This is a genomic window from Variovorax sp. LjRoot175, from assembly GCF_964253805.1.
Classification (GTDB): domain Bacteria; phylum Pseudomonadota; class Gammaproteobacteria; order Burkholderiales; family Burkholderiaceae_C; genus Variovorax.
On record NZ_CAXURY020000002.1, the window covers coordinates 1,107,604 to 1,161,974 of the forward strand.

Annotated in this window: 54 protein-coding genes and 5 pseudogenes (1 of these 59 running past the window's edge); 21 read left to right on the forward strand and 38 right to left on the reverse strand. The window is 63.5% G+C overall.

Features of this window, described 5'->3' with window-relative positions; all coding sequences use genetic code 11:
* Positions 1-465: the end of a lysyl oxidase family protein gene (locus ACSQ89_RS35630; RefSeq protein WP_436295583.1), read on the forward strand. The gene continues 561 nt to the left of window position 1, outside the view; the window shows 465 of its 1,026 coding nt (coding positions 562-1,026); its start codon lies beyond the left edge, outside the window; the stop codon is at positions 463-465.
* A 62-nt stretch (positions 466-527) separates the two neighbouring features.
* Here the strand turns inward: ACSQ89_RS35630 and ACSQ89_RS35635 are convergent, their stop codons facing one another.
* Positions 528-959 (reverse strand): LuxR C-terminal-related transcriptional regulator, encoded by a 432-nt coding sequence (locus ACSQ89_RS35635; RefSeq protein ID WP_436296941.1) that lies wholly within the window; start codon positions 957-959, stop codon positions 528-530.
* 555 nt (positions 960-1,514) lie between these two features.
* Between ACSQ89_RS35635 and ACSQ89_RS35640 the strand changes: the two genes are divergently transcribed.
* From ACSQ89_RS35640 to ACSQ89_RS35655, 4 genes and pseudogenes are all read left to right on the forward strand, one after another.
* Positions 1,515-1,886 (forward strand): hypothetical protein, encoded by a 372-nt coding sequence (locus ACSQ89_RS35640; protein ID WP_436295585.1) that lies wholly within the window; start codon positions 1,515-1,517, stop codon positions 1,884-1,886.
* A gap of 269 nt (positions 1,887-2,155) precedes the next feature.
* Positions 2,156-3,127: a JmjC domain-containing protein gene (locus ACSQ89_RS35645; protein ID WP_436297277.1), complete on the forward strand. Its 972-nt coding sequence runs from the start codon at positions 2,156-2,158 to the stop codon at positions 3,125-3,127.
* A 68-nt stretch (positions 3,128-3,195) separates the two neighbouring features.
* Positions 3,196-3,522, forward strand: a pseudogene (locus ACSQ89_RS35650) (DDE-type integrase/transposase/recombinase); the annotation flags it as partial.
* A 169-nt stretch (positions 3,523-3,691) separates the two neighbouring features.
* Positions 3,692-4,531, forward strand: coding sequence for a phosphate ABC transporter substrate-binding protein (locus ACSQ89_RS35655; protein WP_436295587.1), 840 nt, complete (start codon positions 3,692-3,694; stop codon positions 4,529-4,531).
* 138 nt (positions 4,532-4,669) lie between these two features.
* Here ACSQ89_RS35655 and ACSQ89_RS35660 read toward each other — a convergent pair whose 3' ends face one another.
* The 7 genes from ACSQ89_RS35660 to ACSQ89_RS35690 all read right to left on the reverse strand — a co-directional run bounded on the left by ACSQ89_RS35660 (position 4,670) and on the right by ACSQ89_RS35690 (position 10,155).
* Positions 4,670-4,984, reverse strand: a complete 315-nt coding sequence (locus ACSQ89_RS35660; protein ID WP_436295588.1) for a helix-turn-helix domain-containing protein — start codon at positions 4,982-4,984, stop codon at positions 4,670-4,672.
* Between the two features lie 415 nt (positions 4,985-5,399).
* Entirely contained in the window at positions 5,400-5,915 is a 516-nt protein-coding gene (locus ACSQ89_RS35665) for a cupredoxin domain-containing protein (RefSeq protein ID WP_436295589.1), read from the reverse strand.
* Between the two features lie 138 nt (positions 5,916-6,053).
* On the reverse strand, positions 6,054-6,743 hold the full coding sequence (locus ACSQ89_RS35670) for an amino acid ABC transporter permease (protein WP_093110938.1): 690 nt from the start codon (positions 6,741-6,743) through the stop codon (positions 6,054-6,056).
* On the reverse strand, positions 6,743-7,480 hold the full coding sequence (locus ACSQ89_RS35675; protein WP_436295590.1) for an amino acid ABC transporter permease: 738 nt from the start codon (positions 7,478-7,480) through the stop codon (positions 6,743-6,745). Before ACSQ89_RS35675 ends, ACSQ89_RS35670 begins: the two co-directional genes overlap by 1 nt.
* Before the next feature lie 37 nt (positions 7,481-7,517).
* Complete coding sequence (locus ACSQ89_RS35680; RefSeq protein WP_436296942.1) at positions 7,518-8,420, reverse strand: transporter substrate-binding domain-containing protein; 903 nt, start codon at positions 8,418-8,420, stop codon at positions 7,518-7,520.
* Positions 8,421-8,442: 22 nt separating this feature from the next.
* Positions 8,443-9,597 (reverse strand): trans-sulfuration enzyme family protein, encoded by a 1,155-nt coding sequence (locus ACSQ89_RS35685; protein ID WP_436295591.1) that lies wholly within the window; start codon positions 9,595-9,597, stop codon positions 8,443-8,445.
* A gap of 105 nt (positions 9,598-9,702) precedes the next feature.
* Positions 9,703-10,155: a hypothetical protein gene (locus ACSQ89_RS35690; RefSeq protein WP_436295592.1), complete on the reverse strand. Its 453-nt coding sequence runs from the start codon at positions 10,153-10,155 to the stop codon at positions 9,703-9,705.
* Positions 10,156-10,252: 97 nt separating this feature from the next.
* Between ACSQ89_RS35690 and ACSQ89_RS35695 the strand changes: the two genes are divergently transcribed.
* On the forward strand, positions 10,253-11,191 hold the full coding sequence (locus tag ACSQ89_RS35695) for a LysR substrate-binding domain-containing protein (protein WP_093110928.1): 939 nt from the start codon (positions 10,253-10,255) through the stop codon (positions 11,189-11,191).
* Here ACSQ89_RS35695 and ACSQ89_RS35700 read toward each other — a convergent pair.
* Together ACSQ89_RS35700 and ACSQ89_RS35705 are read right to left on the reverse strand one after the other, a co-directional pair.
* On the reverse strand, positions 11,146-11,409 hold the full coding sequence (locus tag ACSQ89_RS35700) for a GDCCVxC domain-containing (seleno)protein (RefSeq protein ID WP_436296943.1): 264 nt from the start codon (positions 11,407-11,409) through the stop codon (positions 11,146-11,148). The genes ACSQ89_RS35695 and ACSQ89_RS35700 overlap by 46 nt on opposite strands.
* Positions 11,410-11,414: 5 nt before the next feature.
* Positions 11,415-11,666 (reverse strand): hypothetical protein, encoded by a 252-nt coding sequence (locus ACSQ89_RS35705; protein WP_436295595.1) that lies wholly within the window; start codon positions 11,664-11,666, stop codon positions 11,415-11,417.
* Between the two features lie 2 nt (positions 11,667-11,668).
* Here ACSQ89_RS35705 and ACSQ89_RS35710 point away from each other — a divergent pair, with 2 nt between their 5' ends.
* Positions 11,669-11,821 (forward strand): hypothetical protein, encoded by a 153-nt coding sequence (locus ACSQ89_RS35710; protein ID WP_436295596.1) that lies wholly within the window; start codon positions 11,669-11,671, stop codon positions 11,819-11,821.
* 462 nt (positions 11,822-12,283) lie between these two features.
* Here ACSQ89_RS35710 and ACSQ89_RS35715 read toward each other — a convergent pair whose 3' ends face one another.
* Genes ACSQ89_RS35715 through acnA form a run of 3 tightly spaced genes read right to left on the reverse strand, consistent with a single transcriptional unit; the run spans position 12,284 to position 16,602 of the window.
* The gene (locus tag ACSQ89_RS35715; RefSeq protein WP_436295597.1) at positions 12,284-13,021 is read right to left on the reverse strand and encodes an ABC transporter substrate-binding protein; all 738 of its coding nucleotides are present in this window, start codon (positions 13,019-13,021) and stop codon (positions 12,284-12,286) included.
* A 15-nt stretch (positions 13,022-13,036) separates the two neighbouring features.
* The gene (locus ACSQ89_RS35720; protein WP_436295598.1) at positions 13,037-13,933 is read right to left on the reverse strand and encodes a GntR family transcriptional regulator; all 897 of its coding nucleotides are present in this window, start codon (positions 13,931-13,933) and stop codon (positions 13,037-13,039) included.
* A gap of 17 nt (positions 13,934-13,950) precedes the next feature.
* A complete protein-coding gene (acnA, locus tag ACSQ89_RS35725) occupies positions 13,951-16,602 on the reverse strand; it encodes an aconitate hydratase AcnA (RefSeq protein ID WP_436295618.1) in 2,652 nt (883 codons plus the stop codon).
* 96 nt (positions 16,603-16,698) lie between these two features.
* On the opposite strand from acnA, the gene ACSQ89_RS35730 reads away from it, so the two are divergent.
* From ACSQ89_RS35730 to ACSQ89_RS35755, 6 genes are all read left to right on the forward strand, one after another.
* Complete coding sequence (locus ACSQ89_RS35730; RefSeq protein ID WP_436295599.1) at positions 16,699-17,751, forward strand: lactonase family protein; 1,053 nt, start codon at positions 16,699-16,701, stop codon at positions 17,749-17,751.
* 77 nt (positions 17,752-17,828) lie between these two features.
* Positions 17,829-18,812: a Bug family tripartite tricarboxylate transporter substrate binding protein gene (locus ACSQ89_RS35735; protein ID WP_436295600.1), complete on the forward strand. Its 984-nt coding sequence runs from the start codon at positions 17,829-17,831 to the stop codon at positions 18,810-18,812.
* Positions 18,813-18,891: 79 nt separating this feature from the next.
* Entirely contained in the window at positions 18,892-19,827 is a 936-nt protein-coding gene (locus ACSQ89_RS35740; protein ID WP_436296944.1) for a Bug family tripartite tricarboxylate transporter substrate binding protein, read from the forward strand.
* Between the two features lie 44 nt (positions 19,828-19,871).
* Positions 19,872-20,333: a tripartite tricarboxylate transporter TctB family protein gene (locus ACSQ89_RS35745; protein ID WP_436295602.1), complete on the forward strand. Its 462-nt coding sequence runs from the start codon at positions 19,872-19,874 to the stop codon at positions 20,331-20,333.
* 9 nt (positions 20,334-20,342) lie between these two features.
* Entirely contained in the window at positions 20,343-21,842 is a 1,500-nt protein-coding gene (locus tag ACSQ89_RS35750) for a tripartite tricarboxylate transporter permease (protein WP_436295603.1), read from the forward strand.
* 451 nt (positions 21,843-22,293) lie between these two features.
* Positions 22,294-22,566: a hypothetical protein gene (locus tag ACSQ89_RS35755; RefSeq protein ID WP_436296945.1), complete on the forward strand. Its 273-nt coding sequence runs from the start codon at positions 22,294-22,296 to the stop codon at positions 22,564-22,566.
* Here ACSQ89_RS35755 and ACSQ89_RS35760 read toward each other — a convergent pair.
* Both ACSQ89_RS35760 and ACSQ89_RS35765 read right to left on the reverse strand, forming a co-directional pair.
* Positions 22,550-23,524, reverse strand: a complete 975-nt coding sequence (locus tag ACSQ89_RS35760) for a tripartite tricarboxylate transporter substrate-binding protein (protein ID WP_436295605.1) — start codon at positions 23,522-23,524, stop codon at positions 22,550-22,552. The genes ACSQ89_RS35755 and ACSQ89_RS35760 overlap by 17 nt on opposite strands.
* Positions 23,525-23,568: 44 nt before the next feature.
* Entirely contained in the window at positions 23,569-25,023 is a 1,455-nt protein-coding gene (locus tag ACSQ89_RS35765) for an amidase (protein WP_436295606.1), read from the reverse strand.
* Between the two features lie 69 nt (positions 25,024-25,092).
* Here ACSQ89_RS35765 and ACSQ89_RS35770 point away from each other — a divergent pair, with 69 nt between their 5' ends.
* Positions 25,093-25,704, forward strand: a complete 612-nt coding sequence (locus ACSQ89_RS35770) for a LysR family transcriptional regulator (RefSeq protein ID WP_436295607.1) — start codon at positions 25,093-25,095, stop codon at positions 25,702-25,704.
* 1 nt (position 25,705) lies between these two features.
* Here the strand turns inward: ACSQ89_RS35770 and ACSQ89_RS35775 are convergent, their stop codons facing one another.
* The 3 genes from ACSQ89_RS35775 to ACSQ89_RS35785 form a co-directional block, all read right to left on the reverse strand.
* Positions 25,706-25,942 (reverse strand): hypothetical protein, encoded by a 237-nt coding sequence (locus ACSQ89_RS35775; protein ID WP_436295608.1) that lies wholly within the window; start codon positions 25,940-25,942, stop codon positions 25,706-25,708.
* The gene (locus tag ACSQ89_RS35780) at positions 25,939-26,982 is read right to left on the reverse strand and encodes a Bug family tripartite tricarboxylate transporter substrate binding protein (RefSeq protein ID WP_436295609.1); all 1,044 of its coding nucleotides are present in this window, start codon (positions 26,980-26,982) and stop codon (positions 25,939-25,941) included. The genes ACSQ89_RS35775 and ACSQ89_RS35780 overlap by 4 nt, the downstream gene beginning before the upstream one ends.
* A 71-nt stretch (positions 26,983-27,053) precedes the next feature.
* Positions 27,054-28,481, reverse strand: a complete 1,428-nt coding sequence (locus ACSQ89_RS35785) for an amidase (protein ID WP_436295610.1) — start codon at positions 28,479-28,481, stop codon at positions 27,054-27,056.
* A 110-nt stretch (positions 28,482-28,591) separates the two neighbouring features.
* On the opposite strand from ACSQ89_RS35785, the gene ACSQ89_RS35790 reads away from it, so the two are divergent.
* Positions 28,592-29,509, forward strand: a complete 918-nt coding sequence (locus tag ACSQ89_RS35790; protein WP_436295619.1) for a LysR family transcriptional regulator — start codon at positions 28,592-28,594, stop codon at positions 29,507-29,509.
* 327 nt (positions 29,510-29,836) lie between these two features.
* Here the strand turns inward: ACSQ89_RS35790 and ACSQ89_RS35795 are convergent, their stop codons facing one another.
* On the reverse strand, positions 29,837-30,283 hold the full coding sequence (locus ACSQ89_RS35795) for a hypothetical protein (protein ID WP_436295611.1): 447 nt from the start codon (positions 30,281-30,283) through the stop codon (positions 29,837-29,839).
* Positions 30,284-31,589: 1,306 nt separating this feature from the next.
* On the opposite strand from ACSQ89_RS35795, the gene ACSQ89_RS35800 reads away from it, so the two are divergent.
* A complete protein-coding gene (locus ACSQ89_RS35800) occupies positions 31,590-32,126 on the forward strand; it encodes a GNAT family N-acetyltransferase (RefSeq protein WP_436295612.1) in 537 nt (178 codons plus the stop codon).
* 715 nt (positions 32,127-32,841) lie between these two features.
* Entirely contained in the window at positions 32,842-33,516 is a 675-nt protein-coding gene (locus ACSQ89_RS35805) for a hypothetical protein (protein WP_436295614.1), read from the forward strand.
* 262 nt (positions 33,517-33,778) lie between these two features.
* Here the strand turns inward: ACSQ89_RS35805 and ACSQ89_RS35810 are convergent, their stop codons facing one another.
* From ACSQ89_RS35810 to ACSQ89_RS35845, 8 genes are all read right to left on the reverse strand, one after another.
* A complete protein-coding gene (locus ACSQ89_RS35810; RefSeq protein WP_436296794.1) occupies positions 33,779-34,789 on the reverse strand; it encodes a tyrosine-type recombinase/integrase in 1,011 nt (336 codons plus the stop codon).
* Positions 34,782-35,768, reverse strand: coding sequence for a tyrosine-type recombinase/integrase (locus ACSQ89_RS35815; RefSeq protein WP_436295995.1), 987 nt, complete (start codon positions 35,766-35,768; stop codon positions 34,782-34,784). Before ACSQ89_RS35815 ends, ACSQ89_RS35810 begins: the two co-directional genes overlap by 8 nt.
* A complete protein-coding gene (locus ACSQ89_RS35820; protein WP_436296793.1) occupies positions 35,765-37,018 on the reverse strand; it encodes a site-specific integrase in 1,254 nt (417 codons plus the stop codon). The genes ACSQ89_RS35815 and ACSQ89_RS35820 overlap by 4 nt, the downstream gene beginning before the upstream one ends.
* A 167-nt stretch (positions 37,019-37,185) precedes the next feature.
* Entirely contained in the window at positions 37,186-37,599 is a 414-nt protein-coding gene (locus ACSQ89_RS35825) for a hypothetical protein (protein WP_436296946.1), read from the reverse strand.
* Positions 37,600-37,649: 50 nt separating this feature from the next.
* Positions 37,650-37,976: a membrane protein insertion efficiency factor YidD gene (gene yidD / locus ACSQ89_RS35830; RefSeq protein ID WP_436295987.1), complete on the reverse strand. Its 327-nt coding sequence runs from the start codon at positions 37,974-37,976 to the stop codon at positions 37,650-37,652.
* Positions 37,977-38,027: 51 nt separating this feature from the next.
* A complete protein-coding gene (locus ACSQ89_RS35835) occupies positions 38,028-38,450 on the reverse strand; it encodes a hypothetical protein (protein ID WP_436295986.1) in 423 nt (140 codons plus the stop codon).
* Positions 38,451-38,482: 32 nt separating this feature from the next.
* On the reverse strand, positions 38,483-38,896 hold the full coding sequence (locus ACSQ89_RS35840; RefSeq protein WP_436295985.1) for a hypothetical protein: 414 nt from the start codon (positions 38,894-38,896) through the stop codon (positions 38,483-38,485).
* Positions 38,897-38,963: 67 nt separating this feature from the next.
* Complete coding sequence (locus ACSQ89_RS35845; protein ID WP_436295984.1) at positions 38,964-39,392, reverse strand: hypothetical protein; 429 nt, start codon at positions 39,390-39,392, stop codon at positions 38,964-38,966.
* Positions 39,393-39,780: 388 nt separating this feature from the next.
* On the opposite strand from ACSQ89_RS35845, the gene ACSQ89_RS35850 reads away from it, so the two are divergent.
* A complete protein-coding gene (locus ACSQ89_RS35850) occupies positions 39,781-40,173 on the forward strand; it encodes a hypothetical protein (protein WP_436295983.1) in 393 nt (130 codons plus the stop codon).
* 761 nt (positions 40,174-40,934) lie between these two features.
* Positions 40,935-42,035: a hypothetical protein gene (locus ACSQ89_RS35855; protein ID WP_436295982.1), complete on the forward strand. Its 1,101-nt coding sequence runs from the start codon at positions 40,935-40,937 to the stop codon at positions 42,033-42,035.
* Positions 42,036-42,853: 818 nt separating this feature from the next.
* On the opposite strand, the pseudogene ACSQ89_RS35860 reads toward ACSQ89_RS35855, so the two are convergent.
* The 5 genes and pseudogenes from ACSQ89_RS35860 to ACSQ89_RS35880 all read right to left on the reverse strand — a co-directional run.
* A pseudogene (locus tag ACSQ89_RS35860) lies at positions 42,854-43,309 on the reverse strand (transposase); the annotation flags it as partial.
* An 80-nt stretch (positions 43,310-43,389) separates the two neighbouring features.
* Positions 43,390-44,385 carry a tyrosine-type recombinase/integrase gene (locus ACSQ89_RS35865; protein ID WP_436296947.1) on the reverse strand — a complete coding sequence of 332 codons (996 nt, stop codon included), beginning with the start codon at positions 44,383-44,385 and terminating at the stop codon, positions 43,390-43,392.
* Complete coding sequence (locus ACSQ89_RS35870) at positions 44,378-45,313, reverse strand: tyrosine-type recombinase/integrase (protein ID WP_436296948.1); 936 nt, start codon at positions 45,311-45,313, stop codon at positions 44,378-44,380. Before ACSQ89_RS35870 ends, ACSQ89_RS35865 begins: the two co-directional genes overlap by 8 nt.
* Positions 45,310-46,554, reverse strand: a complete 1,245-nt coding sequence (locus ACSQ89_RS35875; RefSeq protein WP_436296949.1) for a tyrosine-type recombinase/integrase — start codon at positions 46,552-46,554, stop codon at positions 45,310-45,312. Before ACSQ89_RS35875 ends, ACSQ89_RS35870 begins: the two co-directional genes overlap by 4 nt.
* A 148-nt stretch (positions 46,555-46,702) precedes the next feature.
* A pseudogene (locus ACSQ89_RS35880) lies at positions 46,703-46,945 on the reverse strand (IS5/IS1182 family transposase); the annotation flags it as partial.
* A 311-nt stretch (positions 46,946-47,256) separates the two neighbouring features.
* Between ACSQ89_RS35880 and ACSQ89_RS35885 the strand changes: the two are divergent.
* Together ACSQ89_RS35885 and ACSQ89_RS35890 are read left to right on the forward strand one after the other, a co-directional pair.
* Positions 47,257-47,478, forward strand: a complete 222-nt coding sequence (locus ACSQ89_RS35885) for an AbrB/MazE/SpoVT family DNA-binding domain-containing protein (RefSeq protein ID WP_093112048.1) — start codon at positions 47,257-47,259, stop codon at positions 47,476-47,478.
* Positions 47,478-47,879 carry a PIN domain-containing protein gene (locus ACSQ89_RS35890; protein ID WP_436296000.1) on the forward strand — a complete coding sequence of 134 codons (402 nt, stop codon included), beginning with the start codon at positions 47,478-47,480 and terminating at the stop codon, positions 47,877-47,879. The genes ACSQ89_RS35885 and ACSQ89_RS35890 overlap by 1 nt, the downstream gene beginning before the upstream one ends.
* A gap of 217 nt (positions 47,880-48,096) precedes the next feature.
* Here the strand turns inward: ACSQ89_RS35890 and ACSQ89_RS35895 are convergent.
* The 6 genes and pseudogenes from ACSQ89_RS35895 to ACSQ89_RS35920 form a co-directional block, all read right to left on the reverse strand.
* Positions 48,097-49,008 (reverse strand): annotated as a pseudogene (locus ACSQ89_RS35895) (IS5 family transposase); the annotation flags it as partial.
* 40 nt (positions 49,009-49,048) lie between these two features.
* Positions 49,049-49,195, reverse strand: coding sequence for an MBL fold metallo-hydrolase (locus ACSQ89_RS35900; protein WP_436296950.1), 147 nt, complete (start codon positions 49,193-49,195; stop codon positions 49,049-49,051).
* A gap of 82 nt (positions 49,196-49,277) precedes the next feature.
* A pseudogene (locus tag ACSQ89_RS35905) lies at positions 49,278-49,844 on the reverse strand (MurR/RpiR family transcriptional regulator); the annotation flags it as partial.
* Positions 49,845-49,858: 14 nt separating this feature from the next.
* The gene (locus ACSQ89_RS35910; protein WP_436295077.1) at positions 49,859-51,151 is read right to left on the reverse strand and encodes a porin; all 1,293 of its coding nucleotides are present in this window, start codon (positions 51,149-51,151) and stop codon (positions 49,859-49,861) included.
* Between the two features lie 119 nt (positions 51,152-51,270).
* The gene (locus ACSQ89_RS35915; protein ID WP_436296951.1) at positions 51,271-53,295 is read right to left on the reverse strand and encodes a 4-oxalomesaconate tautomerase; all 2,025 of its coding nucleotides are present in this window, start codon (positions 53,293-53,295) and stop codon (positions 51,271-51,273) included.
* Between the two features lies 1 nt (position 53,296).
* Positions 53,297-54,268 carry a Bug family tripartite tricarboxylate transporter substrate binding protein gene (locus ACSQ89_RS35920; RefSeq protein ID WP_436295079.1) on the reverse strand — a complete coding sequence of 324 codons (972 nt, stop codon included), beginning with the start codon at positions 54,266-54,268 and terminating at the stop codon, positions 53,297-53,299.
* Positions 54,269-54,371 lie beyond the last annotated feature (103 nt).

Sequence of the window (54,371 nt, forward strand, 5' to 3'; positions counted from 1 at the left end):
CTCGCCGGTCAAGAGATCGACTTCACGGGCAACGCGGATGGCATCTATCAGCTGAAGATCGAGATCGATCCGAAGAAGGTCATCATCGAATCCGAAGAGAACGACAACGTCTCCTGTGTTCTCTTGGATATCAAGAAGCCGAGCACGGTCACCGTGCTGGACAGCAGCGGAAGCTGTTCAACGGCGGTGTCGATCACTCCGAACACGGCACAGGCCGGAACGTCCGTTCAGGTCACCATCACGGGCTATGGATTCAGCGACGGCATGACGGTGACCTTCGAGGGCGGCAATGGTCCGCGACCGATCGCGAGCAATGTCCGCTTGGCCAGCGATACCTCGACGCTCGACATGATCACTGCCACGGTGACGGTGCCGTTCAAGAAACGTGGTGGCCGCAACCCGGTATGGGATGTTCGTGTCGGTCCGGGTGGAGTGCTGCCCAAGGCATTTACTGTGACGGAATAAGGAATGGCAACAAGAGGTGCGCAGGACGGATCTGCGCACGAGGCGTCCAGGTCATTGCATCCTCAGTTGCAGCTCGAGGCCGCGGGATGCGGACGCAGCGCTACCAAGGCGCGTCGGCGCACCCCGAGCTTGCGAAACACGCTTTGCAAGTGCTTCTTGACCGTGTCCTCCATGACCCCCAGCTGGTTGGCGATTTCCTTGTTGGTGCACCCGCAGCGCAGCAGGTCGACGATCTGTTGCTCGCGGTGCGTGAGCGTGGTGCTGCTGCGTGTCGAATGGAGTGGCTTGGCTGCGACGATGCAGGGGGAGGCCGACAGCAGGTCCGCAATTGCGTTCGCCAGCGCGCGTATCGTTTGAATGGACTCACCATCCAGGCGGCCTAGCATGGCCTTGTCGAGCAGCAGGACAGCTGGCGACTTCTGCTCAATGCTGTAGCCCAGGCGCGCTGGGTCAGTGAGCGACTCGGCGTGCAATTCGATTCCCGGCTCGTGCATCAGCCTCGCCATCTTTGCCAGAAGCAACGCTTGGCGGTCTGACGCGATCATGACCGTGATTGGACGCGGCAACTGAGGCGTGCTGCTTTCTCTCCGTTCATCGTGCCCCTCTCTCGGTAAAAGCATGCCAGTCCTTCAAAATGTTCAGTGGTTCCTTCGTTCGTCGCAAGACCTCGACCCCGATGAACACGCGGGATCCATATCATGGAGACGAGGCTACGCCGCAAGTCCCCGTCGCTCCATAGGCGCTTTGTCATGAAGGCGCATGGGTGCTGTGTACTAGCTAGCGCCATTGAAGGCATCAAGGGACGAGTTCGAGCGCGACCCGAGGTAGCGGCCCTCGAGAGTGCGGAAGCAACCCGCAAGAGCTACACGTTGTCCCGGGTCGACATGTGGCCGAGACCGTGAGTTGAGGATGCGGCTGCGAAGGGCCACAGCGATCGAGGGCGACGGGCCGCGCTTACCCACCGGTTGCACGTGTTCCCCTTTTGTGGAATGGCGCCCAAAACCAAAAACTGACATCGTGACGATACCAACTGCAGCAAGGACGCCGTCGTGGTGCTTAGACAACGTGGAGCGCGCCTAGCGCTTGCAGGTATTTGCCTGGCAGCCCTGTCGGCAACCGCGGGTGCACCGCTGTCCGCAGCCGAAGCTCAAAAGCCGTCCTCCGTCGATGTCGTCCCGATCGAACAATCAGTCGGCGTCGATCTCCAGGCCGACGAGTCTGGCTTGGTAAGCCATGGCGGCGCGCTCTACAGCCCGTTCAGCACCGCTTTTGACACGGCCGCGTCAACACCTCACGCCTACGCCACGTCGACAAGACAGAACGCGGACGACGGATCGCCCGACCTCGTGACGACGGCGGTCACCGCCCTCGTTGCTGTTGGGTTCCTCGTCGTTCTTGTTCGCGTCCTCATTGCGAGTTAGGGGCGCCTACGTCTTGACTCAAAGGCAAACGTCTGCAGATGAGCGGTTGAACGCTACGGTGTCGCGGCGAATCGTGACGGGCAGTACCGTGCTCGACCACGAGCGAAGGAAGCTGACCCACGCAAGGAAGGGCCGGCACGGATGAAGCCATCGCGATTGACGAGGTGTCCGGGCAAGACGAGGCCCCGACCTTCAAACACCCAGGGTATCGCGGACCTGTTGCGGGCACCATCAACTTGTACGACACAACAGTAAGAGCGTTCGTGGACATGAACAACAGCAACAGCAGTTTGAGTGGGGAGCAGACCAAGAGTTGCCGCGTGTGGACGGACGACTCCGATCGCTTTTCTGTGAACAAGATCGCGGCGTTGCGTCACAATTTCCACGAACACCCGCTCTTTCAAGTGGCTGAACTCGCACAGCTGGCAAAGGAGCTCGTCCCCTTCAAAAAGTGCCGGTTCATCCGGCCAGGCATCTCGCAGGCTTCCAGTTTCACGCACGACAGCGAGCATCCTGACGGCCGTGGCATCGACGAAGTGTTTCGACACATCGAGGAGCCTGGCTCTTGGGTCGCCCTCTACAACATCGAGGTCATTCCTCGCTACGCGGACTTGCTCGCCAGCATCGTCGACACCATGCGGCCCTATGTCGAGCGCGAGCAGCCTGGCATCTTCAATGTCAATGGCTTCGCATTCATTTCGGCGCCGCCTTCGGTGACCCCTTTCCACATCGACCGCGAGAACAATTTCTGGCTTCAGTTGCATGGCCGCAAGACCATGAACGTATGGGACCACACGGATCGGGTCGTGGTGTCGGCCGAAGCCGTGGAGGATTTCATCGTCGGCCATTCGCTGAGAAAAGTCCGCTTCAAGGAAGAGTTTCGCCAGCGCAGCCACCAGTTCGAGACCCAGCCGGGCGACGGCGTCTATTTCCCGAGCACTTCACCGCACATGACGAGTTCCGGCCCTGGCTGGGCGCGGTCTGGGGACGGCGTCTCGATCTCGATCGGAGTTACCTTCTACACCTCGGTGACGCGCAGGATGGCGTGTGTCCATCAGGTCAACAGGCTCATGCGGAAGATGCAGATGTCACCCGCATTCCCCGGCGAATCGGCCGCCGCGGACGCGCTCAAGGCGCCAGTGGGCATGTTCGTTGGCATGGCCCGTTCTTCGCTGTCACGGATGATCGCCCCGTTGCGCGGCGTCAAGCTCCAAGCAAAGGCGCCGCCAGGCTCCTTCTAGGATCGGCTTCGGCAAGGTGGTGTCGAGCTCAACCATCAGCGCCCAGTTGGCGGTGAAGCGTGAAAACCGACTGGAGCGAGGACTGGGCCGTGATCGCCGGCGAGCGCACCAAGCTACGGGTGGCGCACTTCAAGCTCGGCCACAGCCGCGCGTTCGTCGTGCGTGCCTACCCGCTGCAGACCCACGAGATGCTGTTCGATGTGCACAACCGCGCCTTCGAGGTGCTCGGCGGCGTGCCCCGGCGCGGCATCCACGACAACATGAAGACGGCCGTGGACCGTGTGCGTCGCGGCAAGGAGCGCGACGTCAACGCGCGTTTCAGCGCCCTCGTGAGCCACTACCTGTTCGAGGCCGAGTTCTGCAACCCGGCTTCAGGCTGGGAGAAGGGCCAGGTCGCTCCAGAGCCACACCACCTTCTCCGATCCCCCCCTACCTTCGCAGTTCGCTGCGGAGCGGGCAAGGTGTGACAATGGCTCTGAACCCGCTCGGTCGAGCGAGCAGCTCGCGTCAAGCCGTGGGCTCACATTCATGTTGAATGCGGTTCACACCGAACCGGAGAAGATCATGTCAACCATCGGATCTGTGCTGCGGTCGAGGGCACTTGCTTTGGCCATAGTTGTTCCGCTTGCACTCGTGCTGCTGCCGGCACGGGCGCAGGAAAAGATCATTCTTGATGGTTCGACTGGAATGCTCCCGCTCGCGAGGGCCCTTGCGAGCGCTTACCGCCAGCAGGTCCCAGACGCGCAGATCGAAGTCGGGATAGGGCTCGGCACAGGCGCACGCCTCAAAGCGCTGGCAGAAGGGAAGATTCAGATTGCCCTCGCTAGCCACGGCATCAAGCCCGAGGATGTGCGCGCGGGCGATCTGAGAGTCTTTGAGGCCGCAAAGGGCGCGGTTGTCTTCGCAGTCAACGAGACTGTCCCGATCGCCAACGTCAGCGAGATCCAAGCCTGCGAAGTCTATGGCGGCAAGATCGACAATTGGCGTCCTTTGGGTGGCAGCGATAGTCTCGTCGCAGTGCTGACGCGCCCCCCAGCAGAAGTGGACCCTGAAGTGATTCGAACAAAGATCGATTGCTTCAAGGACCTGAAGGAGGTTGCGACAGCAAAGGTGATGCCTCGCGGAGGCGACATGGCGAAGGCACTTGCGGAGACTCCACACGCGCTGGGCATGACCAGCATGACCGTAGTGGAACAAAGCGGGGGCAAGGTCAAAGCCCTTTCACTCAATGGCGTGGCACCGACGATCGCAAACGTGAAGAGCGGCCGCTATTTTCTGACCCGCGATTTTCTGTTTGTCGTCAAGGGCGAGCCAGTTGGCTCGACGAGGAAGTTCCTCGACTTCTTGCTCAGCCCGGACGGAGATCGCGTCATCCTCGCCAACGGTGCCGTCCCTTTGCGTTAAAGGCAAGCAAGCGCTGACAACTGGGCCAGCTTCAAACACTGAACAGGAGGGCGCTTGACGGGCTGACGGCATTGCCGACGTAGCGAAATGTCGGCTTGTGGCCGGCGACGGACATCAGCCATCGTTTATCGACAAGACTCAAACGGATGCGAGCCGATCCACCATATCAGGGAAGCGCTGGACAAGACGGATCAAAAGTGCAGCCTGCGCATTCGGCCTGGCGCGGCCCTGTTCCCAGTTCTCCAGCGTCCTCGGATTGGTGCGCAAGTAGCGGGCGAATACAGGACGGGACAAATGGAGGCTTTCGCGCAGGGCGATCAACTCGCTCGCCGCGATCGCTGGCGCCGGCATGTCCTGAACTTCATGCGTGCGCAGCGTGCGCTTGCCGGCGCGATGCTCTGCGAGGGCCTCGAAGCCCTCAGAAATCTCGGTAAAGAGGTTTCGCTTCGTCATTTTCTGGACTCCAGTTCGCGTTTCAGCATGCTCTTGATCGCCTTCTTTTCGTCGGGCCTCAAGTCGGTCGCCTCATCCTTGTCATAGAGAGTGAACAGCCAGAATTGCGAGCCGCCATCCCACCAGTAGTAGATGACCCGCAGGCCGCCGCTCTTTCCCTTGCCCCGCCGGGCATCGCCGTGTCGCAGCTTGCGCAGACCACCAGTGCCTTCGATAACGTCCCCCGCTTCCGGGTTCTGAAGACGTTCCGTCTGGACGCATCAGCGCCGGGAGATCGTTGGACCACACCGGTGAGTCGCGTGCCGCTCTGTGAGCGGGGCATGCCCGGTCGCAGAACAAGTCGAGCTCGTCCGTCGGCCAGGCCCTCGTCGCGACGTCGTCGCCTTCTTCGAGAGGTCTAACGTGAGGGCAAAGCTTAGGGCGGACTCGGTTTGGCACTGGAGGAAGCCACAACCTTGACCTTACCGACCATGCCGGCTTCATGATGGTCCGCCACGAGGCAGGCGAAGTCGAAATCGCCGGCCCGGTTGAAGGTCCAGACGATCTCGCCCGTCTTGCCGGGAGCAACGTGTGCCATATAAGGCTCGTCGTGCGCCATGCTGGGAAACTTCACCATGAGCGCTGCGTGCTCGTCGAGTTCCTTTTTCGTACCCATGACGAACTCGTGCATCAACTTCCCATCGTTCTTGATGGAAATCCTGACCGTCTCGCCCTGCTTCACCTGGATGCGGTCAGGGGTGAAATGCATGTCGTCCGTCATCTTGAATGTCAGAGTTCGCTTCGCCGCTCGAGCGTCTCCCGCGATTCCCCAATCCTTCTGCTCCTTTCTGATCGGACCGGACGGCTCGCTGTGGTCTTCATCACCATGCGCAAATGCAACGCCAGAGAGCGCCAGCGTGCTGGCCAGCATCAATGCCTTGATCGATTTCATGTGGTTCCTTGGGTTGAAACAGTGCAGCGAACTTAGGCCATCAATTCAATGCTGCGAGATTTTGGAGAGGAAGTCCTGCAGCACCGGAAACTAGCCGTACCACTTCGAGACGTCGTTGATTTCGATCATGAAGTTCATTCAAAGCGCCGGCGCGGCCTTGCGCCGTTGCAGCCAGGTAACCCACCAGGCACCTGCCGTGCACAGTGCCAAGTAGACGACGGCAACGAGGATGTAGACCTCGACAACGCGCCCGTCGCGCTGTCCCACCTTGGTCGCCGCCCCGAGAAAGTCGTTCAGGCTGATCACGTAGACGAGCGAGGTGTCCTTGAGCAGGGCAATGGTCTGATTGATCAGCGAGGGCGTCATGTTGCGAAACGCCTGGGGCAGGATGACGTGGCGCAAGGTCTGCCAGGGCGTCATGCCCAGCGACTGGCCCGCCTGCATCTGCCCCGCGCGGACGCTGCCGATGCCGGCGCGGATGATCTCGCAGTAGTAAGCGGACTCCGCGAGTACGAACGCCACCAGCGCCGCATAGATCGGTCCAACAGTAAGGTTTGGATCGCCTGTGGCGATTCTGAGCACCACGGGCATCAGGAAGTAGATCCACAGGATCGTGAGAATGAGCGGAATCGAGCGGAACAGGTTCACATAGCCGGCAACGGCGGTCGCGATCGGACGCGGCGCGAAAATGCGGGTGATTGCCAGCAGGGTTCCGAGGCCGATGCCCGCTGCCATGGCGACCACCACGAGGAAGGCGGTCATCTGCAGGCCCTGCATCAGGTACGGCCAGGCGCGTTGCAAGGACGCCCAGTCGAAGTCGTAACCCATCAGGCGCCTCCCAGTAGGCCCGGCACGCGCACCCGAATCTCGATACGGCGCATCAGCACGATCACGCCGTAGGTGATCGCCATGTAGATGACCGTCGCGGCGATGAAGGCCTCGAAAGGATGGGCGCTGAACTCACTGAGCTGGCGCGTCTGCCCGGTCAACTCCATAAGCCCGACGGTGAGCGCCACGGCCGAGTTCTTGAACACGTTCAGAAAGTCCGAGGTCAGCGGCGGGATGACGATGCGCAGTGCCTGCGGCAGGATTACATGCCGGTAGGCTGCTGTGGTCCCCAGCCCGAGCGCCATGGCCGCTTGCTTCTGGCTGGGTGGCACCGATTCGATGCCTGCGCGCACCTGCTCGGCCGCCTTCGCGGCCGTGTAGAGCGTCAGTCCGACCAGCACCGTGAGGAACTGGTTGGTCGTCGGATTCATCTGCTTGACCGCATTGCCCCATTCGATGGGCAACATTTCCGGCACGACGAAGTACCAGAGAAACAGCTGGACCAGCAGTGGCGTGTTGCGGAAGCAGTGGATGTACACCGTGGACAGGTAGCGCGCGGGACGATTGGGCAGCGTCCTCGCCACGCCGGCGGCCAGGCCGAGACCTAGCGCAAGCGTCCAGGCCATCAACGACAGGAGCACCGTCCACAACAATCCACGCACAAGCATCAGGCCGTACAGGCCCTCCCCGGTGACCGAGGGCTTGAAGAAGATCAGCCAATCCCAGGCGTAGTGCATCGCGTGAGGCAGTTCATGAGATTTCGTCGCCGGGCGATCACAACGGCTGGTCGTTCGGGTTGCGAATGAGTTGCTGCATCTCCGGCGACATCGGGAAGTTGACGGTGACGCTTCCCTTGACGGCGATCGGCTTGAGGAAGTATTTGTCGTACAGCGACGCGAACTCTCCCGAGCGCATCATCCCCACGATCACGTTGTCGACGAGCTTCTTGATGGCGACATCGCCCTTTCGCAGCATGCAGCCATAGGCCTCCTTCTGCTGGGGCACGCCCACCACTTCCCAGTCCGCCGGATTCCTGGCGCGAGCGATGTTGCTGAAGAGAATGATGTCGTCCTGCGTGGCCGCCACCGCCCGTCCGGTTTCAACCGTCAGGAAGTTCTCGTTGATGTCCTTGGCCAGGATGATGTTGATGCCCCACTTGTTCTGCTCGTTGAGGCGGCGCAGCATGCGCTCGGCGGTTGTTCCTGCGCTGACGACGACATTCTTGCCGACGAGATCGGACCAGTGTTTGATGCCGGAGTTCTTGCGCACGAGCAGGCGCGCTCCGACGACGAAGAAGGTGGTCGAGAACGAAACCTGGTTCTGTCGCTCGACGTTGTTGGTGGTGGAACTACACTCCAGGTCGACAGTCTGGTTGGCCACCAGAGGAATGCGCGTCTGCGGAGTGACCTCCAGGGTCTTGACCTCCAGCCTCGCGAGTTTCAGATCTTTCTTCACCTGCTCGACCACGCGCTGCGAGATGTCCCAGGCGAAGCCCGTCTGCTTGTTGTTGTCGTCCAGGTAATTGAACGGAATGGATGCACCGCGAGTCGCCACAGTGATGGTTCCGGTGTCCTTGATTTTCTTGAGCGTGCCATCCAGCGACTGCGCGGCCACGCCAGCGCACAGCGCGAGGCCGGCCGCGGCAATATGGGTTTTGATCATCGGCTTGAAAGTCATCGCGGGCTCCAAATGTCTTGGACTAAAGTTTGAAACTGGTTTCGAAGGCGTTCAGGGCGCCCAGCAGCTCGTCGAGCAGCTCGTGCGGATCCTGCAAGCCGACGGACAGGCGAATCACCGGGCCGCGCACGTCACTGAAATTGCGTTTGGCCAGCTCTTCCGCCGGGTAGAAGGCCGCGATGCTGCGCACGCCACCCCAGCTCGCGCCGATGGAGAATAGTTTCAGCTCCCGGAATAGCGTGCGGTAGGCCTCATAAGGCGAGTCCACAAGCTGCAGCGACATCAGGCATCCCGACAACTTGAAATCACGGGCCCACGTGGCATGGTCCGGTGCGCCGGGCAAAGCAGGAAAGAGCATCTGGCGGACCAATGGGTGCGCCGAGAGCCGGGCGGCGATCATTTGCGCGCTGGCTGCCTGGCACTCCATCCGCACCTGCATCGTGTCCAATCCGCGCGACACGAGGAAACAGTCCTCCGCGCTGACGGCCAGTCCCATCAGCGATTGAAGACCTCGCAGGGATCGGTACAGGCGCTCGTCGTTGGTGGCGACGCTACCCATCAGCACGTCCGAATGGCCACCCATGTATTTGGTGCAAGCGTGGATGCACAGGTCCACATCGTGCGCCAGTGCAGAGAAGCCCAGCGGACTCGCCCAGGTGTTGTCGATGGCCGTCACCACACCGTGGGCACGGGCGATGGCGGTGATGGCCGGGACGTCTTCCAGCTCCATCGTCACCGTCCCTGGCGACTCCAGCCAGATGAGCCGCGTTGTCGGTCGGATCAGCCGTTCGATGTCCGCGCCGATGCGCGGCCTGTAGAACTCGACCTCGACGCCGAGCGCTTGCAGCCGCTCAACGGCGAACGATTTGGCGAGGCCGTAAGCGGCGTCGGTCATCAGAAGGTGATCGCCCTTTTTGAGCAGAGCCAGAAGCGTGCTGCAGATGGCCGCCTGCCCTGAAGGGAAGACGACGCAATGCGCGGCGCCATCCAGCTCGGCGATGCGCACCTCGAGTGCGCGCTGCGTTGGCGTACCGGTGGTCCCGTAGCTGAAGCCGTCCGGCATGCGGCTGCGCCGGTGCACGAAATCGTCGAGCGAATCGAAGACGACCGTCGAGGCGCGCCACACCGGCGGGACCAGACTGGCAAACGCGTCGTTGGTTGGAGTTTGTGAGTTCACGATGGAAGGTTGGTCAGTTCCACAGATGCAGGATTTGCGCCCTGCTCTGAAGTTGGCTTGCAGGCGATGACGTCGTTCTTGCCACGGCGGGCAGTGCTGCTGAGCTCATTTGCCAGGCGCGGATTCGATGAGCTGCAAGGCTTGCTTCATCTGCTCGACGGCCATGTTTTCCAGATCGGTGTACACCCGCATCTCGATCGCCAACCGGGCGAAGATCTCCTTCGCTGCGGCGACCTTGGTGGCGTCATTCGTCTTGGGATTGGCCAGCGCGGCTTCCAGGCGTTTGAACTCGCTGGTCAGAAAGGCGGGTTGTTCCCCCAGCGTGCGCAGGCCCGCGTTGGTCATCGAGCGGATGCGCAACACCATCTTCACGTCCGACTGCTCCATCTCTCCTTGCGCGCGCTCTAGTGCGAGCTTCGCGGCGAAGGCCGGTTCGCTGTCGAGCTTCTTGGTCGCTGCGATGCTGTTGAACTTGGCGATGTCGGACGAAAAGTCGTGCGCCCAGGCGGGCACGGCAAGAGCCAGGGCAGTCACTGCCAGGATGGTCTGAAGTTTCATGGCGCTTCTCCAAGGGGGTGGCTGAAGCTACCGACTCTATGGCCGTGGTGATAATCTGAATCACGCCTGAAATTCTCTCTCCATAAGTCGTTGTTATATGTTGCTCCGGGAAATCGAGGTGTTCCGCTCCGTGATGTCGGTAGGGTCTGCCAGCAAGGCCGCCGCGCTCATGGGTGTCACGCAGCCCGCCGTCAGCCAGTCGTTGCGCAGGCTCGAGGAAGCCGCCGGCTTTGCCCTGTTCCGCCGGCTTCGAGGCCGCCTGCATGCGACGCCCGAAGCCCAGGCGTTGTTGCTCGAGGTCGAGCGCGTTTTCGTCGGCCTGGACAGCATCGAGCACCGCATGCGCAGCCTGAAGCGTTTCGGGGTGAACACCCTGCGCGTCGCGGTCTATCCGGCATTCGGACTGACCTTTGTCCCGCGAGTGCTATCCCGGCTTGTCGCCGAGCGACGGGACTCCGAAGCCCGGCCTCAGATCTCGCTGCAGGTGCTCAGTTCGCGAGAGGTGCACGAGGCCGTTCTGGGGCGCCAGGTCGACTTCGGGTTGATGGCCGATGAGATGCCGACGACGGGCCTGGAACATTCCGAGTTCGCACGCTTTCCCGGCGTTGTGGTGATGCACGCGAAGCACCGCTTGGTCAACGTCAAGACCATCCAGCCGCGCCAGCTCGCGGAAGAGCCGTTCCTCGCGCTCAACCCCGAGGACGCCTCGCGACGGCGCCTGGAGCGCGCGCTGGCGGATTGCGATGTCGGCCTGAGCGTGGTTGTCGAAACCCCGTACGCGGCGAGCGTTTGCGAAATGGCCATGCGTGGGCTGGGCATCGGCGTCGTCAATCCGATCACTGCCCTCGAGTATGCCCAGCGGGGGCTGGTCATCCGCCCCCTGTCGCTTGACGTGTCTTTCGCCGGACTGCTGGTGCTGCCACCGGGGCAACCCCTGTCGAGCGTTGCGCTGCGCGTCCTGCAACTTATGAGAATCCAACTCGCGGAAGATCAGAAGGCACTGTCCGTCTTCTTGAAACCAGGCTCAAAGCGATAGCTCGCTTGTCCACAACAAGCTTGCTGCGCTTGCACCGGCGGGCACTTCACCGATCCGAACGAGCAGTAGACGCAACAGTCGCCCGGCAGTGGGCACAGCAGCGTTTTGCAGTGCTCGCACTCGTAGAAGAACAGGCAGGCGTTGGCCGGCATGATCTCTTGCCTGGCATGACCGCAGCTTTGGCACCTCAGCACGGACTCGAGCACTACTGGGCTCATGGGGATCAGATGGCGAGCTCTGGCACGACGAAGAAGTACGCATTGAGCATGTACAGGCCTATGAGAACGAGCGCGATTCCGCCGACGATGTCGAATGCGCGCTGGTAGCGCGCAAGAAGTCGGAGTTCCAGCCACCCCATGGCGCTGGCACCCAATGCGATCGGCACCGCGCGCCCGAGCGCGAAGGCCAGCAGTAGCAACGCGCCCCAGACCGGCGAACCGATGCCGGCCACGACGCCGAGCAGCACGATCAGCACCGGTGTGCACCCCGGGCAGATCGCGATGGCAGCTCGAGGGCTTCCCCGAGGTCGACACGGTGTTCGCGAAGCTCGGCACGGCCGAGATCGCGACCGACCCGATGCCACCGAACGTCGCGGACAACTTCATGATGCTGAAGCCGCGAGACCAATAAGACCAATGGCCCGACCCGGGCCGCAGCAACGCCGACCTCGTGGCGGCGATGCAGGAGGCGGTCGGCAAGGTTCCGGGCAACAACTGCAACTCGACCATGGACGTGAAGATGCCGCGCACCGCCTCCGCCCGCACCTTGTGACGCAGACTCGACGCAGAGAGAGCACACGAATAGAACGGCGAGCGCCAAGTGGGCGGAAGAAGAGTAGCGGTGGCGTTGGCGCGGCAGACCGGCAGCTCACGTTTCCACGAAAGAACAAGGTGAGCGCATGAAGAAAACCCGCACAGCAGCTATCGGCAAGATCCTCGCCGACCTTGAGGCATTCCAGATCGACCACCAAGCGTACGTCAGTGTCCACGGCCCTGAAGGGCGGCTATGTGACGGATCGAACAGCCGTTGTGGGACTGCAAGCAGACATAGGTCAACGAGCAGCGGATCAACGCGATTGGTTGAAGAGGGGCTCTATGCCTCATTCGGCGCAACTGAGGCGCCCTCAATGCTGTGACGTTGCAATGCGTCGGCGACGGATCCGCTGTCCTTCATCTCTTCGACGAAAGCGTGAAGTGCACGTGCGGCGCCCGCTCCTCTTGTTTTCGGCACACCCATGGCTTGCCGAATCACCATGAAGCGACCGGGTAGCAGGCGCAGTCCGGCATGCTTGCGGCAGTCCGAATCCAGCTGCTGCTTCACGCCGGCGGCCACATCCAGTTCCTGCTCGAGGAAGGTTTGAACAACGGTGGGCGAGGTCGGCGCCCTGACGATGTGCGCATGCTTCAGTTCGCGCGTGAGGAAGAGGTCATAGGCACTCCCCTTTCCTACGGCTACCAGGCACCCGTCGCGGTCAACCTCGTCGTTGTGCAGCAGCGGGGATTCTTCTCGCACGAGATAGCTACCCTCGATCAGGACGTAGGCTGCGCTGAAAGCGATTTCCGCGCCGCGCACCGGATCGATGGCGAAGAAGCCGATGTCGGCCTGCTCGCTGGCAACCGCCTGCACCGACTTGCCGGCCGCGTCGAAGACGACGAGTTCGACGTCCACGCCCAGGCGTTGCGCAAAGGCGCGTGCCAAGTCGATCGAAACGCCTTCCGGCTCGCCAGTCGACTTGCTGGTGTTGGCGAGGATGGGATTGCCGAGGTTGATGGAGGCGCGCAGCACGCCGGTCGGCGCGAGGGCTTTGATGACTTCTCGATCGAGGTTCATTCAGGTGCGGTGAGCTCAGGGTTTGAGAATGCTGCTGATCTTCTTGAAGTTGCGCAGCGTGCTGGAGAGGTGTTCGTGCATGGCCTTCGATGCTTCTTCGTTGCGCCCGCGCTCCAGAAGATCGAGCAGATGCAGGTGCTGCTGGCAGTGTTCCTTGTAGCGGCTGCGATCCTGCATCGATCGGTACGACAAGAGGCGCCTCACGCGGTTCACGCGCCGGATCGTGTCGATGAAGAATGCATTGCCGGACCCTTCGACCAGCGATTCGTGGAAGCGCACGCCGCGATCGTGGAGCTGGTCCGCTGTATCGGTCTCGATCCCGCCTTCGAGAAGATGCTTTTCTGCAGCGCGGCAGCGCTCGATGACGTGAGATGGAAGACGGTAGTTGGGCTCGAGCAAGGCGGCCGGCTCGAGTGCGAGGCGAAGGCGGTATGACTGCAGCAGACTGTCGGCCGTGGTCAGCATCGAAGAAAACGCCCATCCGTAGCCCGGCTTCTTCTCAGCCCAGCCTTCGTTCGCGATGCGGCCCAGTACAGCGTTCAGTTGCGCGGGCGTCAGGCCGTAGCGCTGCTTGATCAGCGCTTCGGAGAATTCGTCCGGCAGAGCACCCCGGAGACGATCGTCCGCGATCCGAAAGTAGATCTGCGTGACGACGTCCGACTCGTCCAGCCCCAGGCGGTCCGCCAGCGCGCTGACGGTTTCGCTGATGGGTTGGACCAGGAAGTAGCCTCGGTTGGGTTGGCGCTGCAGGATTCCTTTTTCAGCGAGCAGCGACAAGGCATCGTTGACAGGAGAACGCGAGACGCGCAGCCGGTCGGCGAGCAGTTGCGCGGGCAGATGACTGCCCGCGGGCAAGGCATCCGCCTTGATGAGATCCAGGATCTGCGAGGGAATGGATTGTTCGGGCCGCATGGACACGGATTGTCCGATCAGTTTGTTGCCGACGCTGGAGCAATCCCCTTGGCGTGCTTGTCCACCATCTTGCGCAATGTCGACGGAATCACGCCGCCCGCGCGCAACAGCTCGACCTCCAGCTGGGTTTCGACCGCGGCTGTCGCCTCCAGTCGCTCCACGTTCCCGTCCGCTCGGTGAAGCAGCACGGCGACCGCTCCGCGCGGCGCGATCGCTGCAGGGTCGGCATCGACTTCCAGCCGGTCTCCTGCCTTGAGCTTCACCGTGAACGGTGTCGTTCCTGCCGGCAGGCGCAAAGGAAGCACCCCCATGCCGATCAAGTTCGAGCGGTGGATCCTCTCGAAGCTGTTCGCAAGCACAGCCCGGATTCCCAGGAGCCGCTGGCCCTTGGCGGCCCAGTCTCTGGAAGAGCCTGTTCCATACCGCTCGCCCGCCACCAGAACCACGGATTCACCGGCTGCCTTGTAGCGCTGGGCGGCATCCCACAGCGGCATGACATCGCCGCTCGGAACGTGCAGCGTGTGCGCGACCGGCGCACCGGGGGCCAGCAGGTTCGTGAGCGTCTTGCTGTGGAAGGCGGCCCGCACCATCACCTCCCAGTTGCCACGGCGCGATGCAAACACGTTCAGATCGTTCCGGTCGTCGCCGCACGCCACCAGGAAGTCGGCGACCAGGCTATCGCGCGGAATGGCGCTCGCCGGTGAAATGTGATCCGTCGTGATGTCGTCGCCGACCACCAGCAGTGGGAACGCCTTGTAGTGGCCAAGCAGGCTGCCTTCGCTCAGGGCCGCGAAGGGCGGGCGCCGCAGGGCAGTCGATGCGGGGTTCCATGGATACAACTCGGTATCTGGCGCCTGCAGCCCGTGCCAGAGCGGATTGCCGGTCGCGATGGCAAATGCGCGCTGGTAGTCCGCCGGATCCTGAGAGCGCTGAAACAGCTCCTCGATCTCTTCGCTGGTCGGCCAAAGATCTTTCAGGTGCACCGGGCGTCCATCGGTGGTCGTTTGCACCGGATCGACCGTCAAGTCGCGTTCTGCATCGCCTGCCAGCCCGAATGCAATCACCAGCGGCGGCGACATCAGGAAGCCCAGGTCCAGATCCGGATGCACACGGCCCGGAAAATTGCGGTTGCCCGACAACGCCGCGACGGGGTGGATGGTGCCTCTGGCCATCGAGTCCTGGATCACTTCGGGCAGCTGGCCCGAGTTGCCGATGCACGTGGTGCAGCCGTAGCCCACGATGTCGAAGCCCACTGCCGCCAGGTCTTGCGTGAGTCCGGCGCGCTCAAGGTAGGACGCCGCCGCCGGCGAACCCGGCCCCATCGACGTCTTGACCCATGGCGGCACTTTCAGGCCCAGGGCCCGTGCCTTGCGGGCAACCAGGCCCGCTGCGATCAGCAGACGCGGGTCGGAGGTGTTGGTACAGCTTGTGATGGCGGCGATCGCTACCGGGTGCCGCGGCATCACGTCGTCCGCGACTGCCGGCAGAAAGTTCAGTGCCGCGAGCGTTGCCCTTGTCTCCCCGAAGCCGAGCAGGTCCTGCGGCCGGCGTGGGCCTGCCACGTGCATGCCGACCGCGTCGAGGTCGATGTGGATGGCCCGCGTGTAGTTCGCCTCGCAGGTCGGGTCGAACCACAGTCCGACCGCCTGCGTGAGCGCTTTCACTTTGTCAATGTGCGTCGATGAGCGACCGGTGGCCTTCAGGTAGTCCAGGGTGTGTTGGTCGACCGGAAAGAACCCGGTCGTGGCGCCGTATTCCGGCGCCATGTTGGCGACGACGCTGCGGTCTCCTGCGGTGAGGGTGCTGACACCTGGGCCGTAGAACTCGACGAACTCGCCGGAGACGCCGATGGCGCGCAGGCGCTGCGTCACCGTGAGGGCCAGGTCCGTCGCCAGCACGCCCGGCTGGAGCTTGCCCGTCAAACGCACTCCGATCACATCGGGAATGCGCAGCATCGTCGGCATCCCGAACATGACGGTTTGCGCCTCGAGGCCGCCGACACCCCAACCGAGCACGCCGATGCCATTGACCATGGGCGTGTGGCTGTCGGTCCCGATCATCATGTCCGGCACGAGCCAGGCCGCACCGTTGCGCTCCTCAGTCGTGACGACCGTCGCCAGTTGCTCCAGGTTGATCGTGTGCATGATCCCGGTCCCCGGCGGGTTGATGCGAACACCGCGCAGCACCTTGGAAGCCCAGCGCAGGAACGAATACCGCTCGGCGTTGCGCCGTATCTCGTACGCCATGTTCAGTTCGGGCGCGTCGTGGCGCGCGAATGCTTCGACTGCCAGTGAGTGATCGACCGAGACATCCACCGGCAGGCTCGAATTGAGCACTGAGGGATCCACACCGGCTTCGGCCAGGGTGCTTCGCATGGCCGCCAGGTCCACAAGCGCTGGGGTACTGGTCGTGTCGTGCATGAGCACGCGACCTGGCTGGAACGCAATCTCCGCGTCGCTGGTGCGCGTCTCGGTCCATGCCAGCAGCGCCGCCACAGCAGACGCTTTCTCAGAGCCTTCCATATTGCGCGCGACGTTTTCCAGCAAGAGCCTGAGGACCACGGGCAACTCGCTCAGCTTCGTGCCGCACAACGTCTTCAGGTCGACAGCGCTGTAGCTGTTGTCGGCGACGGCAACTTGCCGCACCGGAGTCGCATCAGTGTTTTCCATGAGCTTATTTTGCATTTCTAACACCTAAAATGCAATTCAGTGCAAACCCTCAGCTGCCGTTAGCTGTCGTGCATCTCGCAACACCCAAGGATCCTCATGTACGCCTATGTAGGCAGCCGAACCACCCGTGAGCGCAACGCAAGAGGCGACGGCATCAGCATCTTCACGGTCGATACCGAGCGCGGCACGCTGGCACTGGTGGACGTCGTCGGGGATCTGGTCAATCCATCGTTCCTGGCCATGAGCCGATCTGGGGAGTTCCTCTACACGGTGCACGGTGACCAAAGCGAAGCGAGCGCCTTCAAGGTCGACCGAAACACGGGTCTGCTCACTCTCATCAACCGGGAGAGCACGCAGGGGAAAAATCCTGTGCACTTGGCACTGGATCCCGCAGGGCGTTACCTGGTGGTGTCCAACCACATCGGTGCCAGCCTGGCCGTGCTGCCGGTGAACGAAGACGGGTCGCTCGGCGCACTGGTGCAACTCGTCGCGCTCGAAGGCCCGATCGGGCCGCACCGGGTAGAGCAGAAGCAGTCCAAGCCACATTTCAATCCCTTCGATCCGACCGGACGCTTCGTGGTCGTCCCGGACAAGGGCCTGGACCGGGTGTTCGTTTTCCGGTTCGAGCAGGGACGCCTGACGCCGGCATCAGTGCCATTCGTCGGCACGCGTGAAACGTCGGGGCCGCGCCATCTGTCGTTCCATCCCAACTCACCGTTCGCTTACGTCGTGAACGAACTGGATTCCACCGTCACGGCCTACCGCGTCACCGAGGAGACTGGTGCGCTCACCCCGTTCCAGATCGTCTCCGCCCTGCCGGAGAGCTATACGGGCAACAGCCGCGCCTCGGAGTTGCAGATCGATGCGCAGGGACGCTTCCTGTACGCGTCGAACCGCGGCTACGACAGCATCGCCGTCTTCCGCATCGACCCGAAGAGCGCTGGCCTGAAGTTCATCGAGGCCGCACCCACACTGGGGAAGACGCCGCGCTTCATCGCCCCGACTCCCGACGGTCGCTTCATGTTTGCCCTTAACGAGGACAGCGACTCCATCGTGACACTGGCCATCGACCCCGAAGCCGGAACGCTCAAGCCGACGGGCGCTTCAGTGGGCTGCGGCAGCCCGGTCTGCATGGTGTTCTCCGCATGAGCCATGCGATGCAAGGAACCAGCTTTCAGCGCCACCGCGATCAGCGTGTGGCACCTCTCAAACGCCAAGGAAATCAAATGCATTCGATTCGACGCCGTGCGCTGCTTTGCGCCATCGCGGGAATGGCCACGCTGCCGCTGCCCACTCTCGCGCAAGACTATCCCAGCCGCCCCATCACCATCGTCGTTTCCTTCTCTGCTGGAGGCGGCGTCGACGCCATGGCGCGCCTGGTGGCAGAGAAGCTGCGCGTATCGCTGAAGCAATCCGTCGTCGTCGACAACAAACCGGGCGCGAGCGGCATGCTTGGTGCAGGGTATGTCGCGAAGGCGAACCCCGACGGCTACACGCTGCTGCTCGGATCGGCGGGTGAGACGGCGATCAATCCCCTCGTCTACAAGGGAAAGATGCAGTACTCGCCCGAGAAGGACCTGGCGGCGATCACTGCGGTCACTCGCGTGCCCAACGTGCTCGTGGCAAATCCGACGTTCCCGGCCAAGACCGTGGCGGAACTCGTGGCCTATGCCAAGAAGAACCCTGGCAAGGTGACCTACGCGACCAGCGGTGTCGGCAACCCTCAGCATCTCAACGGCGAGCTGCTTCAATCGCTGGCCGGCATCCAGATGCAGCACGTGCCGTACAAGGGCGCTTCGAATCAGCTGGTCGACGTAGCGTCTGGCACCGTCGACGTCACCTTCGTGAGCCTCGCCGGCGCGACGCCCTTCATCAAGGGCAGCAGGGTGAAGGCGTTGGCGGTGACTTCTGCCAAGCGTGCGAGCTTTGCGCCGGACATCCCGGCGATTGCCGAGTTCGCACCGACGGCCGCCTACGACCTGGACAACTGGTTTGGTCTTTTTGCACCCGCAAAGACGCCGCCTGCCGTGCAAGCGCGACTCAACGAAGCGGTCACAGCCGCCCTGCGGGACCCAGACTTGATCAAGCGATTGCGCGAGCAAGGCGGCGAACCCATGCCGCTCTCGCAAACCCAGTTCCGCGACTTCATCAAGAACGAATCCGTCAAGTACGCGCGCATCGTCGACAGCGCAAAGATCGTCGCGGAATAGTCCTTTCACAAGCCCACAGGAGACCTTCATGAAATCCACTTTCACGTCAAATCGCCGCGCCTTGCTCGCCGCCTCCATCATGACCATGCTGCTCGGCTTCGCAGCGGCGCCCGCCGCCGCGCAGGCGCCCCTCGATCTCAAGATCATGGCTCCGGCCGGGCCGGGTGGCGGCTGGGACAGCGCGTCGCGCTCGCTGCAGCAGGTGCTCACCGCCACCGGCGCCGCCAAGAACGTACAGGTCGTCAATGTCCCGGGCGCCGGCGGCACCGTCGGCCTGGCGCAGTTCGTCAACAACGCCAAGGGCGACGGCAGCCAGTTGATGGTGATGGGTATCACGATGGTGGGCGCGGTTCTCACCAACAAGTCGCCGGTTGGCCTCGACGCTGTCACGCCTATCGCACGGATGACCGGCGATCCGCTGGTGGTCGTCGTTCCCGCGAATTCGCCCCACAAATCGCTGAAGGATCTCGCCGCGGCCGTGAAGGCGGACACCTCCAAGGTCGTCTGGGCCGGCGGGTCGGCCGGCGGCGCGGACCACATCCTGGCCGGGCTCATTGCCAAACAGGCCGGCGGCGAAGCGGCCAAGCTGAACTATGTGCCTTTCTCGGGCGGTGGTGAGGCGCTTGCCGAAATGCTGGGAGGTCGCGTCACCGCCGGGATCTCGGGCTACAACGAATTCGAAAGCCAGATCAAGGCCGGCAAGTTGCGGGCCCTCGGCGTGTCGACGGCCAAGCGTATTGATGGGGTCGATGTGCCAACCCTCAAGGAGCAAGGCATCGACGTCGAAGTCGTCAACTGGCGCGGCGTCGTCGCCGGTCCGGCGATCACCGCGCCGCAGAAGGCAGCACTCGTGGCGGCCGTCAACAAGGCGCTGAAGTCGCCTGAATGGGCCAAGATTTCGAAGGCCCGCGGCTGGGACGATGCTTACCTCGACGCGGATGCTTTCGGCGCATTCCTCAAGTCCGACCAGCAGCGCGTGAAAGAAGTGCTGACCTCCATTGGCTTGGTGAAATGAGCGAGTCGGAAGTCAATGGCCCGGGATGGCACGCGCTGGCCACGGTGGCGGTCGTGCTGTTCGGGCTCGCCGCGGTGATCGGCTATGACGTGACGCTCATGGCGCCTGCACAGGCGGTGGGCGTCGGGCCGACAGCCGCCATGCGAATGGTCGCGGTCCTGCTGATCGTGCTCGGCCTGGCGCACGTTGTTGCAGCCCTGCGCGTGCGTGCTTCGCTGCACGGAAAGGAGACGTCGGAGCTCGATGAGGTGCTCACCAATCGAGCGGCGCTGGGCTGGGTGTTTGGCGGCCTGATCGGCATGATCCTGATCCTTCAGTTCGGTGGCGGCTTCATCGTCGGCTCGACCTGGCTCTTCGCCGCGACCGCACGAGCATTCGGGCAGCCGATCCGGATCAAGTCGCCTGCCATCGGTTTCGTGCTCGCAGCGCTCGTGTATGCCTTCTTCACCAAGGCGTTGTCCTTGTCGTTGCCGGCTGGGCCGCTCGAGCGACTGCTCCTCAGCTAAAGGCACGACATGGAAGTTTTCACGCTCTTGGGGCAGGGCCTGTTGATCGCCATCCAGCCGACAAACCTGCTCTTCGCAGGCATCGGCGTACTGCTCGGTACGCTGGTCGGCATCTTGCCGGGCATCAGCCCGTCGCTGACGGTGGCACTGCTGTTGCCCATCACCTTCAAGCTGGATCCGACGGGTTCCATCATCATGTTCGCCGGCATTTATTTCGGCGGCATGTACGGCAGCTCGACGACCGCGATCCTGCTCAACACGCCGGGCGAGGCGGCATCGATCGCGACCGCGATCGAGGGCCACAAGATGGCGAAGGCCGGACGTGGCGGCCCCGCTCTCGCCACCGCCGCCATCGGGTCCTTCGTCGCTGGCCTGGTCGCGACCATCGGAATCTCCGTGCTCGCGCCCTGGCTGGTCGACTTCGCGGTGCAATTCGGTCCGTGGGACTACTTCGCGCTCATGGTGCTGGCCTTCGTCACCGTGTCGGCGACCTTCGGTGACTCGGTGCTGCGCGGCATAACGAGCCTGGCCCTCGGCCTGGTGCTGGGGCTCGTCGGCATCGACAAGCTCACCGGACAGTCGCGCCTTGCATTCGGAGTCCCCGCGCTACTAGACGGCGTGTCGATCACGACACTGGCCGTAGGCCTGTTCGCGATGGGAGAGACGCTTTACATCGCTTCGCGCTTCACTGGCGTGCAAGAGAAGATCGAGGCGGTACGCGGCTCGCTGTGGATGACGAAGGAAGACTGGAAACGCTCCTGGAAGCCCTGGCTGCGCGGCATCGGACTGGGATTTCCCATCGGCGCGCTGCCCGCGGGGGGCGCTGAGGTGCCGACACTCCTGTCGTACACGCTCGAACGAAAGCTCGCCGTCAAGCCCGAGGAGTTCGGCAAGGGTGCGATCGAAGGCGTCGCCGGCCCCGAAGCGGCGAACAACGCGGCGGCCACCGGCACGCTGGTGCCGCTCCTGGCACTCGGCCTTCCGACCTCTGCGACGGCGGCCATGATGCTCGCCGGCTTCCAGCAATACGGACTTGTGCCGGGGCCGCTGCTCTTCGTCACGAACGCCGACCTGGTCTGGGGCCTGATTGCCAGCTTCTTCATCGGCAACCTGATGCTGCTGGTGCTCAACCTGCCGCTCGTGGGTCTGTGGGTTCGACTGCTGAAGGTGCCGCAGCCGTGGCTCTATGCTGGGATCCTGGTCTTCGCGGTGATGGGTACGCTGGCAGCAAATCCGTCCACGGTCGAACTCGTCATGCTCGTGACCTTCGGCATCTGCGGCTACCTGATGCGCTGCTGGGACTATCCGGTGGCTCCGATGATCGTTGGACTCATCCTGGGCCCGATGGCCGAGAGCCAGTTCAGGCGTGCATTGCAAATCAGCCTCGGGGACAGCTTGGTGTTCTTCAAGCACGCGGGTTCGGCGACCCTGCTGGCGCTTGCATTGCTGGCTCTGGTCGCGCCGCTCATCTTCAAGGGACTGAAGCGGTTCAAGGGCGACGACGCCTGAACGGAAACAGCAAAGTTCACTTCGGGCTGCCTTGCCAGAAACCCGCCACGGCCAATCGCGTCTGCCTCCCGTTCTTCGACTGACCAAGGACCTCGAATGGACAGCACGCGCAACCCCGCCCTGCCCGAGGTCTCGGCAATCGACTCGAGGTGAGCTGAATCTATCGATGTCCGCTTCGGTCCTGTATAGCCGACATACATCCTCGCGCCCCGAAAGGCAGCAGTGGCCCTTCGCGTCCTTCGACTTCGAGACCTGAACTTCGGCTTCGCAGTGCGAAAGCAGTCCTCCGGCTCCGCAAACCCGGATGACTGCAATCGCCCGCCCTTCGGACATTCATGAATTTTCAACGCTGGAACTTCCAATCCAACCTTGATCGTGGCACGCTCATCCGATGCGGCCACTTCGGTATTCCATCAACATCACATTGGACGGATGCTGCGATCATCGTGTAGTGATTGCGGATGAGGAGTTGCATCGTCACGCGGCCGAGAACCTCGCGCAGGCCGATGCCCTCATCTTTGGCCGGAGCACCTACGAGATGATGGAGGCCGCATGGCGGCCTGAAGCATACCGCCACGGCCAGGCACAAGATGGTCAGCACGCGCCAGGGCGCGACGCCCGCCTGCTGGCCGGGCATCACCTGCGCCGAAGAAGAGTCCTTCGCCGCACCGTCGCGCGGTTCGTCATCGCGAGCAGTTGCCAGCCACTCATTGCGCCACCTTGAAGCCCGAGGCCTTCACCACGGGCGTCCAGTAGCTGCGCTCCTCGTCCATGGTGCGGCTCAGTTCGACGCTGCCCAGCCCGGTGCCCTCCAAGCCCACATGGTCCAGGCGCTTCTTGACGCTGTCGGTCTTCATCGCGGCGATAAAGGCCGCTTCCAGCTTCTGCACAGCGGCCTTGGGCGTGCCGGCCGGCACATAGGCGCCGTAGGCGGTCACGGCCTTGTCGAAGGCCGCGAAGCCGGCCTCCTTGGCCGTCGGCACATCGGGCAGCCAAGCGGTGCGCTGTGTCCCCGTCACGGCCAGGATGCGCAGCTTGCCCGAGCGGTGCAGCTCCAGCTGGCTGGCCAGGGCGTCGGCGCCCAGCGGAATGTGGCCTCCCATGATGTCGGTGGCCAGCGGGGCACCGCCCTTGTAGGTCACGGGCTGCAGGTCCACGCCGGTTTCCTGCGCCATCTTCAGCACGGCGAAGTGCAGGGTGCCGCCCAAGTTGGCCAAGCCCACGTTGGCCTGGGCCGGGTTGGACTTGACCCACTGCACATACTCGGGCAGCGTCTTGTAGGGCGTGCCCGGCCCGGTGGACAGGGCGCTGCGCACGTTGGCCAGATGGGCAACCGGGACGAAGTCCTTCTGTGGCTCGTAGCTCAGCTGCGCAAAGGTCATGGGAAAGAGCACGAAGGCCGGCGTGTGCGCCAGCAGGACGGTGCGGCCATCCGGCTTGGCGTTCTTGACGGTGCCGATGGCAATCTGCGTTGAGGCGCCGGGCTTGTTCTCCACCAGCACCGGGGCCTTGAGCGCGAGCCTCATCTCTTCGGCCACCGAGCGAGCCAGTACGTCCAGTGGGCCGCCAGCCGGGAAGCCCAGCACCAGCTTGTAGGGCGTGCCTTCGTCGTTGGCATGGGCGGGCAGCAGCATGCAGGCGGCGGCCAGGGCCACCAGGAGGGAAGAGATGGGGAAGCGCATAGGAATGGGGCCTGGAATGGAGAAAGAGATGGATGCGGACCGGATCAGTCCGCGATGAGGGGCAGCGGCCGGCTAGGTGTGTGCGCGGCCATGAACTGCGTAGCTGCCTGCAGCAGGGGCAGGTCTTGTTTGAAGCGGCCCACCAGCTGCAGGCCGATGGGCAGGCCGTCGCTGGCCGCGCCGTTGGGCAGGCTAATGGCCGGGTGGCCCGTCAGGTTGAAGGGCATGGTCCAAGGGAACCAGTTGGGCCGCACCTCGGGGTAGCACTGGCCGTCGATCTGCAGCGTGCCGAACAGGTCCTGGTCAATCGGCAGTGCGGTGCGCATCAGCGTGGGCGTGAACAAAAAGTCGGCCTGCTCGAACAGCTGCTGCACATGCCTGAACAGACGCGTGCGCTGGAACATGGCCTGCTGGAAGGCCACGCCGTCCACATGCTCGACCAGGGCCAGCTGCTGCAGCAACGAAGGGCTCAGCCGGTCCGCATGCTGCTCGGCCAGCGGGCGGAAGCGGCCATTCCAGCTGGTGTGGTTAACCACGCGCCAGATGCCCTCCACATCGAAGTCCGCGCCATCGAAGGGCTGCAGTTGGGCGCCCAGGCTTTCCAGCGTGCCCAGGGCTCGTTCGAACTCGGTGCGCACATCGGCCGCCAGCGGCCGGCCCGGCAGGCTCGCGCAGTACAGCACGCGCTGGCCGCGCAGGGGCTGTGCCGCTTGCGCGAGCTGTTCCAGGTAGGACGGCTGTTCGAAGCCCAGCGACCAGGGATCGCTCGCATGCGCGCCGGCCATGGCCTGCATCATGAGCGCGGTGTCGGGCACGTCGCGCGTGGTGGGCGTCACATAGGTGTAGTTGCCGAAGGCATCCTGCACCTGGCTATGCGGGACCACGCCCAGGCTCTGCTTCAGGCCTACCACGCCATTGCAGGCAGCCGGGATGCGGGTGGAGCCGCCACCATCGGTGGCGATGGCCAGGGCCGTCACGCCGGCGGCCACCGAGGCCGCGGCACCGCCGCTGGAGCCGCCCGAGGTCCGCGTGGCATCCCAGGCGTTGGCGGTGCTGCCGAACAGCGGTGCATCCGTCAGGCACTTGGCGCCGAACTCGGAGCTGGTGGTCTTGCCGATCACGATGGCGCCGGCCGCCTTCAGCCGCGCGACCGCGACGGCGTCTTGCTGCGGCAAATGGTCTTCATACAGCAGCGAGCCGTAAGTGGTGCGCAGGCCCGCGGTGTCGACGATGTCCTTGACCGAGACCGGCAGGCCGTGCAGCAGGCCCAGCGGCTCGCCGCGCATCAGCGCCGCTTCGGCCTCGCGGGCATGCTGCAGGGCTTCTTCATGGCACAGCGTGACGAAGCAGTTCAGCCGCGACTGCACGGCATCCGCGCGGGCCAGCGTCGCTTGCATGAGCTCTACTGGTGAGAGTTCGCGCCGTGCGATCAAGCCGCGCAAGGTCATGGCCGACAGGGCATGCAGCGGGGCGTTGCTGGATGACGATGTTTCTATCATGGGCTGATCATCGAGAGCGCCCCCGGGCCTGTCCAATATTCTTTGCCCGGCCAGACATACCGGATTCGTATGAGTCAAACTGCCCTCCGAGGCCTTCGCTATTTCGTCGCCGTAGCGGAAGAGCGCAGCATGGGCCGCGCCGCGCGCAGGCTGCACATGGCTCAGCCACCGCTGTCCACGCAGATTAAGAACCTGGAAACCCTGCTGGGCACGCCCCTGTTCCGGCGCGGGCCACGCGGGATGGAGATCACAGAGGCTGGTCAGGCGCTCTACGTGCGCACCAAGGAAGCGCTGCTCCTGGCCGACGAGGGCGTGGATGCCGCCATGGCCATCGGGCAGGGCCGGCGCGGGCGCCTCACCGTGGGCACCATGGTGGTGCTTTCCTACCCCCTGCTGCCCGGCATAGCCGAAGCGATGCGCCACCAGATGCCCGAAGTCGAGGTGCAGTATGTCGAGGCCGACCAGCGACCGGGCGGCACCAGCGAGCTCAAACTTCCGGCTCGGTCCTGCCGGTCGAATCGAGCACAGCGAACTGGCGCTGGCTGTCCCAATCACGTCAGCGGCGCCGATGGCCTGCATTGCAAGCGCGAACAGTGGCGCGCTCGAGGCCATCGCGAAGGCCGCACTCGTGGCGATGAATGCGGCCAAGCCGTCGAGAAAGAGCCGGCTGCGTCTCCATAGGTCAGCGAGTCGGCCTAAGCTCAGGAAACACGGAGCCGACGAGCATGTACGACAGCAGGATCCACGAAGCGTGGGGCTTCGATGCGCCGAGATCCTTCCTGAGCTGCGGCAATACCACGTTGAGTGCGCTGTTGCCGAAGAAGCAGAGCATCACGCCAAGCCCCGCGGCCGCCAGCACGGGCCAGCCGTCGCGGTCGGCTTCTATGTCGGGGTTCGCTCCGACCGGGGCCCATCTCACTTCTTGGCCTGCTGCGAGTCGGCCTCGCCGAAGTTGGCCATCATCGCGGTCCATCGAGCGATGTCAGACTTGACGAAGTCCATCGTCTCTGCCGGCGGGCTCGGTTGGATCAGCAAGCCGATCTCTTTCATATCAGCCTGGATCTGTGGCGCCTTCAGGACCTCCCCCAGTGTCTTTGAAAGCGTGTTCACGATGTCGGGCGGCAGGTTGGCAGGCCCCAGCAGTGCAAACCAGTTCGAGATGCCAAGCTCGGGCATGCCGAGCTCGTGCACTGTCGGTACGCCGGGCAGTGATGGCGAGCGCGTCTGGGAAGTCACGGCAATGGCCGTCATCTTTCCGGCTTGCACGTTCGGTAACACCAGCGGCAGCGTCACGGCCGTGATGTTCAGGTCTCCGCGCATCAGGTCGATCATCACGTCGGGTTGCCCGCGGTAGCTGACGTGCGTGAGAGCAATGCCTTGCTGCTTCTTGAGCAGTTCGAGTGTGAAGAAGGGAGTGGTCCCGGTGCCCGGCGATCCGTAATTGAAGTGCGCAGCCTCAGCTTTCGCAGACTTGACGAAGTCGCGCAGGTCACGTGACGGGGTCTTGGGAGGGACCACAAAGGCCTGCGGGATGGTGCCGATCATCCCAATCGCGCTGAAGCCAGTCATCGGGCTCCAGGTCGAGGCCGTCGCGCCGGGCGGCACCATCGTCGTCGGTCCACTTGCGAGCACCAGGGTGTAGCCGTCTGCCTTGGCGCGAGAGGCATAGGAATAGCCAATGCTGCCTGCCGCGCCTGTGCGGTTCTCAACCACAAAGGCGGTTTTGAGGCGATCGGACATGCCTTGTGCGATTCGCCTCGCGATGACGTCAACGATGCCGCCTGCGGGAAACGCCGAGACGATTGTCACAGGCCGGTCCGGATAGGTGGCGGCGCCTGCTGATTGCAATGGCGCCATCGCAAGGGCCAAGGTCGCGAAGGCCGCGCCTGCGACGAGCGAGCGCCGTAGCGGGAACAGCGCGGGAACCTCAAGGTCGAGGCAGGAAGATGATTTGGTCATGATCGGGCGAAAGGATGGAATGAACGGAGAATGAAATTCGATAGGCGCGCGCGCAGCGGCTGGTCGGTGAATCAGCCGATCGCTGGCCTGCGGTCCAGCAGGCCCTGCGATCGCTCCAGCAGCGCCGCGCAGCGCAGCAGTTCGGCATCCTTACGGAGGCGGCCGACAAGCTGGATGCCGATGGGCAGACCGAAGGCGCCGAAGCCGTTCGGCAGGCTGATAGCTGGATGCCCGGTCAGGTTGAAGGGCATGGTCCAGGGGAACCAGTTGGGGCGGACATCTGGAAACACCTGACCGTCGATCTCGAGGCTGCCGAACAAGTCCTGCTCGATGGGCAGGGCCGTGCGCGTTAAGGTCGGCATTGCGAGGAGTTCGTTGTCATCCAAGAGCGACTGGACGAAGCGGAAGAAGCGCGTCCGCTCGAACATGGCTTTCTGGTAGTCGACGCCGCTCACGGAAGTGACCAAGGCCATCTGCTTCTGGAAGGTTGCGCTCAGCATCTGTGGATGCTCGCGCGCCATGTCGGCATAGCAGGTTCGCCAGACTGTGTGATTGATCACGCGCCACATCGGCTCGATGTCGAACGCATTCCCAGGCATCTCGATCAGATTCGCGCCCAGGCCCTGCAAATGAGCGAGCGATGTGCGGAAGGCTTTTTCCACCTCGGCCGACACAATGCGCCCTTCGGGTGCCACGCAATACAGCACGCGCTTGCCGCGCAAGTCACCTTGTGGTGCGGAAGCCTTTACGTAATCTGGCACCTCGACGCCGGTGGACCACGGCTCGCCCGCATCCTCGCCGGCCATGGCCTGCAGCATGAGTGCGGTGTCGGCCACCGTGCGGGACATCGGAGTGACGAAGGTCACGTTGCCGTAGACGTCGTCGGCCTGGCTGTGGGGCACCAGTCCGCTGCTCTGCTTGAGACCGACGATGCCGTTGCAGGCGGCTGGGATGCGCGTGGAGCCACCGCCATCGGTTGCGACACCGATGGGCGCGATCGATGCCGCGACCGCGACGGCTGTGCCGCCGCTCGACCCGCCGCTTGAATGTGCGGCGCTCCAGGCGTTGCGCGTGCGACCGAAAAGGGGCGCATCGGTCAGGCACTTGGCGGCGAATTCGGGGGTTGTGGTCTTACCCACGAGAACTGCACCTTGTCGGCGCAGCCGTGCCACCACCTCCGCATCTCGTACGGGAACGTGCTGTGCGTGCAGCAGCGAACCATAGGTGGTGCGAATGCCCTGCGTATCGATCACGTCCTTGCAGGTGTAGGGCACGCCGTGCAGCAGGCCCAGCGGTTCGCCTCGCATGAGAGCTTGTTCGGCGTCTTTGGCCTGTGCCAGGGCCTCATCGGCACAGATCGTGATGAAGCAGTTGAGCTCGGGTTGCAGCCGCTCGGCTCGCTCGAGCACCGCCCTCGTCACCTCGACCGGGGACAGCTCTCTGTGCGCGATATGCCTGCGCAGTTCAGTCGCTGTCATGAAACACAACTCGTCGCTCATGTCCTCGATTTCCTTCGTCTCTGCTGCCACCGGCAGTCGATGCATTAAGGTTGGCATGGAGGGTGCTTGCCGTCCAATACCGAGACACAACACAGCCATATGAGAGTCGTATGAGCAGGATCGACCTGCGAAGCCTTCGCTACTTCGTCGCCGTGGCCGATGCGCAGAGTGTTGGCAAAGCGGCGCTGCGGCTGCACATGGCGCAGCCGCCGCTGTCGGTGCAGATCCGTGCACTGGAGACCCAACTTGGGGCGCAGCTCTTTCGCCGCTTGTCAGGCGGCATGCAGCTGACTGATGCCGGCCAGGCGTTGCTGGTGCGGGCGCGATCGGCGCTCGCGCTCGCGCAGGACGGCTTTGAGGCGGCGCGTGCCGTGGCCGCAGGCCGGCGCGGCCGTCTTACGGTCGGCTACATGTTCGCGCTGGGCTATTCGCTCTTGCCGAAGCTCGTGCCGCAACTGCGGGCCGAAATGCCGGACGTCGAACTCCAGTTCGTGGAGATGAGCGCGGCCAATTACGAAGCCATGATCTCTGAACTCAAGGTCACAGTCGCTGTGTGCATGCCGCCAGCGATCCGCGACGGCATCGCGACCTCGACAGTCGCATCTGAGCCCTTGTGCGTGGCAATGGCGGCAGACTCGCCGCTCGCGCGGCTGCGCCACATCACTCTCGCGACTTTGTGTGGCCACAGTCTCATTAGTCTGCCGGGGCCAGTGGAAGGCGTCGACCACTCTCTGGTAGCCAGACTTCTACGGCGCGAGCACATCAGCATAACGATCGCGCACCGCGTCGAGACCATCCATGCGGCCTACCCCCTGATCATGGCCGGCGAAGGTGTAGCGATCCTGCCTGCCTGCGCGGCCTATGGCAGTCCGCCCGGCCTGGAGTTCAGGCCGCTGGCAGATGTCGAGGACCAGTTCGATGTCGCAGTCTGCTGGAGAAGCGACCTCCAAAGTCCCTTGATCGAGCCCTTCGTGGACGCGGTGCGCTCTGCCCTCTCGGGGACGCCTCGCATCAAGGCAACCTTGTGATTGCTACGGCCGATTCGGAGCGTACCAACTGGTCGCCTTGGCACCGAGCCGACTGACGTCCTGAAAGTCTGCCTTCGGGACGCAGCTACTTCCGCTCTGGGTAGTAGCAGTCGTTCATCGGTGAGCCTTCGGGCGACAGCAAACAGTCTTGAGCTGTCATCCGGGCGATCGCGCTGGACGTCTGAGCTCAATCTGAAGGTCCCATCGCCAGACCATGTGCGAGCGGCTACGCCTGACTCGACAGCCGGGGGCTCGACCAGCACAGGAGCTGAAGCACCACCGCTGAACGTGCCCTCGCTCCGCCTTGGCAGGTGTTCCGTACCGTTGTCAAACGGTGATCGGCTCGTCGAATGTGCCCGCCAGAGGTAGGCCTCCCCGACGATCTTTATTGTTATCGACGAACTTTATTCTTCCCGTACACACGCGGTGCGTTCGATCCGTCTCGTCGTTGTGGTACCGATCGATGTACTCCTCGCCCATCAGCACGACGAAGTCAGCCGCGCTCTCCTCGTCCACCTCGAACGAATCCTCGGTGTCCCACGCGGTCGTGAACTCGCCGCTGGAAAGCTGCTTCGCTTCGAACCCACAGGACTCGTGGAACATCTCGTGCGCGTGCGACCGGATGCCGCCGGACAGCATGCGATCGCGCTTCGGGTCTCCTGTGCGCCGATCGTCTTCCCAGGCGCGGCCCACATGGATTTTTCCGTACTTGGGCACCGGCGTCGTCCGCGGCATCGGTCCGGTGATCGGCGGATCACTCAGCTTGCCGTCCATCACCTCGAGGAAGATCTTGCGTAAGTTTCCTAAGGTTGCGGATATTTTTGACTAAGGTTATGGATATTTCGGGCCGCAGCGTCGTTGTCGCCCCGGCACCAAGGTCTCATCCCAGGAGGCTTGTGGTATCTCGAAGCCACTTCGGCCGAAGGCTTGGAGCGGTCCGTCGATCGGCTCCAGTCGGCCAACAGCGGAAGTCCGCTTGCATTTCTCAGTTCGGCTACATCATGACAATGCGCCAGGTCAAACCAGCCCTCGTTGGCAGCCTCGTTGCTCTGGCGCTCGCCGGTTGCGTCACGCGGCCAACTCAATTCGCCAGTGCGACCGCCGCTGGTGTCGAGCCGCGGTCCTCTGCCCGCTTCTGCGATGAGCTTCCAACGCTCCCTAGTTCTGAAGCCGGTAAGTGCAGGGAAGTTCCAGTTCTATACCGCGACAAGGACGGCACGCACGTTACCTCGCTATCATCCATTTTTGCCGGCTTCAGAGCCTACGGCGATGCGATTGGCGGAGTTACCCTTTACTTTCTGCGACTGCCTGACGGAAGCGTCGCGCCACTAGGTGAGTTCCACCTCACGTCGAGTCGCGGGCCGTCGACAATCTACCGTCAGCTTGGCTTTCGGACGATGCAGTACGCGGACGCATTCTTTGATGTTGTCATCGTGAGAAGCACAGAGGGATTCTGTATCGCGCACAAGATGCGAGCCCCGTTTTCCGGCGAAGTCGTGGACTGCGTCGGGCGAGGTGACTACGAGGTCGCTGGAGTCGCCAGCTACATGCCCGGCACCGTCTCAGTCAAGGATGCCGAGCGGCACGTAATCGCACTCGTTGCAGCAGAGTCCACCCCAGGCGCTCGAGCAAGCGAAGTTCTGTCAAGTGACTTGCACCGCGGACCTGACGGCTCGCTGCACTACCTGGTCAAGACGCGCCGCTGGATTCGGAACCACCCATCGCTCACACGCAGAGAGGTTGGCCTTACGAGCGTGCCGGCTACCGTAGAACAGCGGACATACGAGGTGGGATTGATTGGCAGCGGACCTTCGCTCGTCGAACAGGGCGACTTCTTCTGCGATGGCAGAACATGCGTACCGCAGAAAGACAGGAATCCGGAAGGTTGTGCGCGATAGCGACCGCCGCTTCGGCAAAGACGAACTATCCCTTCGGGCCCGATGCCGCGGCACAATCGGCCGAACCGTGAGGCCGGACCCGGCCATGAGCGGACGTGCAGTCTCAAGCATCGGCGAGCTTGCAAACGAGCAGCGACTTGGTCTTAAACTGGTGAATGCTCAGGCGTGCCAAGGAGAGAGCCATGACAAGTGCGACCCTGACCCACCGGCTTGCCCACCGCGACGACATTGACGCGCTGAGGGCCTTGATGGACGCGGCAATATCCGAATTGCAGAAGCCCTTCCTCGACGAAAGCCAGATCGCGTCGAGCCGGGCGATCATGGGGCTGGACACCCAGCTCATCGATGATGGAACTTATTTCGTCGTGGAAGCGGACGGCAGGCTTGCAGGTTGCGGCGGATGGAGCCGCCGCGCCACCCTGTATGGCGGAGACCAGTCGCCCGGGCGCAGCGCTGTCCTGCTCGACCCGGCGAAGGATGCGGCGCGGGTCCGCGCCATGTACACCCACCCGCAACACACGCGCAAAGGCGTGGGTCGGCTGATTCTCTCGCTCTGCGAGGGGGCGGCGCGGTCCGAAGGCTTCAAGAAAGTGGAACTGATGGCCACCATGGCAGGCGAGCCGCTCTACCGCGCCTGCGGCTATGAGCCATGCGAACGCCTCACGGACGACCGCGGCGGCGTTGCGGTCCCGATCTTGCGCATGAGCAAGCCGCTATGAAGCAATCCTGTCGCACGCCTGAACGGAGGTGTCAAGTGCCAGGTCGTTGGGAACGCCACTTCGATGAAGAGCGCGCCACGCTCCAGCAGCTTCTGAACACCTACGAGGCCGCACGCAGGGGCAGTCAGTAACCGCCCCTTCATTCGTGGCAGCAATGTCTGCTTCAGCGCGGCCGCTATGTCGGCTCGGGGCCCTTGCTGACCTTCGGCCTTAGTGAGACCGGTCGTATGTTGTCGGCTTGGATCGCCTCGTCGAGGCGTCAGCGAAGGTCAGGTTCGCAGCGAGCCAACTTGTCGGACGGCGTTGCCACGAGCGCAGTGCCCGTGGTACCCCACGGCCGTCTTAGTCAGACTGAAAGCGGTAGTTCAATGGCCCACCATGGAAGTGCCGTCGATCCCCTGCGTGACATCGACCAGCACCACATCCGCCGCGGCGATTCCGGCAATCCAGGCGCGCAGTTGGCCAAGGTCGCAGAAGGTCGCAAGCCGCTGGCCTCGGCAGCCCGCACGGAGGGGCGACGCGCTGAAGGTCGACGCGCCATTCCTGCAGGACCACGGCGACCCGGGGCCCGCGCTCCAGGCGTTCCACGCCGCGAACGAGCTTGACAAGCCAGGGCGTGTATCGGCACGATCGCTCGGTCCCGACCGCCAGCTCACGACTCTCGGAGCGCCGACAAGGCTCTCCGTGGTCCCGCAAATGGATGCCCGGAGGTGATATGTCCAAGGACAACGACAGCGCACTGTCGATGACAAAGGATGGCTTCGAGGCAGTGGGGTCACTCGTCGGTCTGCTAAGGCCGATTGCTCGACTAGTAATGCGCGATTACCGCGAGGCTGCACAAGGCTTTCGGAGGATCTGCGAGGCACTACTCGAAGCCAACGGGAACTTGTCGCGATGGATCAACGAGTTTCGAAACTTCGATGTGAGCCAGGATGGTGCCCGCGTGAAGTTTGCGGACCTAGTGGCGCGATATGAAGAACTGAAGACCGGAAAGGGCTATCAGACCCTCAAGTTTCGATGCAGCGACATCGGCTTTGTTTACGACACCGAAATTCGAGGCAAGCTCCAGGACCAGTTGGGCGACAGGTTTGCAAAGCTGTTCCCTGGCGACAAGCTCGCGCAGGCGGACGCGATCTTCACCAAGCTGACCCAGGCGGACGGCGAATTGGTCGAGTTCATCCACAAGACCGTGTTCACGGCTCTCGACGAAGTCTGCTACCCGATGCAGCGGGCCCTTGTGCGTGAGGATCTGAAGACCGCCCTGGCAGAACAAGCCTCCTTTGTCGGCAGGTCCGAAAACTTCGCGAGGCGATTGCAGGAGATGGGCGCATCTCTTTCGGACCTAGTACGCGAATTCTCCGGGCTGGCATCAAGGCCAGCAGCAGTGTGACGCTTGGTGATGGATTCGGCGCCCCAAGGGCGATGGTCGGGGGTGAAGCATCGAAGGGCAGAGACCGTCACCTGAACTGGGCGGATTTCGAGATTCGAAGGGCGGCTATGTGGCTGAGCGGCCAACGTCGCCTTGTGGCCGTTATGAATAGATGTTCATAACGGCCATTAGGCACGGATCCCAGTTATGAACAGTTCGCCGGGCGATCCCGGGCGCCCTCCTCGAACGGGGCGGAGACGCGGCACCCGGGTACTGCCCATAACTACAGAGTCTTCAAGAATTCCACCAGCGAGTCGGGAGCTCGGTAACGACGTATTGCCGCGTCGGGCTCGTGCAGCCTGGCCAGCGCGCGCTCCTTCATCGCGAGGTCCGCCTCCATGTAGAGATGTGTCGTTGTCGGGCTCTCGTGCCCCAGCCACAGCGCGATGACGCTGATGTCGACGCCGGATTGCAGCAAGTGCATCGCTGTCGCGTGTCGAACGATGTGCGGAGAGATGCGGCGCTTGGCGAGCTGCGGTTGGATCGTGGTCGCGGCCTTTACCGCCAGGGCAAGCCGCTGCGTCACGTTGTTGCGCGTCATCGCCGTGCCGATACGGTTCGGCAGTAGCGGTGAGGCCGGCCCGAGTTGCGGGTTGAGCTTCAGCCAAGTCCGGATCTGCCTGACCGTGGAACGCCACAGTGGCACGGTGCGCTGCTTGCGACCCTTGCCCTGCAGGTGAACGCAAGCCGCGCCGTCGAGCACTACGTCGGCGAGCTTGACACCGATGATCTCGGACACCCGCGCGCCAGTGTTGTAGAGCATGCGCAGCAGCAGATGGTCTCGCTGGCTGGTCCAGCTGTTACCCGGTTCGCCGATGATGGCCAGCATCTCCTCGCGCGAGAGGAACCCGAGCATCGGGCGCTCGAAGCGCTTCATCGGCACGCCGAGCGCCTGCTCGACGACATGCAGCGCGGTGACGTCGCGCCGGCCGGCGAACTTCAGGAACGCGCGAAGTGCCGCCAGCCGTGCATTGCGACTGCGCACCGAGTTGCCTCGCTCGTGCTCCAGATGGTCGAGGAACGCGAGGATCAGCTTCGGCGTGATGTGGTGCAGCCGGGTCGCCGTCGGCTGCTTGCGCAGTCGCTTCTTCGCGAAGTCCAGGAACAACACGAACGCGTCGCGGTAGGCGGCCACCGTGTGGGGGCTCATCGCGCGTTGTTGCTGAAGGTGCTCGGCGAAGAAGGCCTGCACCAGCGCGGCGAAGCTCGGCGGCTTGGGCGTTGTCTTACTCATCGCCGTCCTCGCTCAGGCTCTCCCACGGATCGACGAAGTGCTCGAAGCGCTTGCCGACGATGGCCATCAGTTCCGGCACGGCGCTGACGTACCAGTAGGTGTTGGAGACCTTGGCGTGGCCCAGGTATGTCGACAGCGCCAGCATCCGCTGATCCAGGTCCACGCCCTGTTGGTGCCACAGCAGCAGCCGCCTCACCGCGAAGCTGTGCCGCAGGTCATGAATGCGCGGCATGCCGTGAGCGCCGCGGCCCACCCAGCCGAGCCGGCGGCGTAGCTGATCGAAGATGAGGTGAACCTGATGGTCGCCGAGCGGCTGCCCCAGCCGCTGGCCCCGCGATCCGATCAACAGTGGCGTCTCCGGGGTGGCGCGCACGTAGCGATCACGCTGGCGTCGATAGCGCTGCAGCGCCGCCACGGCGGTTACATGCAGCAGCACCAGCCGGGGCTTGCCGAACTTGCTCTGCCGGATGGTCAACACGCCGGACTTCAGGTCGACGTCGGCGTCCACCAGCGCAAGCGCCTCCGAGATCCGCATCCCGGTGCACGCCAGCAGACCGAACAGCGTCTGCATCACGGCGCCGCGGGGCCCCGTCGGCGGGCCGATGCGACCGGCGGCCTCCAGCAGCGCAACGAGCTCTTCGTCGTGGTAAATGTGCGGCGTCACCCGACCCGGGATCGGACCGAACATCGCCTCCTCGGGCACCTGGGTAGCCGGCTCGAATTGCTGAAGCCAGCGCGTGAACGGCCGCAGCAGGCGCAGCCTGCGCGCCCAGGTGGCATTCGTTCCGGCGCCTTGCCTGGCCTGCCGTGCCCAGGCGGCCATCACCTCGATCGTCAACGTGCCGCGATGCCGGGTCTTCCTGACATGCTCGACCAGGCTGTCCAGGCCATAGCGCATCGACCTCAGATCGAACCCGAGCCGACGGCGCTCTGCGAGGTACTGCTCCACCCGAGCAGCCAGGCTGACGGCCCGGCTCATGACGCGCTCCCCGGCCACGGCAGCGCCACTTCGGCCAGCGCGCCCACATTGAGCTTGGCGTAGATGAGGGAGGTGTTCAGCGACCGGTGGCGCAGCACGTCGGCCACCTCCTTGATCGGGCTGCCGCTGCCCACGAGGCGACAGGCCAAGGTATGGCGCAGGGCGTGGGTACGTTCATGCGGGATGCCGGCGCGGCGGAACGCACGGCGCACCACGCTGCGGATGGCGGCCGTGCCCACAGGCTGATCGTGCGGGGCGAGATGCCGAACGAACACCGCTCGGTTGCGGCTTGCCGGTCGCTCGTGGCGAATGTAGTCCTCCAGCGCCTTGCCGGCGGCCTCCAGCAGCGGCAGCACGTCCTGGCGCTTCGACTTCGTGCGCTTGAGGGTGACGGTGCCGCGCTGCCAGTCGATGTCGTCGAGCCGCAGGCGGTTGATCTCGGCGGTGCGAAGGCCCAGATCAAGCGCCAGGCGGACGATCGCGTAGCCGCGCTTGGGCGAGCGCAGCGTGCCCGTGAACGAGTTCAGGACGCGGTCGACTTGCTCGGGCGTAAGCGCGCGCGGCAGCGACGCCAAGCTCCAGTTGGGCGGCGAGCTGATGACGCCCAGCAATGGCTGCACCGCGTCGCCGCAACTGCCGCGCCAGCGCAGGTAGCCCCGCAGCGCACCGTTGATGGTGATGGCGTTGCTTACCGTGTTGCGTAGTTCGAGCTGCTCGGCGATGAAGCGGCGCACGTCGTCGGGCGCAAGCTCGTGGAATCTCAACGCGCGGCCGGCGAACTTCGCGAGCAGCAGCCGCTGAACGATGCGCAGACGGTTCGTCCTGGTCATTGCGCTCAGGCCGCGGGCGTCGCGCATGTGAGCGTCGTAGCGGCTGAGCTCGTCGGCGATCGGCCCCGTCGGCGACGGCAGGTCGCTGATAACACCGCGCTGGCGCAGCAGGGCCAACAACGGCATCAATGCAGCGTGCGCCTCGCGCGGATGCCGCATCGCCGGCGGAGGGCAACCGCAGTGCGGGAGGTGCTCGTGCAGGAACTGCTCGATGCGGCTCTCGTCGAGCCGGTTCGCCGACAACCGGCACAGCGCCATCCAATGAGCGAAGTGCGCGATGGCGCCGAGGCAGCGGGCCGAGGTGTTGGGCGCGTAGCGACCGCCCTTCAGCCGCGCGACGTATGCCGGAACATGCTCGGCCAACGGGCCGTCGAAAAGCCAGCCGCGGACGGTTGGGTGCAAAGAGGGAATCTTGTGCATGGCGGGCTCCAGAAGTGGAGCCGCCGTGCTGCCGCAAATGCGAACTTATGTACAGACTCGCCCGTGGACGAGGTTCGATCACGAGGTGCGGTGCGCCTCAGGCGATCATCGGTCCCGCCAACTGTTCATAAGTGGGTCCTGTGCCTAATGGCCGCAAGCCGCTGATGCTAGCCGCCGCGCACACCGATAGCGCTACGCAGCCTGTCTAGGTCCGGCGCGTCAGACTCGACGAAGAAGAGGTCCTCGGCCACGCCGCTGACGTTGTCGGCAATGCCGATGACGAACTCGCGGTCGAACGCCGAGTGCAGCTTTGCCAAGTGCCCTGCGATGCGCTCAACGTCGCCGAACCACCCATCAGGCTCGGCGCCTGGGTCCGGCAGTGCTAAGTTGATGCCAAGGTCCCAGTCGGGCAAATCGCCAGGGCGGCCGCCCGACACGTTTGCCTTCTGGTTCACCACGGTCGGCCTGGAGGTGACCCAGCCTGGCGCTGCGGCAAGCACCAGGAGCCTTTCCTCAATGGGCGCGGCGACATCTTCTAGGTCAGAGCCGTCTACGTACGCATACAGAGTGTGTCGTTGCATGGTTCTACTGGAAGCGAGGTCGGAAGGTTCGGCTGTGGCCGGATTCTGACCTAGCCGGGCCAGCACGCGCAGCACCCTGACAGTTTCCTCGCGCCCCAGCGGGACCAAAGCGGGCAGGCATCAGCGGGAGCTTCCGGCGGCGCCGCGGCTGCTTGGGCTTCCGCGCTGGGGAGGACTCGTGCCGAGGCGGCGCATGCTTCAAAGCGGCGGATGGTGACCAGGACGCCAGCCACCATCCCCAGGCGAGCAATCGCTCGCTTTGCGAAACGCGAACAGGAAGCTCCGCCCGTCCGCACTCTATGTGCGCAGCTGAAGCCCTTGTAGGGCGAAATGAACCGCTGGTATCCGTCAATGGAAGCTATCGCGAAGGTCTTCATGTGCCTCGTTGGACGTTCGTGCTGAATGTCTGGTCCTGGCCGCTGGCTGACCTAGCCGATCTTGGGCGGCTCGACGCCGATGACCTGCCGGAGCAAGGCGAGGTCTGGAGTATCGGAATCAACGTCGAACAGGTCTTCTGTGATACCGGTCTTCGTGTCAGCTATCCCGATGACAAAGTCCCTTCCGAACTGCGAATGGAGCTCTCCTGCCAGTTTCGCAATCTGCTCAACGTCCGAGAACCATCCCTCTGGCTCGTGCCCGATATCGGGGAGAACCAAGTTCAGTCCGAGATCCCAAGTTGGGAGATCGCCGTCCCTGAGTCCCTGCGTACAGCCGCGCTGGTTGACAACCCACGGGATGTGCAACTTCCAAGATCGGTTCCTTACGAAGTCCACGAGCTTGGCCTCAAGTTCTCCCTCGATTTCGTGAAGGTCTGCGCCATCGACGTAGGCGAAGAGCGTGTGTTTGGACATAGAGCTGAATGTCGGGTGTTGGCCGTCAGGCGTCACACCTCTTTGAGTTCAACTTCCTGACCCACCCGTAGGCGCGGCAGGTCGTGGGCGGTCGCGAGCACGAACGTGGAGACGGTCATGTCTGGTCTTCCGTCGGGTGTCAGCGCGCGCGGCTGAGAGAGGTAGGGCTTGATGGGCACACCACCCAGATGAGAGCCCTCCGAAACAGCGAACTGACCTGCTTCGAGTTGACGAGCAAAGAGCGAAACCGGCCGCTGCTGGTCAAAGATGTACTCGATTCGAAACTTCACCTTGTTCTTCGCTTGTGAGTGACCGGTTCTGGCCGACAGTTCCAGTTCGCGATCGTAAACCGTCGCATCCGCAAGAGCCAAGTTCGAGGGATGCCGGGACTCCGCTTGAAGGCCTTGACGTTCAATGCAGAGCGCGGTGGAGCGCTGAACCTCCACGGCTTTGACTCATCTACCGTACCAGCGTCGCTGCGGGGAGTCGAGAATGGAGCTGTCGCGTCGAGTCTCACATGACCTGCATTACGGCGAACACCAGGTCCGGCGTCTTCTCGCTTCTCAGTTCAAACCGGTTGCCGGCGACCTGTCTCACGGACACGCAGGAAGCCTTCAAGCCTGACTCAGCACCCATCCATGTCAGTTCCCAGCAGAGCACGTTGTTCTTAACTTCCCATTTGCCCTGGTCCGCGCACTTGTCCGTATGCTTGCTCCCAACCGCTCTCGCGCACACCGACCGGTCCTTGCGAAAGTCAAAGAGGTTGGTGTGCGAAGGGCGTTCCGGGGTCCCATAGATTGAGAGTCCCCAGGTTCGCCCGCTGACCAGTTCAACCAGAGCGGCACCTGAGATCTCTTGCACAGTCTGAGTTTGCGCGGCGTCGGCCATGCATGCCGCGAGCAGAACTGCTGAAAGCTTTGGCAGGATTGGGGCGCTCGCCATTGTGTTCCTCGATTGGAGCCTACCGTCACGGTGCAGAAAGACTGCGTCGTGGGCGCCAAAAGCATCATGCGCTCCTGAGTATCCAAGCGCAAACGGGCCGTCGAGGCGCCGCCATGGGAATGCACGTTGGCCAAGATCACGTTCACTTGTCCGCCGCCACCGAGAGTCCGCTTTCGGACCTCACAGTTGGAGGGCCGACGCTATGCCATAGGCCCGTCGCCCAGGTCGAGCGACAGCCATACGCCGCAAGAACGACGGACCGCTCCTGGCCGACCTCAGCCCTTGATAGCCAAATTGTGGCGCGATGCGTGGAGAATGCGAGATGACTCCCCCATCCTCTGCTTTCCTCACCCCGGACCATCTCGCCGTTCTGCGCGCAGTTGCTCGCATGGACCTGTCTCTCGGCATCGCCATCGGCCAGAGCCTGGGCCGACCGGTTTCCGAAGATCTGGCGGCACTGCGCGCACAGGGCTACGTCCGGGAAGTTTCCAGCCCCCGACACGACGGGACGCCAAGCCATCTACACACGATCACGGCCAAGGGGAGCGAGGCGCTGCGAGGGCAAGACGAGCAGAGCGTATCCGCTCCGGTGCCGACGATCGGACCCAGGCCCCCCCTGCACCGCGAAACGTACAACGGCAGCGAGATGCGCCCTTTCACGGGACGAGCAGGATCGATGGACGCGCTGAAGTACCCGAGCCGAGTCGGCAACCAACTTCGCTATCGCGACGATGGTAGTGAACCTGTCCGCAAGGACGCGCGGCCGCCGCGCAAGACGTAAGACCGAGCGACCGGTTGTGGCCGACCGATTGTTGCCGGACCAGCGGTAAGTGCGTACGTGCTTCTAGACCTGGTCACGATCCTGGCTACCACGGGTCCATTTCGATGGCCCGCCCTGCCCTACCCTGACCTTGGTACTGGTCGCCCAAAGGTGCTCGCTCGGGCGTCACGTTGCCCGTTTTTCTCATCGAATCAACCACTTGCGCGCGCCGCCGTCAAAGTTGGGCCTTAATCTTGATGGGAGTTCGGTCTAACTATGAACGAGCTCACTCACCTGAGTTCCTTCGAGATTGTCACACTCGCAAGGCCAATAGAATCAACGGCTTACGAGCGCCATTTTCAAAGTTGCACCGCTTGGTTTTTCACAGTTAGGCCAGTGCTCGAGGCAGTGGCCCAATGACCGCTTACCGGCGATCCTGAGGTCCGCTCTAACCCAGGGCTAGGCGCGCCAGTTCACCACTCACGCGGGGAGCCACCTTGGCGCCCGGGGGCGCGTATCCAAATGGACAGTGGACGGTGAATGCGAACCGGTAGCAAGCACCGCCGGGAACGTCGAAAGGTGCGCCTGTGCGCCAATCTCTCCCTACTGCGATGAACCTGGACGGGTCGAAGTGTGTGCCACGCCGTGCGCACGTTCGACGAACCCGTGCTTCTCCGTAGAACGCTTGCGGCGGCGGCGCCGCGAATGTCATCGGCGCGTCACCGAGTGAACCCCAAGATGCGCCCCGGAGATCCCGCCGGCCCGTTGATGGAGAACACCCGATGACCCGCTCGCTGCTTCGACGCCTGCACAGCTCCGCCACGCGGCTGGGCGCAGGACTGATCACCCTCGGCCTGGTCGCTTGCGTCCCGCTGCCGGCCCACGCCGACCAGGGGGAGGCGAACGCAGCATATGCGATCGGACTCTGGGGCGACCTTCCCTACTCCCCCGTCCAGGAAGCCGTCGGGTTGCCCAACCTGCTGGCCGACATGAACGCGCAGAAGCTGACGTTCACCGTGCACAACGGCGACCTCAAGCAGGGCTCGGGAAGCCTGTGCGACGACGCCCTCTTCCACCGGGCGGTGGGCTGGTTCAATACGCTGCAGGGCGCGGCCATGTTCACGCCAGGCGACAACGACTGGACCGATTGCGACCGGACGGCCAACGGCGGCTTCAACTCCCGCGAACGGCTCGACCGCGAACGCCAGGTGTTCTTCTCCACGCCGCTCTCAATGGGCCGCGATCCGATCGTGCAGGAAGTCCAGACCGAAGCCCTGTGCCTCGGCCAGGCCGGGGCCGTGCCCTGCGTCGAGAATCGACGCTGGAAAGTGGGCAGGGTCACCTACGTCACGCTGAACATTCCAGGCTCCTGCAACAACCTGTGCGACACGGCCCCGGACCCTGCGGAGTTCCGGGCGCGCAATGCAGCGAACATCCGGTGGCTGCGCGAGTCCTTCGCGGCGGCGGCGCAAACGGGCTCGGTGGCGCTCATGATCATTGCCCAGGCCAACCCCGGCTGGGACAAGAGCGACCCCACGCGCGCGCCGGTGCGGGACCCGCTGACGCTGGAGCAGACCGACGGTGCGCCCGACGGCTACAAGGAATACCTTCTGGCCCTGCGCGAACAGGTGATCGCGTTCCGGCGCCCGGTGGCGTACGTGCATGGCGATTCGCACTACTTCCGCATCGACAAGCCCTTCCTCGACGCCCGCGGCCGCCGGCTCGAGAACTTCACCCGCGTCGAGACTTTCGGCGACAACGCGGCCAACGGCAACAACGACGTCCAGTGGCTGAAGGTCCTCGTGGACCCGAAGAGCCGCGATGTCTTCTCGTACCAGCCGATGATCGTGCCCGGCAACCGCGAGGCCGTGCCTGCGCCCTGAGCCGCGGGGCGCGGGGCGCGCAACGGCTGCGCCATCGCCTGCAGGTCGTAGCGCGCCGCCACGGTTGACGCGCAAAGGAGCGGGGTGAAACGAATCGTCTCTTGATTTGCCAAACGCCGAGGGCATGACCTAAGCTTCGTCCCCCCGAGGAGAACGCGATGTCTATGCCTTCTACGTCCCGGCACCTTAACGACTTGGTCACGCTCGTCGGCGATCTCCGGGCTCGCTACGGTTCGGACGATGACCTGGTCACGCAAATCGACTCTGAAGTCGCGACCTGTGAGGCTTGCGAGTTGGAACGGCGGGCTTGGCTCGCTACGCATGGCACGGCCGCTTCGCGTTTCGAGCGCCGATCACAAGAAAATCCTCCAGCCTGAGCGCGCCGGTTCCCGGCTTTGCGGAACCGCCGAGCGGCTCAGCCGGGCCCGCCGACAAGGAAGCGCGAAATCCAACTGCGGTTGCAAGCGACGTTGGGTCTTGTAATCTTGTAATCGTTGCCTCACCGTCGCACTTCACAATTCATCCTGACAGTCGGCAGGCGCTGGTAGAGGTTGCTTCGGCCCTCCGCTCCTATGACGGAGGTGCCACAACTTTTGCCAACCGGCGCCCGTCGATGCGCAGGCGACTTTTTAGTCGAAAAATCCCGCAATCAAATTTTCAGTAGTTCGGGCCGCCTCCCTAGGGAGACGCTGAACTATGAGCATCGCAGCCAGAGTTGAGGACATGACGAAGGAATGCAGCCGAGAAATCCGTCGACTTCGCGATGCGCGGCCTTCGCCGCATAGGTTTTGCGCCTCGTTCGAGGCCACTTCCGCTGTTCAAGACGCACCTCGGGCTACGACGCGCAGGAGAGATCTCTTGGCGATGACGAGATTGGCCAGCCCGAACAGGCTGAACAGCTGTGCCTCGTTCTTTGCAAGGCCCTTGTAGCGCGTCTTCTTGTGACGAAACAGGTTCTTGATGACGTGGAACGGGTGCTCGACCTTGGCCCGGATGCTCGCCTTCAGCTGCTCGGCCTTCTCGAGCAGCCGCGCCCACTTGCGCTTCGGGTCCAATTGCCGGCGCTTGCCTGGCTGCATCGCGACGTGCCGCTGCGGGCCCTGCGCTTCTTCGCGTTTGTCCACGCCCCGGTACCCAGCATCGCCAAAGGCCACCGTCTCCTCGCCGTGAAGCAGCGCGCCGGCTTGGGTCACGTCGTTGACGTTGGCCGCGGTGCCCACCACCGTGTGCACGAGGCCCGACTGCGCATCCACGCCGATGTGGGCCTTCATGCCTAATGTGGCGTTGGTCCATATGTGGCGCCCGGCGGCATCCCCCTCGGGAGGCCGGTCGCTGAGCTCCACATAAATTCCGGTCACAGCGATCTTAGGAACTCCATGATGTGCGGCTGGGAATGCCACGGCTTGCTTGGCTTCTGCGCCGCAGAGATCTCGCACTTCGCAAGCGCTCGCGCCTTGCCCTCGAGGTCGATTTCGGCGTAGACGTTGGTCGTGTCGAGTGATGCATGTCCGAGCCAGGCTCGCACGGTATTGATGTCGACGCCCGCATTGAGCAGATGCGAGGCCGTGGAGTGGCGAATGGAGTGCGGGCTGATTCTCTTCGTCGCGAGAGAGGGCATGAGGTCCTTGGCTCTCGCAGCGGTGCGCTCGACCAATGCGTGAACGCCGAACCGCGTCGTCGGCTGGCCACACCGGTTGAGGAAGACGTGCTCCTGCCGGGAGCGTTCGCCCACGAGCGCGCGTAACTCCCGCACCGTCGCTGGCCACAGTGGGCATTGGCGGCGTTTACGCCCCTTGCCGAGAATGTCCACGCTCGCCTGATCAAGATGCAGGTCCCCGACGATCAGCTCCGATGCCTCGCTGGCGCGCGCCCCCGTGTTGTAGAGGAATAGGAGCAGCGCGTAGTCTCGACGGCCTTGTTCCGTGCGCCGGTTCGGACAGGCCAGCAGCGCGTCGATTTCCGCCTTGCCGAGGTATGACACTGCGGCATGGGTCCCCTTCTTGTAGGGCACGCAGCGAACCTGTGCACACCAGGCGATGTGTTCGGGGCTGTGTTCACCGACGAATCGGGCCAAGGCGTGAATGGCCGCCAGGCGCTGATTGCGCGTGGCGATACCACAGCCTCGGTGAGTCTCGACGTCACTGAGGAACTCCCGCACCAACTGCGGCGACACATCGACCACCGCCAGTCGATCCACGGCCTTATGCAGGCGCCCCGACACGAAGGGCAGCAGCTGGCACATCGTGTCTCGGTAGCTGAGCTGCGTGTTCGCAGCCAGATTGCGCTCGCTGACCAGGTGCTCCAGCAGGAATCGGCGAATCCACGGACCCAGCGTGCTGGTCTCACGCATGGCTGGTCTCCCCGAGGAAGAATTGCTCGAAGCGCGCGCTGGCCTGCTGCAGCAACTCGGGGGTCATGCTCAGATAGCACTGCGTGCCGCTGATGTGCACGTGGCCCAGGTACGTCGCCAACTGAGGCAGCATGCGCTGCACGTCGACTCCTTCGCGATACCACCGCACAAGACGCGTCACGGCCGCCGTATGGCGTAGGTCATGCAAGCGGGGTTGGTATCGAGCGCCATCATGTCGACACACCTTGGCCTGCGATCGCATCTGACTGAAGGCTTGCTCGGCGCCCGACCGCGAGACTCGATCACCTCGAGATGTCAGCAGGAATGGCGCGTCGGGATCCAGCGGCGAACGCTTGTAACGCCGCTTCACGTGCTCGCGCAAGACCTGCGTCAGGTCGGTGCCTATGGGCACGAGTCGTGTCTTGTAGAACTTGGACCCGCGCACGTGAAGGACACAATCGTCCAAGTCGACGTCGGCCAGGTTCAGGTTCAGCGCTTCGCTGATGCGCAGTCCTGTTGCGTACAGCAACAGGAGCAGAGTTCGGCTGGTGGGCGCATCGATTCTGCGGTGAGCACGGCCAGCGGCTGCCTGCAGGAGTCGCCTGATCTCATCCTCCGAATAAATGTAGGGAGTAAACGTCTGGGGACACCTCGGCTCTGAGGTGGGCAGCGGCACGCTGGAGACGTACCCGCGGGCGAGACAGAAGCGGTAGAAGCCGGTAAGGGTTCCGAACTTGCAGTGCCAGGACCGCGTCATCGGCCCGTTGCCATCAAGGAAGGCGCGCACCGACGTCGGCCCGATCCGGTCGACTTCGATGCCTCCCATACTCTTGCTGAATGCCTTCAGCATGCGCGCCTGGGTCACGAAGCGCATCCCCAGAGATTGCTTGTAGCCCACGTAGGTCGCGACGGCTTGCTCGGTCTTCATAGCAGTCCCTCCAGACTGAACTCGGCAACCTGACGCAGGCCAGCAAGATCCACCTTGGCGTAGGTGCGCGTGGCGGAGGAACTGCGGTGGCCGAGATGATCGCCAATCTGCTTGAGGGACAGGCCTTCGGCCACAAGGTGAGCTGCACAGGCATGGCGCAAAGCGTGAGGTCCCAGTCGGGGACAGCGGATCTCCAGCGCCTGAATGCGTGGCGCCACCGCGTAGCGCAGGCTATGTGGCGCTAGCGGCCCTAACGGTGCTCTGAGCGTCAAGAACAGCTTGCGCGATGCGCACCGCGGTCGCACCTCGCGCACATAGCGAAGGATCGCATTGCCGACCTCAGTGGCCAGCGGGTAATCGTGCTTGCAGCGCTGCTTGGGACGTGTGACGTGAAGGATGTCGCGCTCCCAGTCGATGTCATCCAAAGTTAGCGCGACGACCTCACTGCTCCGCAGGCCATAGACTCCAAGGAGCATCAGGACGGCTCGGTCGCGGATATCCCTGGGTCGATCCGTGTCGGTGCTCGCGATCAGCCGCTGAACGTCGTCCCAACACGGACCGGCAGGCAGCGCCTCTTGCCTGAACAGGCGTGGGCCCTCGATCCCGGCGACAAAGCTCTTTGCGCAACGACCCGTTGCGGCCATGTGCGCGTAGAAGGACCGCAATGCAGTGGCTGCTGTCGCGATGGACGCCCGGCACCACCCCCGTGCACCCCGCATCGACAGGAACGCATCCACATGCTCCAAGGTAGCCATGTTGGCGCCACTGTGTTGGTCATCGAGCCACGTCAGAAATGCCCGAACATGCCAGCAGCGGTTGTTGACAGTCTTCGGCGACAGGCCACGCTCTCGCTGCATGTGCAGCGCAAACTCGTCCACGAAATCAGTGCCCGCCCCCGGCTTCGAAGACGGTAACTGCAGACGCCCCATGAATCGTAGCCAGTCGGTGGCCACTTGCACGAATCTCTGGCGCCTATCGGGTGAGATGCTGCGGCCGCGTCGTCGGTGATGCCGGACCCAACGATCGGCAACCGAGGCGACCTCCTCGGGCGCCACGCTCCTCGTACCGCTGACGTCTAGGCGCTGCGCGACGACCAGGAGCTCGCTGGCCAGGTTGGCAACCGAGTCCCTCGTCGCACCGGACGCGGCGAAGTGTGCAACAAAGCAGTCTCGCTCCTCGGCTGCCGGTCCATCGAGGTGCCGGGCCAGAACGCGCGAATACCGAAACAGAGTCTCGAGCATGATCGGATCCCCTTGTGAACTGAGGGGACCCGACGCTACGCCGCCGTTGAATTTATGTGGTGCTCAGCGACCGGCCTCCCGAGGGGGATGCCGCCGGGCGCCACATATGAACCGACACCACATTAGGGATGAGATGTGGTCGACCACATCTCATGCCGAAGTGCCACTGGTTGCCCTTCTTGGTCTGGTGCATTTCGGGGTCGCGTGTGTTGCCCGCATTCTTGGTCGAGCTGGGCGCAGCGATGATGGTCGCGTCCACGATGGTGCCCGCGCGCATCAGAAGCCCTTGCTCGGCAAGATGGGCGTTGATCTCGTCGAACAGGGCCTTGGTGAGGTCGTTGTCCAGCAGCAGTCGTCTGAACTTCAACAGGGTGGTGGCATCGGGCACCGACGCCCCTGGGATCCGCAACCGCAGCAGGCGGCACGAGGCCGGCGAAGTCTGAGACAGCCAGCGCAGCGGCCGTCGCTAGATGTCCGGCTGCGCATAAAAGCCTGGGGCAGCAAAGCAGCGGCGGGTTGTTCAGCGCGCAAATCCGCCCACGCTATCCGCCCGCCCGTACGTCGGCTTAGGGCCCCATCCGGATCGCTCCGAAGCAGCCCTCCGGGGAGTCAAGGCAAGGTAGCCATCGCTTTGCCGTCTTTGCCGTCTTTGCCGTCTTTGCCGAAGCATGCATTACAATGGAGTCAAAAGTAAGGATTTCTATGACTGAGTCCACCATCACTGCCAAAGGCCAAACCACGGTGCCCGCCGATGTGAGGGCGCTTGTGCATGCCAAGCCTGGAACCCGGTTGGTCTGGTCCGTGACGCCAGACGGTACGATCATCGTTCGGGCCAAGACCAAATCTATCCTCGACATGGCTGGAATGCTGAAGGCCCCGAAAGGCAAGCGGGTTGGCGTCGAAGAGATGAATCCCTGGCGCTGATGCCCGCACTCGACACCAACGTCCTGGTGCGCTATGTCGTGCAAGATGACGAGGCGCAGTTGGCCGCGGCGAGACGGCTCATCCGCAAGTGCGTAGCCGAAGGTCAGACTCTTTTCGTGCCGGTAACGGTCACGCTCGAACTCGAATGGGTTCTTCGCGCGAGTTTCGAATACGAAAAGGGCGAAGTGATGGAGGCACTGTCTAACCTGTTCTCGGCAGCCGAACTTACCTTTGAGTCGGAGCGTGCCCTTGAAGTTGCACTGCAGCTGTACCGCAACGGCATGGCCGATTTTGCTGATTGCCTGCACATCGCCCTGGCGGCGCAGGCAGGAGAAACGCCATTGTGGACGTTCGACAAGCGGGCGGCCAAGGTGAGCGGCGCACAGCAGATGGCCCGCTGACGGTCAAAGCGGAAGTTCGCGAGCCAATCGGGGTTTTCGCTGGTCGTCGTATCGCTGCGGACTTTCATCCAGGCTGAGCACGTCGTCGTAAATCTGATTCGAGCGCCGATGCTGGTCGGGGAAAGCGTAGCCCGGCATGTTGAACTGCCTCCCCATGACGACGCTGTTCAGGCGATGCGTGGCGTCGTAGCGCGAGAACCGCTCCAGAACGCTGCGGTGCGAACGAGCGCGTGGCGTTCTTGCTCAGGCCGCGGTAGCGCACCTTGTCGAAGCCCCACAGGCGCTTGACGACGGCGAATACGTGCTCGACCCGGGCTCGCACCTTGGACTTGATGCGGTTGACCATGCGCTCGAGTTCCTCGGTGACGCTGCCCTTGCGGACCTTCTGGTTGGTGAAGTCCGCGGCCCCCGGCGCCTTGCCCTCGATCAACTTCTTCTGCGAGGCATAGGCGCAGTCGCCGTAGACCCGCTTCTCTTGGCCGTGCAGAAGGTCGGGCAGCGGATGCTTGTCGTGCACGTTGGCTGCCGTGACTACCGCGCTGTGCGCAAGACCCGTCTGGCTGTCTACGCCGATGTGCAATTTCATGCCGAAATACCATTGCCGCCCCTTGCGGGTCTGGTGCATCTGCGGGTCGCGCTTCTTCTCCTTGTTCTTGGTGGAGCTGGGTGCGCCGATGATCGTGGCGTCCACAATCGTGCCGGTGCCGACATTCAGGCCATGGACCTGCAGCACCTCGCCCACCTTGGCGAATAGCGCTTCGCCCAGCTTGTGTTTCTCCAGCAGGCGGCGGAACTTCAACAACGTGGTCGCGTCGGGCACTCGCTCTCGGCCCAGGTCTATGCCAACGAATCGGCGCAGCGCCGTGCTGTCCAGCAACGCGTCCTCGCACGCTGCATCGGCCAGGTTGAACCAATGCTGCACGAAGTACATCCGCAGCATCCGTTCCAGTCCCACCGGAGGTCGCCCATTGCCGGCCTTCGGGTAGTGCGGCTCGATGACCTCGCACAATGCAGCCCACGGCACGATCTGCTCCATCGTCGCCAGGAACATGTCGCGCTTCGTTGGCCTGCGGTAGCGCTCGTACTGCACGTTCTGATCAGCGGCCATAGCCAGGGTCTGTTGCTTCATGTGGAAGACGATGCATGCGGCATGCCAGCGGTCGACTTGATCAGCGTTGCCTTAGGTGCACGCCGAAAGTGTGATCGATGTGGTCGTGGGTATAGATCACGGTGCGAACCGGACGGTCGTCCCACTTTCGGATTGCGGCGAAGATCTGATTTCCGGTCTCGCGGCTGCCGGTGTCAATCAGAACCAAGCCGTCAGCATTGCGCTGTTCATGGTTTGCTCTTGGCCGAGGAAGGTCGGGTGTAAAAACCGACGCCCGGGAAATAGGGTCGCTATTCGATCTTCAGATCGGCGATGAAGCGTTCGCGCCGCTCCAGCGCCTTCAACGCCTTCTTGCCCAGATCGGTGGCGACCAGGTTGAGAAGGCCTTCGCAGAAGATGACGTAGGCGCCCATCGAGTTGCTGAAGAAGGTGCTGCCGTGCGGCACAAAGAACGCATGCTTCGCGAAGGTCGCGAGCGGCGAGGCGCGGTGGTCGGTGATGGCGATCACGACCATGCCGGCCTCCGCGGCGGCTGCTGCCGTCTCGGCGATGCTCCGCGTGTAGGGCTCCACGCTCGTCACCACCACCAGGTCGCCAGGCTGCAACTGGGCCAGTCCTTCAGCCACGCCGAGCCCGTGCGGATCGAGTAGGGACACATCGCCGCGCACCATGGCGAGACCATAGGTCAGGAAGCTGGCCAGCGCGCTGAACTGCCGAAGCCCATGCACGCGGACCCGCTGCGCCGTGGCCAGCAGCCGGGCCGCCTGCTTCAGCTCGTCGGCCGAGAGTTGCGCGAGGAAGCCCTCGATGTTGGCGATCGAATCCTTGGCGATCTGCATCATGGTGTCGATCTCCGGACGCTGACCTGACGTCAGAATGCGTGGCGCAGCCCGAAGTCGTAGCCCGTAGCGCTGCGCGGTGCCAAACCCGCCACGCCCGAACCCGTAGACAAGAAGGCAGGGGCCCCAAGCCCGACGGCCATGATTGCAGGGTTGTTCTGCCCGTTCTTGATCCGAGCGCGAGCCACCGTGGCGTAGAGCGCGGTGCGCTTCGACAGGTTGTGGACGTAGCCGAGTGCGAGCTTGTTCACCGACGCGTCGCGGTCCAGTGCCAGCAACGTCGGCGCGGCGGAACCCGGGTCGTTCTTGAACTTAACGCGGGCGTACGACGCCTTCAGAACGCCGGCACCGACGGGGACCGTCATGCCGATCATGGCGCCGTTGTACTCGTCATTGTCTTTGAAGGTGAGTCTGCCGGCACTCAAGGGAGCGGTGGTGGTCTCAGCCTTGTCCTTGACCTGCGACAACTCGCCCATCAGCTTGAGGACACCAAAATCGTAGGACGCGCCCAAGTTGATCGTGCGCAGTTTCTCGGAAAGCCGGGTGCCGGCCACGACCCCGGCCTCGCTGATCAACAAGGTGTCGGCTGCCGTGCTTTGTCCGTAGGCAACCGCCACATCGAGCGGGCCGCTTGCATAGCCGAACCGCCCGCCGTAGTAGCGGCCACGTTGGGACGGGCTGTCGGACAGGTAGCTGTATTTCACGTTCTCAGGCAGGGCGTACATGACCTGACCGTAGAAACCGCCGAGATTGCGCGGCAGGAAGTAGCCGATGCTGTTCGATGCCCGGATCGCGTTGTCGTTCGCGGCGCCGGCGGAGCCCGGACCGCGCGCAGTGGCGATGTTGCCGCTGATGCTCTTGATGAGGTTTTCGCCGACGCCGACTGCGCCCATCGGATCGAACACGCTCTCGTTCCAGTAGGTCGGAACATAGTCCCGACCAAGCCTGAGCTCGCCGAAGCCACCTGACAGGCTCACGGTCGAGCGACGGTTGAACGAGGTCAGTCCGTTTGCGCCGCTGTCCTGGTTGAAGCCCGACTCGAGCCAGAATCCTGCCGCTAGTCCGCCGCCCAGATCCTCCGTGCCACGGAAGCCGACACGACTCGACGAGTTGGCGCCACTCGACAGCACGGTTTGAGAACGCGTCGCTTCTGCCACTGCGAGTGCCGACAGCGGCGGGAGCGTCCCGGTGTTGTTGTAAAAGGAACTCTTCACGCTGTAGCGGCTGACCGCTGAATCAGCGACGCCAAAAAGCGTCAAGGACGACTGCGCCGAAGCAACGCCCGAAGCAGCCAGCGCCGCAAAGGTGATCAAGGACTTACGCATAGCAAGTGTCTCCAAGGGACGGACAAGGATTACCGGCGCCTCGCAACGCCGGCGGTGGATGCGGCAACGTGCCGCAAGATGGTTCGGCAACGAGTGCCGGGTCTGGGTGATTCGGCCGATCAATCCGCCGCAAGCAGACGGACGTCTTGCGGCGCGAGGCCGCCCTCGTCCACCACGTCCTGCCAACGACCGAACTCGTGCCGAACGCGTTCCCGCAGCGCAGAGGGCGGACCGGCCTCGACCCTGGCGCCTTGGCGTTCGAATCGGGCAACCACTTGCGGATTGGCGAGAACCTCGTTGAGGGCGCGGTTGATCTGCGCGATCACTGCGGGGGAGGTACGTGCCGGAGCAAACAGCCCGTACCACTGCGAGACATCGACCCCTTCGATGCCTGCTTCCGACAGTGTGGGCATCGCTGGCAATGCATCGAGACGCGCTGGGGCCGCGACGGCAAGGGCGCGTAGCCGGCCGTCAAGGACGAAGGGATGTGCGGTGAACAGGCTCGGAAACATGACCTGCGAGCGACCATCGAGTGTGTCCACGATGGCAGGCGCTGCACCCTCATGGGTTCTGCCTTCCATCCTCGTGCCCGTGTTGAGTTGGAACAGCTCCGCCGCGAAGTGTGGCGGCGTACCGTCACCGGCCGACGCGTATCTGATGCTGCCTGGCCCGCTGCGCAGACGCTGCAGGAGGCTGCGAACGGTGTCGAAGCCGGCGTGCTGGTTGGCCACCATCAGGGTCGGCGACGATCCGATCAACCCGACCGGCTCAAAGTCTTTGACAGGGTGGTAGCCCAGCTTCTGGAGTGCGGGGTTCATGGCGTGGGTGCCCACGTAGCCGAACATGAGGGTGTGGCCGTCCGGTTCTGCCCTGGCCACATACTCGCTCGCGATGGCACCATTTGCGCCGGCCCGGTTGTCCACGAGAACTTCTTGGGCGAGCAACGGCTTCAGTTCGGCCGCGATGATCCTGGCCATCGTGTCGTTGCCGCCGCCTGCACGGGTGGGCACGATGATGGTGATCGGTTTGCGCGGGAACGTGGCCGACTGACGCGCAACGGCCTCGGGCCGCGTAAAGACATAGTCGGGCAACTGCATCTCGCCCTGCATGATCTTTCGGGCGGTACGCACCAGCGCCGCCGCCTTCACTGTTGCCTCATCCGCCCGGCCCTCAAGCTCGACTTCCACGTCGATCTGCCCTGCCGGATGCAGGAGAACCAGGTTGTGACGACCTGGCTCGCGAGCAGCGCCGCTTGCGACTGTGCCCGGGAGTGCGAAGGCGCTGAGAACGCCGATCGCACCCGTGACCGCATGCGACGCATGGCAGCGGCGCGGCGTGAAGTAACGCGAGGTAATGCTGTCTGGCGAGTCTCCCGCGCTGACCAGCACCGGCTTGGGAATGACGCTGCCCGAGACATCCCCGAGTCCCATCAACAGGCCGGCCTGAAGACGCAGCTTCTCGAGCCGCTCCAGCAGTGCCGAATTCGAATCGAGCGCCGCGGGCTTTTCGCCGCCGGTGACGCCAAGGTCACGCGCGCGCACGATCATGAGCGGCATCGCCGCATCGATGCACGTCACCTCGACGCCGTCAATCGTGTCGATCCGCCGACCGGTCGGAAAGACCTTGCCCGTCACCGCGCCCCACGCGTCCAGAAAGTTCAGGAGGATCGGTGCAGCCGTACCGGCCACGCCATCGATGCGCGCGTCTCCCTCGTAGGTGACACGCTTGCCGGGCGTCCTGACCGTGACGTCGATGCGCGATCGCGTGTTGACGTTGAAGACGCGTACCTGCGTGATGCCATCCTGCGCCTCCACCAGCCCCTGCTCGATCGCGAAGGGCACGACGCCCGACAGCATGTTGCCGCAGTTCGGGCGAGTGTCGACGGAACGGTGCCCGACCCCCACCTGCGCGAACAGGTAGTCCAGATGGCAGCCCGGTTCCTTTGAACGCGAAACGATGGCGACCTTGCTGTTGAGGGTGCTGCCGCCGCCCACGCCGTCGAGCTGCAGCGGATCTGAGGCACCGATCGCGCCGACCAGCGCCTGGTCGCGCTCCTCGTCGCTTTCAGGCAGCCACTCCCGCAGGAAGAAGGGGCCGCGTGAGGTACCCGCACGCATCAGCACGCAGGGAATGGTCCTGCTCATCTCAGTCAGCCGAAAGCTTTGCGGCCTGGACGACCTTCTTCCACTTGACCTGCTCCTGCTGCACATAGGTGCGCATCTGCTCGGAAGTCATGGTTTCAACTTCGGCGCCGTGGTCCTCCAGCTTCTTGATGACGCCCTTGTCGGCCAAAGCCGCGTTGAGCACCTTGTTGAGTTGTTCGATCACGGGCTTCGGGGTCTTGGCCGGCGCGAAGATGCCGTACCACTGCGAGACATCCACGTTGTCGACGCCCTGCTCCTTGAGCGTCGGCACGTCTGGCATCTGCGGCGAGCGCTTGCTGCCCGCGACGCCGATCGCCTTGAGCTTGCCAGCTTTCACGTAGGGCATGGCAGTGAAGAGGCTTGGGAACATCACCTGTGTCTGACCGCCGATGGTGTCGGTGATCGCGGGCGCCGATCCCTTGTACGGCACGTGAAGCATGCTAGTGCCGGTCGAGAGCTTAAACATCTCCGCGGCGAAATGCGGCGCGGTCCCATTGCCGGCAGACGCGTAGCTTGTCTTGTCGGGCGCGGATTTCAGCGCCGCGACGAGCTCCTTGGCATCGTTCGCTTTCACGGAGGGGGTGACGACCATCAGCGTCGCGGAGGTGCCGACCATGGCCACGGGCTCGAAATCCTTCACGGGGTCGTAGCGCAGCTTCTGCAGAGCGGGATTCATCGCATGGGTTGCGACATAGCCCAGCATCAGCGTATAGCCGTCCGGCGCGGCGCGCATCACGAACTCGCTGGCGATTGCGCCATTCGCACCCGCCTTGTTGTCGACGACGACCGGTTGCTTGAGCGCAGCCGACATCGCCTGGCCGATGACTCGCGCCATGGCGTCGTTGGCGCCGCCTGCGGCGGTCGGCACGACGATAGTGATCGATTTTTCGGGATAGGCGGCGAGCGCGCTGCTGCAGAAGAGCGCGGCCGCCGAGGCCAGGGCACACAGGACGGGTGCGTTACGAGATTGCATTGATGTCTCCGATAGTTGAAAGATTGGCATCCAGGTCGCTTCCTTGACCGTGGACCTATGGTCTTCGGTTCAATGCTTGCTGTGAATTGCATGTTTAGGATCG

Excerpts from the sequence above, each read along its gene's own strand:
- ACSQ89_RS35635 (WP_436296941.1), bottom strand. The coding sequence starts at position 959 with ATGCACGAGCCGGGAATCGAATTGCACGCCGAGTCGCTCACTGACCCA.
- ACSQ89_RS35645 (WP_436297277.1), top strand. The coding sequence starts at position 2,156 with ATGAACAACAGCAACAGCAGTTTGAGTGGGGAGCAGACCAAGAGTTGC.
- ACSQ89_RS35655 (WP_436295587.1), top strand. The coding sequence starts at position 3,692 with ATGTCAACCATCGGATCTGTGCTGCGGTCGAGGGCACTTGCTTTGGCC.
- ACSQ89_RS35660 (WP_436295588.1), bottom strand. The coding sequence starts at position 4,984 with ATGACGAAGCGAAACCTCTTTACCGAGATTTCTGAGGGCTTCGAGGCC.
- ACSQ89_RS35665 (WP_436295589.1), bottom strand. The coding sequence starts at position 5,915 with ATGAAATCGATCAAGGCATTGATGCTGGCCAGCACGCTGGCGCTCTCT.
- ACSQ89_RS35670 (WP_093110938.1), bottom strand. The coding sequence starts at position 6,743 with ATGGGTTACGACTTCGACTGGGCGTCCTTGCAACGCGCCTGGCCGTAC.
- ACSQ89_RS35675 (WP_436295590.1), bottom strand. The coding sequence starts at position 7,480 with ATGCACTACGCCTGGGATTGGCTGATCTTCTTCAAGCCCTCGGTCACC.
- ACSQ89_RS35680 (WP_436296942.1), bottom strand. The coding sequence starts at position 8,420 with ATGACTTTCAAGCCGATGATCAAAACCCATATTGCCGCGGCCGGCCTC.
- ACSQ89_RS35690 (WP_436295592.1), bottom strand. The coding sequence starts at position 10,155 with ATGAAACTTCAGACCATCCTGGCAGTGACTGCCCTGGCTCTTGCCGTG.
- ACSQ89_RS35695 (WP_093110928.1), top strand. The coding sequence starts at position 10,253 with ATGTTGCTCCGGGAAATCGAGGTGTTCCGCTCCGTGATGTCGGTAGGG.
- ACSQ89_RS35700 (WP_436296943.1), bottom strand. The coding sequence starts at position 11,409 with ATGAGCCCAGTAGTGCTCGAGTCCGTGCTGAGGTGCCAAAGCTGCGGT.
- ACSQ89_RS35715 (WP_436295597.1), bottom strand. The coding sequence starts at position 13,021 with ATGAACCTCGATCGAGAAGTCATCAAAGCCCTCGCGCCGACCGGCGTG.
- ACSQ89_RS35720 (WP_436295598.1), bottom strand. The coding sequence starts at position 13,933 with ATGCGGCCCGAACAATCCATTCCCTCGCAGATCCTGGATCTCATCAAG.
- acnA (WP_436295618.1), bottom strand. The coding sequence starts at position 16,602 with ATGGAAAACACTGATGCGACTCCGGTGCGGCAAGTTGCCGTCGCCGAC.
- ACSQ89_RS35730 (WP_436295599.1), top strand. The coding sequence starts at position 16,699 with ATGTACGCCTATGTAGGCAGCCGAACCACCCGTGAGCGCAACGCAAGA.
- ACSQ89_RS35735 (WP_436295600.1), top strand. The coding sequence starts at position 17,829 with ATGCATTCGATTCGACGCCGTGCGCTGCTTTGCGCCATCGCGGGAATG.
- ACSQ89_RS35740 (WP_436296944.1), top strand. The coding sequence starts at position 18,892 with ATGACCATGCTGCTCGGCTTCGCAGCGGCGCCCGCCGCCGCGCAGGCG.
- ACSQ89_RS35750 (WP_436295603.1), top strand. The coding sequence starts at position 20,343 with ATGGAAGTTTTCACGCTCTTGGGGCAGGGCCTGTTGATCGCCATCCAG.
- ACSQ89_RS35760 (WP_436295605.1), bottom strand. The coding sequence starts at position 23,524 with ATGCGCTTCCCCATCTCTTCCCTCCTGGTGGCCCTGGCCGCCGCCTGC.
- ACSQ89_RS35765 (WP_436295606.1), bottom strand. The coding sequence starts at position 25,023 with ATGATAGAAACATCGTCATCCAGCAACGCCCCGCTGCATGCCCTGTCG.
- ACSQ89_RS35770 (WP_436295607.1), top strand. The coding sequence starts at position 25,093 with ATGAGTCAAACTGCCCTCCGAGGCCTTCGCTATTTCGTCGCCGTAGCG.
- ACSQ89_RS35780 (WP_436295609.1), bottom strand. The coding sequence starts at position 26,982 with ATGACCAAATCATCTTCCTGCCTCGACCTTGAGGTTCCCGCGCTGTTC.
- ACSQ89_RS35785 (WP_436295610.1), bottom strand. The coding sequence starts at position 28,481 with ATGAGCGACGAGTTGTGTTTCATGACAGCGACTGAACTGCGCAGGCAT.
- ACSQ89_RS35790 (WP_436295619.1), top strand. The coding sequence starts at position 28,592 with ATGAGCAGGATCGACCTGCGAAGCCTTCGCTACTTCGTCGCCGTGGCC.
- ACSQ89_RS35795 (WP_436295611.1), bottom strand. The coding sequence starts at position 30,283 with ATGGACGGCAAGCTGAGTGATCCGCCGATCACCGGACCGATGCCGCGG.
- ACSQ89_RS35800 (WP_436295612.1), top strand. The coding sequence starts at position 31,590 with ATGACAAGTGCGACCCTGACCCACCGGCTTGCCCACCGCGACGACATT.
- ACSQ89_RS35805 (WP_436295614.1), top strand. The coding sequence starts at position 32,842 with ATGTCCAAGGACAACGACAGCGCACTGTCGATGACAAAGGATGGCTTC.
- ACSQ89_RS35810 (WP_436296794.1), bottom strand. The coding sequence starts at position 34,789 with ATGAGTAAGACAACGCCCAAGCCGCCGAGCTTCGCCGCGCTGGTGCAG.
- ACSQ89_RS35815 (WP_436295995.1), bottom strand. The coding sequence starts at position 35,768 with ATGAGCCGGGCCGTCAGCCTGGCTGCTCGGGTGGAGCAGTACCTCGCA.
- ACSQ89_RS35820 (WP_436296793.1), bottom strand. The coding sequence starts at position 37,018 with ATGCACAAGATTCCCTCTTTGCACCCAACCGTCCGCGGCTGGCTTTTC.
- ACSQ89_RS35825 (WP_436296946.1), bottom strand. The coding sequence starts at position 37,599 with ATGCAACGACACACTCTGTATGCGTACGTAGACGGCTCTGACCTAGAA.
- yidD (WP_436295987.1), bottom strand. The coding sequence starts at position 37,976 with ATGAAGACCTTCGCGATAGCTTCCATTGACGGATACCAGCGGTTCATT.
- ACSQ89_RS35835 (WP_436295986.1), bottom strand. The coding sequence starts at position 38,450 with ATGTCCAAACACACGCTCTTCGCCTACGTCGATGGCGCAGACCTTCAC.
- ACSQ89_RS35845 (WP_436295984.1), bottom strand. The coding sequence starts at position 39,392 with ATGGCGAGCGCCCCAATCCTGCCAAAGCTTTCAGCAGTTCTGCTCGCG.
- ACSQ89_RS35850 (WP_436295983.1), top strand. The coding sequence starts at position 39,781 with ATGGACCTGTCTCTCGGCATCGCCATCGGCCAGAGCCTGGGCCGACCG.
- ACSQ89_RS35855 (WP_436295982.1), top strand. The coding sequence starts at position 40,935 with ATGACCCGCTCGCTGCTTCGACGCCTGCACAGCTCCGCCACGCGGCTG.
- ACSQ89_RS35865 (WP_436296947.1), bottom strand. The coding sequence starts at position 44,385 with ATGCGTGAGACCAGCACGCTGGGTCCGTGGATTCGCCGATTCCTGCTG.
- ACSQ89_RS35870 (WP_436296948.1), bottom strand. The coding sequence starts at position 45,313 with ATGAAGACCGAGCAAGCCGTCGCGACCTACGTGGGCTACAAGCAATCT.
- ACSQ89_RS35875 (WP_436296949.1), bottom strand. The coding sequence starts at position 46,554 with ATGCTCGAGACTCTGTTTCGGTATTCGCGCGTTCTGGCCCGGCACCTC.
- ACSQ89_RS35885 (WP_093112048.1), top strand. The coding sequence starts at position 47,257 with ATGACTGAGTCCACCATCACTGCCAAAGGCCAAACCACGGTGCCCGCC.
- ACSQ89_RS35890 (WP_436296000.1), top strand. The coding sequence starts at position 47,478 with ATGCCCGCACTCGACACCAACGTCCTGGTGCGCTATGTCGTGCAAGAT.
- ACSQ89_RS35910 (WP_436295077.1), bottom strand. The coding sequence starts at position 51,151 with ATGCGTAAGTCCTTGATCACCTTTGCGGCGCTGGCTGCTTCGGGCGTT.
- ACSQ89_RS35915 (WP_436296951.1), bottom strand. The coding sequence starts at position 53,295 with ATGAGCAGGACCATTCCCTGCGTGCTGATGCGTGCGGGTACCTCACGC.
- ACSQ89_RS35920 (WP_436295079.1), bottom strand. The coding sequence starts at position 54,268 with ATGCAATCTCGTAACGCACCCGTCCTGTGTGCCCTGGCCTCGGCGGCC.